At 72.8% G+C, this 57,671-nt stretch carries 43 protein-coding genes, 3 pseudogenes and 1 riboswitch (1 of these 47 running past the window's edge); of the genes and pseudogenes, 20 read left to right on the forward strand and 26 right to left on the reverse strand.

Translation table 11 applies throughout. From position 1 onward, the window contains the following. Positions 1 to 90: 90 nt before the first annotated feature. Positions 91 to 1,497, reverse strand: a complete 1,407-nt coding sequence (gene sthA / locus ABZ919_RS20875) for a Si-specific NAD(P)(+) transhydrogenase (protein ID WP_361249770.1) — start codon at positions 1,495 to 1,497, stop codon at positions 91 to 93. 132 nt (positions 1,498 to 1,629) lie between these two features. Here sthA and ABZ919_RS20880 point away from each other — a divergent pair, with 132 nt between their 5' ends. Continuing rightward, positions 1,630 to 2,763: a molybdopterin-dependent oxidoreductase gene (locus tag ABZ919_RS20880; protein WP_361249773.1), complete on the forward strand. Its 1,134-nt coding sequence runs from the start codon at positions 1,630 to 1,632 to the stop codon at positions 2,761 to 2,763. A 126-nt stretch (positions 2,764 to 2,889) separates the two neighbouring features. Here ABZ919_RS20880 and ABZ919_RS20885 read toward each other — a convergent pair whose 3' ends face one another. Continuing rightward, a complete protein-coding gene (locus ABZ919_RS20885; RefSeq protein ID WP_361249776.1) occupies positions 2,890 to 3,096 on the reverse strand; it encodes a hypothetical protein in 207 nt (68 codons plus the stop codon). 153 nt (positions 3,097 to 3,249) lie between these two features. Here ABZ919_RS20885 and ABZ919_RS20890 point away from each other — a divergent pair, with 153 nt between their 5' ends. Beyond that, on the forward strand, positions 3,250 to 5,091 hold the full coding sequence (locus ABZ919_RS20890) for a glycoside hydrolase family 15 protein (protein WP_361249778.1): 1,842 nt from the start codon (positions 3,250 to 3,252) through the stop codon (positions 5,089 to 5,091). Between the two features lie 90 nt (positions 5,092 to 5,181). Continuing rightward, a complete protein-coding gene (locus ABZ919_RS20895) occupies positions 5,182 to 5,415 on the forward strand; it encodes a hypothetical protein (protein WP_361249781.1) in 234 nt (77 codons plus the stop codon). Between the two features lie 218 nt (positions 5,416 to 5,633). On the opposite strand, the gene ABZ919_RS20900 is transcribed toward ABZ919_RS20895, so the two are convergent. From ABZ919_RS20900 to ABZ919_RS20920, 5 genes are all read right to left on the reverse strand, one after another. Continuing rightward, complete coding sequence (locus ABZ919_RS20900) at positions 5,634 to 8,366, reverse strand: SpoIIE family protein phosphatase (protein WP_361249783.1); 2,733 nt, start codon at positions 8,364 to 8,366, stop codon at positions 5,634 to 5,636. A gap of 83 nt (positions 8,367 to 8,449) precedes the next feature. Next, positions 8,450 to 10,951, reverse strand: coding sequence for a SpoIIE family protein phosphatase (locus ABZ919_RS20905; protein WP_361249786.1), 2,502 nt, complete (start codon positions 10,949 to 10,951; stop codon positions 8,450 to 8,452). Between the two features lie 228 nt (positions 10,952 to 11,179). Beyond that, the gene (locus ABZ919_RS20910; protein ID WP_361249789.1) at positions 11,180 to 11,464 is read right to left on the reverse strand and encodes a DUF1232 domain-containing protein; all 285 of its coding nucleotides are present in this window, start codon (positions 11,462 to 11,464) and stop codon (positions 11,180 to 11,182) included. Positions 11,465 to 11,556: 92 nt separating this feature from the next. Then, the gene (locus tag ABZ919_RS20915) at positions 11,557 to 12,792 is read right to left on the reverse strand and encodes a hypothetical protein (protein ID WP_361249791.1); all 1,236 of its coding nucleotides are present in this window, start codon (positions 12,790 to 12,792) and stop codon (positions 11,557 to 11,559) included. A gap of 418 nt (positions 12,793 to 13,210) precedes the next feature. Further along, positions 13,211 to 14,575 carry an FAD-dependent oxidoreductase gene (locus ABZ919_RS20920; protein WP_361249794.1) on the reverse strand — a complete coding sequence of 455 codons (1,365 nt, stop codon included), beginning with the start codon at positions 14,573 to 14,575 and terminating at the stop codon, positions 13,211 to 13,213. A gap of 129 nt (positions 14,576 to 14,704) precedes the next feature. On the opposite strand from ABZ919_RS20920, the pseudogene ABZ919_RS20925 reads away from it, so the two are divergent. Both ABZ919_RS20925 and ABZ919_RS20930 read left to right on the forward strand, forming a co-directional pair. Continuing rightward, positions 14,705 to 14,878 (forward strand): annotated as a pseudogene (locus ABZ919_RS20925) (NAD-dependent epimerase/dehydratase family protein); the annotation flags it as partial. Between the two features lie 59 nt (positions 14,879 to 14,937). Continuing rightward, on the forward strand, positions 14,938 to 15,537 hold the full coding sequence (locus ABZ919_RS20930) for a hypothetical protein (protein ID WP_361250174.1): 600 nt from the start codon (positions 14,938 to 14,940) through the stop codon (positions 15,535 to 15,537). Positions 15,538 to 15,556: 19 nt separating this feature from the next. On the opposite strand, the pseudogene ABZ919_RS20935 reads toward ABZ919_RS20930, so the two are convergent. After that, positions 15,557 to 15,916 (reverse strand): annotated as a pseudogene (locus ABZ919_RS20935) (C40 family peptidase); the annotation flags it as partial. 1,949 nt (positions 15,917 to 17,865) lie between these two features. Here ABZ919_RS20935 and ABZ919_RS20940 point away from each other — a divergent pair. Beyond that, on the forward strand, positions 17,866 to 19,863 hold the full coding sequence (locus ABZ919_RS20940) for a DUF1996 domain-containing protein (RefSeq protein WP_361250160.1): 1,998 nt from the start codon (positions 17,866 to 17,868) through the stop codon (positions 19,861 to 19,863). Between the two features lie 178 nt (positions 19,864 to 20,041). Here the strand turns inward: ABZ919_RS20940 and ABZ919_RS20945 are convergent, their stop codons facing one another. Next, positions 20,042 to 20,746, reverse strand: coding sequence for a lipoprotein (locus ABZ919_RS20945; RefSeq protein ID WP_361249796.1), 705 nt, complete (start codon positions 20,744 to 20,746; stop codon positions 20,042 to 20,044). Between the two features lie 80 nt (positions 20,747 to 20,826). Then, positions 20,827 to 21,801 (reverse strand): GNAT family N-acetyltransferase, encoded by a 975-nt coding sequence (locus ABZ919_RS20950; protein ID WP_361249799.1) that lies wholly within the window; start codon positions 21,799 to 21,801, stop codon positions 20,827 to 20,829. Positions 21,802 to 21,904: 103 nt separating this feature from the next. Here ABZ919_RS20950 and ABZ919_RS20955 point away from each other — a divergent pair, with 103 nt between their 5' ends. Continuing rightward, entirely contained in the window at positions 21,905 to 22,363 is a 459-nt protein-coding gene (locus ABZ919_RS20955; protein WP_361249802.1) for an NAD(P)H-dependent oxidoreductase, read from the forward strand. Between the two features lie 122 nt (positions 22,364 to 22,485). Here ABZ919_RS20955 and ABZ919_RS20960 read toward each other — a convergent pair whose 3' ends face one another. Further along, entirely contained in the window at positions 22,486 to 23,859 is a 1,374-nt protein-coding gene (locus ABZ919_RS20960) for a Fic family protein (protein WP_361249805.1), read from the reverse strand. Between the two features lie 387 nt (positions 23,860 to 24,246). Here ABZ919_RS20960 and ABZ919_RS20965 point away from each other — a divergent pair, with 387 nt between their 5' ends. Next, positions 24,247 to 24,690, forward strand: coding sequence for a VOC family protein (locus ABZ919_RS20965; protein WP_361249808.1), 444 nt, complete (start codon positions 24,247 to 24,249; stop codon positions 24,688 to 24,690). A gap of 17 nt (positions 24,691 to 24,707) precedes the next feature. Here ABZ919_RS20965 and ABZ919_RS20970 read toward each other — a convergent pair whose 3' ends face one another. The 4 genes from ABZ919_RS20970 to ABZ919_RS20985 form a co-directional block, all read right to left on the reverse strand. After that, a complete protein-coding gene (locus ABZ919_RS20970) occupies positions 24,708 to 25,586 on the reverse strand; it encodes an MBL fold metallo-hydrolase (protein ID WP_361249811.1) in 879 nt (292 codons plus the stop codon). Positions 25,587 to 25,598: 12 nt separating this feature from the next. After that, positions 25,599 to 25,666: riboswitch (guanidine-III (ykkC-III) riboswitch) on the reverse strand. A gap of 99 nt (positions 25,667 to 25,765) precedes the next feature. Beyond that, positions 25,766 to 26,563: an SAM-dependent methyltransferase gene (locus tag ABZ919_RS20975; RefSeq protein ID WP_361249813.1), complete on the reverse strand. Its 798-nt coding sequence runs from the start codon at positions 26,561 to 26,563 to the stop codon at positions 25,766 to 25,768. 48 nt (positions 26,564 to 26,611) lie between these two features. Then, on the reverse strand, positions 26,612 to 27,277 hold the full coding sequence (locus ABZ919_RS20980; RefSeq protein WP_361249815.1) for a GNAT family protein: 666 nt from the start codon (positions 27,275 to 27,277) through the stop codon (positions 26,612 to 26,614). Positions 27,278 to 27,713: 436 nt separating this feature from the next. Continuing rightward, positions 27,714 to 28,385, reverse strand: coding sequence for an ATP-binding protein (locus ABZ919_RS20985; RefSeq protein WP_361249818.1), 672 nt, complete (start codon positions 28,383 to 28,385; stop codon positions 27,714 to 27,716). A 605-nt stretch (positions 28,386 to 28,990) separates the two neighbouring features. Here ABZ919_RS20985 and ABZ919_RS20990 point away from each other — a divergent pair. From ABZ919_RS20990 to ABZ919_RS21005, 4 genes are all read left to right on the forward strand, one after another. Further along, entirely contained in the window at positions 28,991 to 29,866 is an 876-nt protein-coding gene (locus ABZ919_RS20990; RefSeq protein WP_361249821.1) for a helix-turn-helix transcriptional regulator, read from the forward strand. A gap of 53 nt (positions 29,867 to 29,919) precedes the next feature. Further along, positions 29,920 to 30,735, forward strand: a complete 816-nt coding sequence (locus ABZ919_RS20995) for an SAM-dependent methyltransferase (protein WP_361249823.1) — start codon at positions 29,920 to 29,922, stop codon at positions 30,733 to 30,735. A 112-nt stretch (positions 30,736 to 30,847) separates the two neighbouring features. Further along, positions 30,848 to 31,333 (forward strand): SRPBCC family protein, encoded by a 486-nt coding sequence (locus tag ABZ919_RS21000; protein ID WP_361249826.1) that lies wholly within the window; start codon positions 30,848 to 30,850, stop codon positions 31,331 to 31,333. Between the two features lie 179 nt (positions 31,334 to 31,512). Beyond that, positions 31,513 to 32,013: a hypothetical protein gene (locus tag ABZ919_RS21005; protein ID WP_361249829.1), complete on the forward strand. Its 501-nt coding sequence runs from the start codon at positions 31,513 to 31,515 to the stop codon at positions 32,011 to 32,013. Positions 32,014 to 32,098: 85 nt separating this feature from the next. Here ABZ919_RS21005 and ABZ919_RS21010 read toward each other — a convergent pair whose 3' ends face one another. Further along, positions 32,099 to 33,250 (reverse strand): PP2C family protein-serine/threonine phosphatase, encoded by a 1,152-nt coding sequence (locus tag ABZ919_RS21010; protein WP_361249832.1) that lies wholly within the window; start codon positions 33,248 to 33,250, stop codon positions 32,099 to 32,101. Between the two features lie 276 nt (positions 33,251 to 33,526). On the opposite strand from ABZ919_RS21010, the gene ABZ919_RS21015 reads away from it, so the two are divergent. Genes ABZ919_RS21015 through ABZ919_RS21025 form a run of 3 tightly spaced genes read left to right on the forward strand, consistent with a single transcriptional unit; the run spans position 33,527 to position 35,261 of the window. Then, positions 33,527 to 34,213: a hypothetical protein gene (locus ABZ919_RS21015; RefSeq protein ID WP_361249834.1), complete on the forward strand. Its 687-nt coding sequence runs from the start codon at positions 33,527 to 33,529 to the stop codon at positions 34,211 to 34,213. Continuing rightward, the gene (locus tag ABZ919_RS21020; protein WP_361249837.1) at positions 34,210 to 34,488 is read left to right on the forward strand and encodes a BON domain-containing protein; all 279 of its coding nucleotides are present in this window, start codon (positions 34,210 to 34,212) and stop codon (positions 34,486 to 34,488) included. Before ABZ919_RS21015 ends, ABZ919_RS21020 begins: the two co-directional genes overlap by 4 nt. Continuing rightward, positions 34,485 to 35,261, forward strand: a complete 777-nt coding sequence (locus ABZ919_RS21025; RefSeq protein WP_361249838.1) for a metallophosphoesterase — start codon at positions 34,485 to 34,487, stop codon at positions 35,259 to 35,261. Before ABZ919_RS21020 ends, ABZ919_RS21025 begins: the two co-directional genes overlap by 4 nt. 108 nt (positions 35,262 to 35,369) lie before the next feature. On the opposite strand, the gene ABZ919_RS21030 is transcribed toward ABZ919_RS21025, so the two are convergent. Continuing rightward, entirely contained in the window at positions 35,370 to 36,674 is a 1,305-nt protein-coding gene (locus ABZ919_RS21030) for an MFS transporter (protein WP_361249841.1), read from the reverse strand. A gap of 514 nt (positions 36,675 to 37,188) precedes the next feature. Between ABZ919_RS21030 and ABZ919_RS21035 the strand changes: the two genes are divergently transcribed. Next, the gene (locus ABZ919_RS21035) at positions 37,189 to 37,713 is read left to right on the forward strand and encodes a hypothetical protein (RefSeq protein ID WP_361249844.1); all 525 of its coding nucleotides are present in this window, start codon (positions 37,189 to 37,191) and stop codon (positions 37,711 to 37,713) included. Between the two features lie 26 nt (positions 37,714 to 37,739). Here ABZ919_RS21035 and ABZ919_RS21040 read toward each other — a convergent pair whose 3' ends face one another. Further along, positions 37,740 to 38,729 carry an aldo/keto reductase gene (locus tag ABZ919_RS21040; protein ID WP_361249847.1) on the reverse strand — a complete coding sequence of 330 codons (990 nt, stop codon included), beginning with the start codon at positions 38,727 to 38,729 and terminating at the stop codon, positions 37,740 to 37,742. 297 nt (positions 38,730 to 39,026) lie between these two features. Beyond that, positions 39,027 to 39,911 carry a restriction endonuclease gene (locus tag ABZ919_RS21045; RefSeq protein WP_361249850.1) on the reverse strand — a complete coding sequence of 295 codons (885 nt, stop codon included), beginning with the start codon at positions 39,909 to 39,911 and terminating at the stop codon, positions 39,027 to 39,029. 619 nt (positions 39,912 to 40,530) lie between these two features. Between ABZ919_RS21045 and ABZ919_RS21050 the strand changes: the two genes are divergently transcribed. Beyond that, the gene (locus ABZ919_RS21050; protein ID WP_361249853.1) at positions 40,531 to 41,388 is read left to right on the forward strand and encodes a hypothetical protein; all 858 of its coding nucleotides are present in this window, start codon (positions 40,531 to 40,533) and stop codon (positions 41,386 to 41,388) included. 159 nt (positions 41,389 to 41,547) lie between these two features. After that, positions 41,548 to 44,922: a pyruvate carboxylase gene (locus ABZ919_RS21055; protein ID WP_361249856.1), complete on the forward strand. Its 3,375-nt coding sequence runs from the start codon at positions 41,548 to 41,550 to the stop codon at positions 44,920 to 44,922. 33 nt (positions 44,923 to 44,955) lie between these two features. Here the strand turns inward: ABZ919_RS21055 and ABZ919_RS21060 are convergent, their stop codons facing one another. From ABZ919_RS21060 to ABZ919_RS21075, 4 genes and pseudogenes are all read right to left on the reverse strand, one after another. Beyond that, the gene (locus tag ABZ919_RS21060; RefSeq protein ID WP_361249858.1) at positions 44,956 to 45,453 is read right to left on the reverse strand and encodes a hypothetical protein; all 498 of its coding nucleotides are present in this window, start codon (positions 45,451 to 45,453) and stop codon (positions 44,956 to 44,958) included. A 91-nt stretch (positions 45,454 to 45,544) separates the two neighbouring features. Next, positions 45,545 to 46,324: a polysaccharide lyase family 7 protein gene (locus ABZ919_RS21065; protein WP_361249860.1), complete on the reverse strand. Its 780-nt coding sequence runs from the start codon at positions 46,322 to 46,324 to the stop codon at positions 45,545 to 45,547. Between the two features lie 125 nt (positions 46,325 to 46,449). Beyond that, entirely contained in the window at positions 46,450 to 47,658 is a 1,209-nt protein-coding gene (locus tag ABZ919_RS21070; RefSeq protein WP_361249863.1) for a carbohydrate-binding protein, read from the reverse strand. 228 nt (positions 47,659 to 47,886) lie between these two features. Further along, positions 47,887 to 49,959: pseudogene (locus ABZ919_RS21075) on the reverse strand (TIM-barrel domain-containing protein); the annotation flags it as partial. Positions 49,960 to 50,865: 906 nt separating this feature from the next. Between ABZ919_RS21075 and ABZ919_RS21080 the strand changes: the two are divergent. Both ABZ919_RS21080 and ABZ919_RS21085 read left to right on the forward strand, forming a co-directional pair. After that, positions 50,866 to 51,990: a GNAT family N-acetyltransferase gene (locus tag ABZ919_RS21080; RefSeq protein ID WP_361249865.1), complete on the forward strand. Its 1,125-nt coding sequence runs from the start codon at positions 50,866 to 50,868 to the stop codon at positions 51,988 to 51,990. 107 nt (positions 51,991 to 52,097) lie between these two features. Then, positions 52,098 to 54,734 carry a glycosyl hydrolase gene (locus ABZ919_RS21085; RefSeq protein ID WP_361249867.1) on the forward strand — a complete coding sequence of 879 codons (2,637 nt, stop codon included), beginning with the start codon at positions 52,098 to 52,100 and terminating at the stop codon, positions 54,732 to 54,734. A gap of 43 nt (positions 54,735 to 54,777) precedes the next feature. Here ABZ919_RS21085 and ABZ919_RS21090 read toward each other — a convergent pair whose 3' ends face one another. From ABZ919_RS21090 to mdlC, 3 genes are all read right to left on the reverse strand, one after another. Next, the gene (locus ABZ919_RS21090; protein ID WP_361249870.1) at positions 54,778 to 55,035 is read right to left on the reverse strand and encodes an acetyl-CoA synthetase; all 258 of its coding nucleotides are present in this window, start codon (positions 55,033 to 55,035) and stop codon (positions 54,778 to 54,780) included. Between the two features lie 376 nt (positions 55,036 to 55,411). After that, positions 55,412 to 56,164, reverse strand: a complete 753-nt coding sequence (locus ABZ919_RS21095) for an ABC transporter ATP-binding protein (RefSeq protein ID WP_361249872.1) — start codon at positions 56,162 to 56,164, stop codon at positions 55,412 to 55,414. A 3-nt stretch (positions 56,165 to 56,167) separates the two neighbouring features. Next, positions 56,168 to 57,671, reverse strand: the 3' portion of a protein-coding gene (mdlC, locus tag ABZ919_RS21100; RefSeq protein WP_361249875.1) for a benzoylformate decarboxylase. 104 nt of this gene lie beyond the right edge of the window; 1,504 of the gene's 1,608 nt are visible here — the last part of the coding sequence; its start codon lies beyond the right edge, outside the window — the gene reads right to left on this strand; the stop codon is at positions 56,168 to 56,170.

A 57,671-nucleotide genomic window follows, 5' to 3' on the forward strand; every position in this document is an offset into this window, starting at 1 on the left:
GCTACCTCGCCGGCCTCCACCTCCGTGCCTCGATGATCTGGATCAACGACCTCCTGAAGGAAACTGGCTGATCACAACATCACACAGGCCCTAGTCCAACCGGTCCACCTGGCGCAGCCGGTTGGTCGCGTCCAGCGCCGCGACCTTGTACGACTCCGCCAGCGTCGGATAGTTGAACACCGCGTTGACCAGGTAGTCCACGGTTCCCCCGCACCCCATCACCGACTGCCCGATGTGAATCAGTTCCGTCGCGCCGGAGCCGAAGCAGTGCACTCCGAGCAGCGTGCGGTCCACGGGTGAGACCAGCAGCTTCAGCATCCCGTGCGAATCCCCGATGATCTGCCCCCGGGCCAGCTCCCGGTACCGTGCGACCCCCACCTCGAACGGCACCCGGTCCTCGGTCAGCTGGTCCTCGGTCCGCCCGACGAAGCTGATCTCCGGGATGGTGTAGATCCCGATCGGCTGGAGGCGGTGCATCCGCCCCGCCGGCTCTCCGCACGCGTGATACGCGGCCGCACGGCCCTGCTCCATCGAGGTCGCCGCGAGCGCGGGGAAGCCGATGACGTCACCCACGGCATAGATGTGCGGCACCGCGGTGCGGTAGTGCTCGTCCACCTCGATCCGGCCCCGTGCGTCCGCCGCCAGCCCGGCCTTCTCCAGGTCGAGCTCGTCGGTGAGGCCCTGCCGGCCCGCCGAGTACATCACCGTGTCCGCGGGGATCTTCTTGCCGCTCTCCAGCACCGTGAGGGTGCCCCGCGGATGGCGTTCGACGGCGGCCACGGTCTCGCCGAACCGGAAGGTGACGGCCAGGTCGCGCAGGTGGTACTTGAGCGACTCCACGATCTCGACGTCACACAGGTCCAGCATTCCTGGCCGCTTCTCCACCACGGTCACCTTGCTGCCGAGCGCGGCGAACATGGAGGCGTACTCCATGCCGATGACGCCCGCGCCGACGATCACCATGGACCGCGGCACCCGCTCCAGCGAGAGCACGTTGTCGGAGTCCATGATCGTCCGGCCGTCGAACTCGACCGTCTCCGGGCGGGCCGGCCGGGTGCCGGTGGCGATGACGACGTGCCCGGCACTCAGCCGCCGTTCCCGTCCGGACGGCTCGGACAGCGCGACGGTGTGCGGATCGGCGAAGCGGGCCGTGCCGGAGTGGACGGTCACGTGGTTGCGGGAGAGCTGACTGCGGACGACGTCCACCTCCCGGGTGACCACGTGCCGGGTGCGCGCGGTTAGATCGGCGACGGTGATGTCCTCCTTCACCCGGTAACTCTGTCCGTACAGGTCGCGCTGCGTGAGACCGGTCAGGTACAGCACCGCCTCGCGCAGGGTCTTGGAGGGAATGGTTCCGGTGTGCAGGGAGACCCCGCCGAGCATGTCGGGGCGGTCGACGACGGCGACCCGGCGGCCGAGCTTGGCCGCGGCGATGGCGGCCTTCTGACCGCCGGGTCCGGATCCGATGACGAGCATGTCGAAGTCGAAGTCGGGCACCCTGCGGAGTCTGTCAGCCCCGCCGCCCGCTCCGGAAGGGATCGCCGCCGCGGAAATCCCCCGATCCGCGCAGGAGTTGCCCCGGCTCCCGCAGTCCTCGCCGCGTCCGCGTCACGGGAGGACAATGACGGCATGGGCCAGCGACCCGGCGACGTGAGCGCCCCCGCCCGGCTGGCCGGTCCCGGCGAGGGCATCGGCGCCGACGAGCTCGCGCTCGCCGCCCGCAACCACGGTCTGCCCCTGGAGGCGTTGCGGCACGACCTCACGCCGCCCGGACTCCACTACGTCCTCACGCACTACGACATCCCGTACGTGCCGCGCGCCGGATCCTGGCGGCTGAGCGTCGACGGACAGGTACGCACTCCGCTCGACCTGTCCCTCGCCGACCTGCTGTCGTTCCCGCAGGTCACCACCCGCGTGACCGTGGAGTGCGCGGGCAACGGCCGGGCCCTGCTCACTCCGCGGCCGATCAGCCAGCCCTGGCTGGTGGAGGCGGTCGGCACCGCGGAGTGGACCGGCGTGCCGCTGCGGCTGCTGCTCGCCGAGGCGGGCGCCGACCCGGCGGCCGCGGACGTCGTCTTCACCGGCGCCGACCACGGGGTCGAGCGCGGCGTCGAGCAGGACTACCAGCGCGCGCTCCCACCGGCGGTGGCCGCGGGCGACGATCCCGAGGTGCTGGTCGCCACCGCCATGAACGGCGCCCCGCTGCTCCCGCAGCACGGCAGGCCGCTCAGGCTGATCGTGCCCGGCTGGTACGGCATGGCGCACGTCAAGTGGCTGCGCTCGGTGACGGTGAGCGACGTACCGTTCAAGGGCTTCCAGCAGTCGGTCGCCTACCGGATCCGGCGCACCGCCGGCGAGGAGGGCGAGCCGGTGACCCGGATCGCGCCGCGCGCTCTGCTGGTGCCGCCGGGGTTTCCGGACTTCATGTCCCGCACCCGGGTGCTGCGGCCGGGCCCCGTGGAGCTCTTCGGTCGCGCCTGGTCCGGGCAGGCGGCCGTGTCCCGCGTGGACGTCAGCACGGACGGCGGCGGGAGCTGGGAGCCGGCTGTTCTCGACCCGGCCGTGGCCGGGCAGCGGTGGGCGTGGCGGGCCTGGCACCACACCTGGAGCGCGACTCCGGGTGAGCACGCGGTCGGCGCACGGGCGAGCGACATCGACGGGCATGTCCAACCGGTCGACCAGCGCTGGAACCGGGGTGGCTTCGCCAACAACGCGGTGCGCTTCGTGCGGGTGGTGTGTGTGGCCGGCGCCTTTTCGCCGTAGGCGACTGCCGGTACGGCGGGGCGCGGGTGGTGCGTGGCCGGCCGCGCGGTTCCCCGCGCCCCTTCCCGTCGGCTCGGTGCCCCCCGTTGGCCTGCGAGCCCGAGCCCGTGTCTTCCCCGGACCGCCCTACGGCAGCAGCCTCTCGACGGCCGTCGGGCCCTCCTTCTCCAGCTTGCGCCGGGCCCAGGCGAGATTCTTCGGGTTGACGTCCCTGCCCGCCGCCATCACCAGGTCCTCCGGGGTGACGTCCCGGGAGGGAGCGGAGTGGAGCAGGGCGTCCGGGGTGCAGTGGTCGTCTGAAGAACGGGACTCGTCGGGTGTGGTTGTCGACATGATGCCTCCTCCTCGGTCCGGATGACCGCATCCGTGCCGGTGCCGCCGAACGGGGCACACTCTCACCATTCCCCGCAGCGCCTTCCCACGCCACCGGAGAGCACTCGCTCCTAAGCTGGAAAACATCTCGCACCGCTCACCGGGAGGCCGCAGATGGCCGAGACCCCGTTTCCCGAGGACTTCCGCACCAGCCCCCGCTATATCCCGATCGCCGAGCACGGACTGATCGGAGATCTGCGCAGTGTGGCCCTGGTCGGCACGAACGCCACCATCGACTGGTACTGCTGTCCGTCCTTCGACGCTCCCAGCGTCTTCGCGGCCATCCTCGACGCCGAGCGCGGAGGCTGCTTCGAGCTGGCCGCCTCCGTACCCGCGCGCACCAAGCAGTTCTACTTCCCCGACACCAACGTACTGATCACCCGGTTCTTCACCGAGGACGGCGTGGGCGAGGTGCAGGACTTCATGCCGGTGACCTCGGACGGCGCGGGCGATGCGGGCCGGCACCGGCTGATCCGCCGCGTGGTCTGCGTCCGCGGCACCGTCCCCTTCCGGGTCCTGGTCGCCCCGCGATTCGACTACGGGGCGGTCCCGCACACCCTGCGCACCGAAAGCGGCACCGTCGTCTTCGAGTCCGCCGTGCAGTCGCTGTCGCTGACCTCCACGGTCGTCGTGGAGTGCGACGCACGGGACGTGCGCGCCGACTTCAAGCTCGGCGAGGGCGAGACGGCCGTGTTCGCCCTCGACCAGGTCGGCGACGACGTGGCCCCCCGCTGCTGCCCGCACGCCGAGGCCGAACACGAGTTCAACGCCACGGTCGCCTACTGGCGGCGCTGGCTGCACCAGTCCCGCTACCGCGGCCGCTGGCGCGAGATGGTGCACCGCTCCGCGCTCACCCTGAAACTGCTCACCTACGCTCCCACCGGCGCCATCGTCGCCGCCCCCACCACCAGCCTGCCCGAACAGCTGGGCGGCGAGCGCAACTGGGACTACCGGTACGTGTGGGTCCGGGACGCGGCCTTCGCCGTCTACGCGCTGCTGCGGCTCGGATTCGCCGGCGAGGCGGAGGCGTTCATGCGCTTCCTGACCACCCACGTCAGCCCCGGCGGCAGCGCCGACGACCGGCCACCGCTGCAGATCATGTACGGCATCGACGGCCGCACCGAGCTGCCCGAGCGGGTGCTGCCGCATCTGGAGGGCCATCTGTGCTCCGCACCGGTCCGGGTCGGCAACGCCGCCGCCGACCAGCTCCAGCTGGACATCTACGGGGCGCTGATCGATTCGATCTACCTGTACGACAAATGGGCCCAGCCGATCTCCAGCGGCCAGTGGGACGACGTGTGCGAGCTGGTCGACTGGGTGTGCGCGCACTGGGACCAGCCCGACGAGGGCGTGTGGGAGACCCGCGGCGGCCGCAGGAACTTCACCTACTCGCGGCTGATGTGCTGGGTCGCGATCGAGCGGGCGATCCGCCTCGCCAACCGGCGTGGACTTCCCGCCGACCTGCCCCGCTGGCGGCAGGCCCGCGACACGATCTACCGGCGGATCATGAACCGCGGCTGGAGTGAGCGGCGCGGCGCCTTCGTGCAGTACGACGGCGGCGACGTGCTGGACGCCTCGCTGCTGATGATGCCGCTCGCCAAGTTCGTCGCCCCCACCGATCCCAAATGGCTGGCCACTTTGGACGCCCTCACCGAGGACCTGGTGTCCGACTCCCTCGTCTACCGCTACGACCCGCAGGCCAGCCCCGACGGGCTCCGCGGCGACGAGGGCACCTTCTCCATCTGCTCCTTCTGGTACGTCGAGGCGCTGGTGCGGGCCGGCCGGCTCGACGAGGCCCGGCTGGCCTTCGAGAAGATGCTCACCTACGCCAACCACCTCGGTCTCTACGCGGAGGAGATCGGCCGCACGGGCGAGCAACAGGGAAACTTCCCGCAGGCGTTCACCCATCTGTCCCTGATCAGCGCCGCGTTCAACCTCGACCGCGCCCTCGGCTGACCAAAGGGGCGGTGTGCCCGCAAGCCGCACGGGTACCCGGCAGTCTCCGCAAGGAGAACGACGCAGGGTCGACAGAAGGAGGAGACCCCGATGACCAGCACCAGCGAGACCGGTGGCGTCACCGGCACGCGCGACAAGAACTACGACCTGATCTGGTACGTCGAGGCGTGCCTGGACAACGCCCTGCGCCTGGAGACGTACATCCAGGACGCCGAACGCGAGCATGACAGCGAGCTCGTGGACCTGTTCCACAAGGCTCAGTCCGACAGCCGCAAGGGTGCCGAGATGGGGAAGCAGCTGCTGCGCTCGCGGCTGAGCGCCTGACCGCCTCCTCCGCCCAGGCGAACCGGTAACCCCGAGCGGGCCCGGCGGACGCACCCGCGCCCGGTCGCCGCACAGCCCGGTGCCCACCAGGGCCCCGGCGAACGCGGCGCACCGTGCGGCGGCGTCCCCGGGCCCGCGCTGCGGTGTGCGGGTGCGGTGTGTGCGGGGCAGCCGCAGCAGACCGCGCGGGCAGCCACCGCGCAGTCCCCGGCGCTGCCCTACGGCAGCGCCTGCTCCGCCCAGATGATCTTGCCGTCGGGGGTGTAACGGGTGCCCCAGCGTTCGGCGAGCTGCGCGACCAGGAACAGACCCCGGCCGCCCTCGTCGGTCGTCGCCGCGTACCGCAGATGCGGCGAGGTCGTGCTGCGGTCGGAGACCTCGCAGATCAGCGAGCGGTCACGGAGCAGCCGCACGCCGATCGGGCCGCGCCCGTAGCGGATGGCGTTGGTGACCAGCTCGCTCAGGACCAGCTCCGTCGTGAAGGAGAGCTCCTCCAGATCCCAGTCGGCCAGCTGCCGGGTCACCGAGGAACGCACCTGGGACACGGCCGCCGGGTCGGAGGGAACCTCCCATTCGGCGACCCGGTCGGCGCCCAGCCCCCGGGTCCGGGCGACGATCAGCGCGACGTCGTCGCTCGGCCGGGCCGGCAGCCGGCCCAGCACGGCCCGGCAGGTCTCCTCCGGCGAGGCGCCCGGCGCGTCACGCAGGGCGTCGCGCAGCAGCCCGAGTCCCACGTCGATGTCCCGCTCGCGGTCCTCCACCAGCCCGTCCGTGTACAGCACCAGCCGACTGCCCTCCGCCAGGTCCAGGTCGGCCGTCTCGAACGGCAGCCCGCCCAGGCCCAGCGGCGGCCCCGCGGGCACGTCCGGGAACTCCACCCGGCCGTCCGGGTGCACCAGCGCGGGCGGCGGATGTCCGGCCCGGGCCACGCTGCAGCGCCGCGCGGCGGGGTCGTACACCGCGTACAGACAGGTCGCGCCGGTGATCGCGGCGGAGCCGTCGGCGGCGGTCTCGTCCTGGTCGATCCGGCCCACCAACTCGTCCAGCAGCCCCAGGAGTTCGTCCGGCGGCAGATCCAGCGCGGAGAAGTTGTGCACCGCCGTGCGCAGCCGGCCCATGGTGGCCGCCGCGTGCAGTCCGTGCCCCACCACGTCCCCCACCACCAGCGCCACCCGGGCACCGGACAGCGGCAGGACGTCGAACCAGTCACCGCCCACCCCGGCCTGTGCCGGCAGATAGCGGTAGGCGATCTCCAGCGCGCTCTGCTCGGGCAGCGAGCGCGGCAGCAGACTGCGCTGGAGGGTGACCGCCATGCTGTGCTCGCGCGTGTACCGGCGGGCGTTGTCGATGGACACCGCCGCCCGCGCCACCAGCTCCTCGGCGAGCGCCAGGTCCTCGGCGTCGAACGGCTCCGGCTTCTCCGCACGCCAGAAGTTCGCCACGCCCAGCACCAGGCTGCCCGCCCGCAGCGGCACGGTGATCAGCGAGTGGATGCCGAACGCCACGACGTGGCCGGTGCGTTCCAGGTCCTGTGCGCGCCAGCCGGGCGCCTCGCGCAGCCGGGGCACCAGGACCGACTGACCGGTGGTCAGGCTGCGCGCCTGCGGCGAGGTGGCCACGAACCGGATCCGTTCACCGACCGGGTACAGCGGGGAGTCCTTGCGGACGCCGAGGCAGGCGGCGCGGCGCAGCGCGGTGCCCGGCTTGGGCTCCTCCCCGTGCAGCACCGCGTCGAACAGGTCCACGGTCGCGAAGTCCGCGAACCGGGGCACCGCCAGTTCGGCCAGTTCCTCCGCGGTCCGGCTCACGTCCAGGCTGGTGCCGATGCCCGCCCCGGCGTCGTACAGCATGTTCAGCCGCTCGCGGGCCACCTCGGCCCGGCCTGACAGGGCGCGCAGCTCGGTGGAGTCGCGCAGCGTGGTGACACTGCCGGCCGGGCCGCCGCGCAGGTCGGTGGGCCGCTGGTTGATCGCCAGCAGCCGGTCCTTGACCAGGTGCACCTCGTCCGTCGCCACCCGGCCCGAGGACAGCAGCGCCGCCGTCTCCTCGTCCAGGCCCAGCTCCAGCACGCCGCGCCCCTCGGCGTCCTCGGGCAGGTCCAGCAGCCGGTGCGCCTCGTCGTTGGCGAGCAGCAGCCGGCCGTCGCCGCCGACGATCAGGACGCCCTCCCGCACCGCGTGCAGCACCGCGTCGTGGTGCTCGTACATCCGCGTCATCTCGTACGGTCCGAGGCCGTGCGTCTGGCGCCGCAGCCGTGTGCTGACCAGGGCCGCGCCCGCGGTGGCCAGCGCGAGCGCCGCCGCCGCGGCCGCCAGCAGCAGGGGCAGTTGCTGGTCGGCGGCCCCGCCCACGTGCGCGGTGGTGATCCCGGCCGACACCAGGCCCACCACCTGGCCGGCGGCGTCCTTCACCGGCACCACGACCTGCACGAGCGGTCCTATCGTGCCGTTGACGTGCTCGACGACCGTGCCTCCGGCCAGCGCCGGGCCGATCGTGCCGACGAACTTCTTGCCGATGCGGTCGGGTTTGGGGTGCGTGTAGCGGATTCCGTCGGTGTTCATCACGACGACGAAGTCCACGCCGGTCGCCTTGCGCGTGGCCTCGGCCTTCGGCTGGAGGACGGCCGTCGGGTCCTGGGAGCGCAACGCCGCCGCCGTGCCCGGCGCGTTCGCGAACGACTGGGCGACGGCGATGGAGCGGTTCTGTGCCTCCATGTCGCTGTCGCGCCGCACCTGCAGCACCTGCGCCACCACCGCCGCGACGATCAGCAGCAGCACGATCACCAGTTGGAGCACGAACACCTGTCCGGCGACGCTGCGTCCGGTCATCGCCGACCGCAGCACCCCGGCCCTGCCGCCGTTCCCGCCCGGGCCCTGCGACCCCTGCAGCGCGCGCGGGGACCCGAACGCCCGGGGCGGCCGGGTCGCGTTCCGGCCGGACAGTCGCACCATGTGCCCATGTCTACACTGCCGGGACCGGTACGGCGAGACTGTCGCCCGCGATGACCGCCGCCGACCGGAGCGAAGCGGTCCGGTCACCGCCGGTGTACGGGGGGCGAACGGCGGGCGGCGAGCAGGAGCGCCACGTCGTCGGGGCGGTCGGCGGAGTGCCGGGCGGTGGCCGTGAGCCGGTCGGCGACCCCGGCCAGCGACCGCCCGCCCCGCCGCCCGGAGGCCGCCCCCGCCTTGGCGAGCGCCAGCCGCAGCGCCGTGATGCCGTCGTCGATGTCCGCGCCCGGCCGCTCCACCAGCCCGTCGGTGTACAGGGCCAGGATCGCGTCCGGCTCCAGCACCAACTCGGCCACGGGGTACCGGGCCTGCGGATCCACCCCGAGGACGACACCGCCCGGGACGTCCAGCAGCCGGGCCCGCCCGTCGGGGGAGCGCAGCAGCGGTGGCGGATGTCCCGCCCGGGCGATCCGGGCGCGGCCCGTGGCGGGGTCCAGCCGCAGATAGCAGCAGCTGGCGAACTGGCCGGGGTCGAGGTCGATCAGCAGATGGTTGGTGCCGCTCATCACCTCGTCGGGCGGCCGGTCGCCCAGCGCGAACGCGCGCACGGCGCTGCGTAGCTGCCCCATGGTGGCGGCCGCCTGCACCCCGTGCCCCTGCACATCACCGATGACCAGCGCGAGCCCGTCCCCCGCCTCCACCACGTCGTACCAGTCGCCGCCCACGTCCATGCCCTGCGTGCCCGGCAGATACCGGCCGGCGGTCTCCACCTGCGGGTGCGTCGACAGCCGGCGGGGCAGCAGCGCCTGCTGCAGGCCACGGGCCAGGGCCGCCTCACTGTCGTAGCGCTGCGCCCGCTCCATGGCATGGGCGATCAGCCCGGCGAGCGCGGTGAGGACCGTGCGCTCCTCGGTGCTGAAGCTCCGCGAGCGGTCGAAGCCGAGGATGCACGAACCGACCGGGCGGCCGGAGGCGATCAGCGGCAGGAAGGCGCGGGCGCCCTCGTCGGCGTCCAGCGGGATGCCCGGGTAGGCGGCCGGCAACTGCTGCATCGACTCGAAGAACAGCGGCCGGCCCGTGGTCAGGCACTCCACACCCGGCAGCCGCGCATCGAGGCCCACTCCCTCGAAACGGGCGAGGAACCCCTGGGGAAAGCCGCTCTCCCAGGCGAGATACAGATGCCGCTCCTGGAGCAGGTAGATGGCGAGGCACCGGCCGCCGAACGCGGGCAGCAGTTCCCGCACGACCACGGCCGACACCTGCCGTGCGGTCACCGCGTCCGTCAGCGCGATGGCCAGGGCGATCGGGCGGTACACCGGGGCCATCGCGTGGCCGGCCGACACCGTGTCCTCCGGGACGTGCTCCTCGGGGGCCGGCTCGACAGGCGTGTCCATGTGGCTGGCCGGGACCAACGTGCAGGTCAGCAGCTCCTCGCCGGGATGCACCGAGACGGCGAGCCAGTCGCCCGCGCCGGGATCGCCGGGCGGCCGTCGCACATGGAAGTGCACCGGGTCCGGGTACAGCAGGGCACCGCGCAGATGGTCGTCGTACGGCGGACCGGTCAGCCACGGCAGCGCCTCCCACAGCGGCCGGCCGAGCAGTCGTTCCCGGTCCAGGCCGGCGAGCCGGGCCGCCGCCGCGTTGGCGTACACGATCAGCCCGAGCCGGTCCAGGCACAGCACCCCCTGCGGCAACGGGTCGGCCACGCCCTCCGCGCAGGTGGCGGGGCCCGGGGCGACCACCACCCCGCCGATCTGGTCCGCGGCCCCCGCGCCCGCGGGCGGCCAGAGGTCCAGCAGCCACGGTGTGCCGTCCCGCGCCCGCAGGACAAGCGGCGCGGCGGGCGGCTTCCCGGCCGCGGTGTCGCGCAGCGCGGCGAGGATCAGGTGTGCCTCCTGCGGGGCCAGCGCCTGCGCCAGCGCCATGTCCGTGCCCTCGAAGTCGCCCACGCAGAGCCCGAGAAGGCCGTACAGCCGGTCGTCCGCGCGCACCGCGAAGGTCACCGGGTCCCAGTCGAACCGCGCGACGACCGCCTGCGCCGGCCGGCTCGCCGGTGGCCGTACACACAGCGGCTCGTCGTCCCAGACGACCAGGCTCGGGTCGCCGTCGGCGAGTCCGAGCAGCTCGGCGCCCAGCCCCTCGGCCAGGCGGGAGAGCAGCTCCCGGTCCAGCGGCTCGTCAGCGGCGTCCGCCCCCACCGGGCCCAGCACCGAGAGCACTCCCAGCGGTTCACCGCAGCCCGGCACCGGCACGTGCACCGATCCCAGCGGGAAGGGCAGGCTCGCCGCGAACTGAGGGTACCGGCGCACCGCCTCGGCGGGATTCGCCAGCACCACGGGCACGCCGAGGCGGTAGGCGTCGACGACCGGGAAGGGACGGCCGATGTACAGCCGCCACCAGGGCCTGAACAGTGCACCGGGCAGCCCCACGAGCGCCGCGAGGTGCAGCTGGCCCGGGGTGCCGGAGCGCAGATACACGGCCGCCACCCGGCCGCCGGCCGCGCCCAGCGCACCGGTCGAGGTGGCGGCCAGCAGCGCGGCGAGCCGGGCCCGCATACGGGCCGTCGGCTCGCCACCGTTCCCAGCCATCGCCTCTACCTCGTCCCGTGCGCCTACGGGTGGATGACACAGCAAGAATGCGCCAGAAGGCCGGTGCGACGCACCTGGGAGGAGGGGACGAACCGGTGCACGGCCCGGGCCGGGGACCGGGGGAGCGCCGGGGGCCGGGGAGAGCGGTGCACCGCGCGGGAGTCACGCCACTGCCCCACCCCGTGGCCGGCCCGGTGGCGGGCGCACCGGCAGGCTGCAGGGGGCCGTTCAGGGCTCGTTCGGACCGGGTGGCAGCGGGCGGTCGGCGCGCAGGCTGCGCAGGGCGAGCAGCAGGACGGCGATGTCGTCCAGGTAGACGGGGTCGGGCAGCAGGTCGGTGGGGAGCAGCAGATAGGCGACCGCGCCCCAGAACACCCAGCGCGGACCCGCCGGCAGCCCCGCCCGCAGCAGCATGCGCCGGGCGCGCACCAGCCGCACCAGCAGTCCGAGGGCGACGGCGAGCAGCACGGCCGCGACGACGGCGCCGATCACCAGCAAGGTGGTGGAATCCATCCGTCCTCCTTCCGGGCTCGATGGAACGGATACCCCGGCTTCCGGGTTCCGCCCACGGCCGCGGTGGAGGTTTCCGGCCGGCCCGCGCCGTGCTACGACGACCGGTCCGCGCCCTCCACGGCCTCAGCACCGCCGTGCCGTGCACCGGGCTCGGCCACCCCGGGCACGTCCGGTCCGCCGTCCGCCGTGGCCTCCGCCGGGTCCGGTGCGGTGGGCGGCTGCTGCCGCTGGCCCCAGGCCGGGAACTTCAGCCGCTCGAACGTCCGGGTCAGCTGCTGCAGCGCACCCGGCGTCCGGAACGCGGGCCGCTGCTCCGGCAGGGCGGGCGCGGGGACGTCACGGTAGGCGGCGAGGGCCTCCAGGGCCTGTTCGGCGGCCTCCTTGTACAGGTCCCGGGACTTGGTCATCGCCTCCAGCGCCTCGGCGTACCGGGCGACCAGCAGCCGCTCGCGCTCCAGCTCCTCCTGGAGCGTCATCAGGGTCCAGTTCTCCCGCAGGCCGGTCAGCACCTCCTGGAGGCCCCGCGGCAGCGGCCGGGGCAGGGCGACGAAGTGCCGCAGGGCCGCCACCAGTTCGGCCGGTTCGGAACCGTCCAGGAAGACGCTGCGGACGCTGTGCTCGCGGCCGTCGTAGCCCTCCGGAGCCGGGTCCGGAGGCAGCAGCACCGCGCCGCCGCGGGGCACCTCGACACCGAGGTCCTTGAGTGCCCAGTTGACGGCACGGAACTGGTGCGGCGCGGCCCGGTGCTCCACCACCCGGTGCCTGAGGCCCGGCGGCAGCAGCCGGGCCAGCGGCAGCCGGCCCTTCTCGTCCGGGGTCATCGCCTCGTGCACGACGACATTGACGCACCACGCCTCGCGTGCCGCGTCCCGCAGCCTGCGCCGCATCTCCTTGTCGTCCGAGGGAAGCGTGTTGACCTGCCGGAACCGCAGCCCGGAGACCGTCGCGTGATGGTCCCAGGAGCCGTCCTCGCCGACCCCGCCCTCGGGCCAGAACAGCGTCGCCGGCGAGGGCCAGGCCTCGTCCCAGGGGCGCTCGGCCTCCGCGGCGAGCCGCCACTCGTGCCCCTGCAGCCGGCCCTCGACCGCCACGAGGACGAGCCGGGCCCGCACGATCACCGTGCCGGCGGCCCGCCAGCGCGCCTCGAACACCCGGCCGACCGAGTCGTCCGGCACGGAGGGCTCGGCGAAGTCGTCGATGTCGCCGCTCTCCTTGTGACGGCGCAGGGTGCGGCGGACGGCCTCCTCGGGGTCGGGACCGGTGTGACGGCCGTGGGCCGCCCAGAGGGTCTGCGGGATGGTGGCGCGGTCGGTGGCGGAGTTCGACATGAGCCAATCTGCTGATGGGGGCAGGTGTGCCTCCCAGTATCACCGCTCGGCCGGGCGTCATGTCGTCCGGGGCCGTGAGGCGGCGCGCCGCGGTGGCCTTGCGGCCCCGCCCACGGGGTGCGTGCCGTGCACCCGGGGCGCGTGGGAGATGCGTCGGACGGCCCTCGTTCACACGTGGTCGTGTCCCCGTACGGCCCCCACAATGGTCCGGCGAACGGGGTCCGCCCAACCATCCGCTTCGGGGCGGATCCCGTTCCGGTGGCCGGGGCGCGCGTTCACACGCACAGGTGATGGGCACCCACGCGCGTGCCACACCGGCGTGCACCACCGACGGGTGAACGTCCCCCGGCCGTCCCCGGAACAGGACGAGGGGCCGACGCCCGGGCGCCGGCCCCTCGCTGTCCCTGCGGAACCGGGCTTACGCCCCGCTCTCCCGGAGCATGTCCTCGCGCTCGACGATCTTCACGCGCTCGCGGCCCTGCGGCTCGCCCAGGGCGCGCTCGGCGGCGTCGAGCCGGTACCAGCCCTCCCAGGTGGTGAAACGGATCTCGCGCTCGGTGAGGAAGGCGTCCACGGCTTCCGGGTCGGGCGAGGCAGGGGTGTGCAGCCGGCCGCTCACGTAGTCGTCCAGCAGATTGGCGACGGTCTCGTTGGCGTCGCCCTTGGTGTGGCCGATCAGACCGACGGGGCCGCGCCGGATCCAGCCGGTGACGTAGGTGGACTGCAGGTGGGTGCCGCCCTGCTCGACGACCCGGCCGCCCTCGTCCGGGACGGTGCCCGACTCGATGTCCCAGGGCAGCTTGGGCAGCTTCTCGGAGAGGTAGCCGACCGCGCGGTAGACCGCCGTGACGTCCCAGTCCTTGAACTCGCCGGTGCCCTTGACGTTGCCGGTGCCGTCGAGGGCGGTGCGCTCGGTGCGCAGGCCGACGACCTTGCCGTCCTCGCCGAGGACCTCCGCGGGGGACTCGAAGAAGTGCAGGAACAGCTTGTGCGGCCGCTCGCCGACGTCGCGGATCGCCCAGTTCTCCAGCGTCTTGGCGACCATGTCGGCCTGCTTGTTGCCGCGCCGGGTCTCGATCGAGCCCGCGTCGTAGTCGATGTCCTCGGGGTCGACGACGACCTCGATGTTCGGCGAGTGGTCCAGCTCGCGCAGTTCCATCGGACTGAACTTCGCCTGGGCGGGCCCGCGCCGGCCGAAGACGTGGATCTCCACGGCCTTGTTGGCCTTCAGACCGTCGTAGACGTTCGGCGGGATCTCGGTCGGCAGCAGCTCGTCCGCGGTCTTCGCGAGGATCCGGGCCACGTCGAGGGCGACGTTGCCGACGCCGAGCACGGCGACCTTCTCCGCCTCCAGCGGCCAGGTGCGCGGCACGTCCGGGTGGCCGTCGTACCAGGAGACGAAGTCGGCGGCACCGTAGGAGCCGTCCAGGTCGATGCCGGGTATCGACAGCTCCCGGTCGGCCATCGCGCCGGTGGAGAAGACGACCGCGTCGTAGAAGGCGCGCAGGTCGTCCAGGCTGACGTCGTTCGGGTAGTCGACGTTGCCGAACAGGCGGACCTGCGGCTTGTCGAGGACCTGGTGCAGGGCGGTGATGATGCCCTTGATGCGCGGGTGGTCCGGGGCGACGCCGTAGCGGATCAGGCCGAACGGGGCGGGCATCCGCTCGAAGAGGTCGACGGAGACGCCGGGTTCGGCGGCCACCTCGGACTTGAGCAGGGCGTCGGCTGCGTAGATCCCGGCGGGGCCGGCTCCGACGATGGCTACCCGCAGGGGGCGCGGCATGATCAGGTTCCCTTCGAGCGTGAACGGGCGACTCGATCAGGAAGCCTAAACTAAGGCAGACCTAAGTTGGTACGCGGGTCCGGTCTATGACCTCATAAGGGGATCTTATGACTTCCCCAGCGGCCCCTTATGGCCGGGGGCTTTGCATGGCCACGGGGTTCCCCCGGAGCGCCCGGCGCCCCACCCTGTCCCCGGGCGGAGGAGGGACGGGTGGACGTGGTGGACGGCGCCGGGACGGTCGTGGCGGTGACGGGCGGCAGCGGGTTCGTCGGCAGCCACCTGGTACGACGTCTGCTGGAGCGGGACCATCGGGTCCACGCCACCGTACGGCACCGGTCCGACGCGGCGAAGGTGCGGCCGCTGTGGGAGCTGCGGGAGACGTTTCCGTCGAGAACAATCCCTACCACTACGCCAAGACACTGGCGGAGCGAGCCGCGTGGGAGGCCGCCGGGGCCCAGGACCGCTGGCGCATGGTGGCGGTCAACCCCGGGCTGATCCTCGGACCGTCGTTCACGCCCGCTTCGAGCTCCGGCAGCCTCTTCCTGCTCGACGAACTCTTCCGGGGCTATTTCTGCTACGGAGCCCCCGACTTCAGCTTCACCACGGCGGACGTCCGGGACGTGGCCGACGCGCACATCGCCGCCGCCGGGAACCCGGCGGCGGCCGGGCGGTACATCGTGGCCGCCGAGACCATGACCTCGTTCCACGAGATGGCCCACATCATCCTCGACCGCCACCCCCGCGACCTCCGGCTGCCGCGCACCAGGCTCCCGCACTGGCCGGTCCGCGTCCTCGGACCGTCCTTCGGCCTCACCCAGGACTACATCCGCAAACACCTCGGCATCCGCTTCCGTGTCGACAACAGCCGCAGCATCGACGAACTGGGCCTCACCTACCGCCCGTCGGCGCAGACCCTGCTCGACCACTACGAGAGCCGGCGCCCGCACCGGCGCCGCGGCTGAACCGACCCGTGGACACCTGTCAGGCGGGCCGTACGATCCGGTGGATCGCCGACTCCCCGGCGCCGTAGATCGACTCCTCGCGGATCGACGAGCCCGGGCCCGGCGCGTGCACCATCATGCCGCCGCCCACATGAAGGCCCACGTGCCTGTCGTCGTCGAAGAAGAGGACCAGGTCACCTGGTTCGAGCCCGGCGAGGGTGACCGGGGCCCCGGCCAGCGCCTGCTCGTGCGCGGGCCGCGGCAGCGTGACCCCGGCGGCCCTCCAGGCGGCCTGGGTCAAGCTGGAGCAGTCGTACGAGTCCGGCCCGGTCGCACCCCACACACACGGCTTGCCGATCTGCGCCCGGGCGAACGCGATGGCCCTGGCGGCCCGCCCGGCCCCGGGCGACTCGGAGAGCGGGGTGAGGGAACCGGTGTCCACCGCTGAGGCCATGGTGTGGGGCGCGGTGCCGGCACCGGGCGGCGCCACGGCCGCCGGGAGTGCCGCCGTAGGTGTCACCCCCTGCGGATCCTGCCATGGGGCGGTCGCGGACCCGGCCCCCGGCTGGACGGGTGCCGGAGCCGCGGCCATGAGCGGTGGCGGGGGTGCCTCCGTGAGAGGCGGGGGTGGTGCCGTGGGAGGAGCGGTCGGTGCGGCCGTACCGGGCGCGGACGGCACGGGTACGGCAGGCGGAGGCTGTGGGGGTGCCAGGGGCGCGGGCTGTGCGGCCGCGAGGTAGGCGGGCGGTACGGGTGTGACCGGCGATGGCTGCGGGGGCGCGGCGGGTGTGGGCGGTGCGGCTGTGAACGACTGGGGTGCCGTGGCCGCGAGGTAGGCGGGCGGTACGGAGGTCACCAGCGATGACGGTGGGGGCGTGCCGGGCGTGGACGGTTCACCCGGGAACGACGCGGGCGGCATGGCCGCGACGGACGTGGGCGGCGCGCTCGTGACGGACGTGGGCGGGAGCGCCGCGGCGGACGTGGCGAGCTGGGCGGTGTACCGGGAGAGCACATCGCTCGCGGCGGCCAGCTTGCGCTGGCTGGCCGCCTTGCATGCGGCGGGGGAGGGGCGGCCCGGCGCGCCGGTGCCGCGGAGCGTCCTCGCTTCCTGGAGCGGGGCGGCCTGGACGGCGGCCGGCGCGGTCACCGGGAGCGCGGCGGTCTCGACGGGGCCCGGGACGGCCGGCGGCACCGTACCCAGGCCGGTCGGAGCGACCGGTCCGAGTTCGGCCGGTCCCAGCGGCACCGGTCCGGCACTTTCCCAGGGTGCCGGTTCGGGCGGTCCCAGCGGCACCGGTCCGGTCGCCACGTCGCGCGTCCCGGGTGCCATCAGCGCTGCCGGTCCGGTCGCCACGTCGCGCGTCCCGGGTGCCATCAGTGCTGCCGGGCCGGGTGCCGTCTGGTCCGCGGTGCGGACGTCGCCGCTTCCCACTCCGCCCAGCCAGGACAACTGCTCCCCGCCGACCGGGAGTTCGGGTCGCCGCGGGCCGGGCAGTGCCGCCCGTCCGGTCTCCCGTGCGACCGGGGCTGCGCTCACCGGGTACGGCGCCGGGCCCGCCGTCAGCTCGGCCACCGCGCGGTCGGCCGCCCGCTCCAGGGGCTCGGCGGGCCTCGCGGAGGGGCCGGACTCGAGCGCGGCCGGGGCCGGCCTTCCCGGGAGTCCCGCGCCGGGCCGGCCCTGGGAGCGCCGCGCAGCCGGCGGGCCGTCGGCGAGCCGGTCGGCGGGCAGGACGGCGGGAACGGAGGGGCCCAGCTTGGCGCGTGCCGCGTCGAACCACGGCCGGGCGACCTCGTCGAGAGCGGGATCCGGCCGCCGGCCCGGCCGCTTGGCGAGCGGGACGCCCCGCGAGCGCGTCACCAAGGCCATGGCGCGGGTCGCGTTGTAGTTGCCCGTCGCGTTCTCGGCCTGGTCGTAGAGGGAGTTGATCCGCTGCCGGACCTCGTCCCGCTGCGGAACCTCGTCGCGGCTCTCCGGCGCCATGGAAGACGTGCTCCTTCCTTGCCCAGCAGGGCAGTTGGGCCGTTGCGTCCGGACCATCGAGTACCGGGCGGCCTCGCGTCAACCTAGCCAACGTGTGTACCTCGTGTGAAGGTTGAGGCCTGGAATGTCCGATACGTATTTGTGATGTTCGCGGCCGTGTTCGGAGGGGAACGGGCGGGGCCCGCGTTTTCCTGTGAGATCCCGGTGAATTCGCGCTCCCGTTGAACGCACCGGTGCCCCCTTCCGTATGGGGCGTGGGAGCTCCATGCCCGACCGGCGCACACATCACACAGGGGACGACCTTGGCACGCAACAGCCGCAGACGCCCGACCGCCGCACGACGCGCGACCCTCGCAGCGGTCGCCCTGATGCTGGGCGGAGGCGGGCTCGTCGCGGCGAACGTCTACGCCTCGGCGACCGAGAACTGGGGTGGGGGATCCGGCCCGAACGAAACCGGACACGTCCTGTCGGCCGACGGCATGGCGACGATCGACTGCCCCGACGTCGGCAGCCGGCTGACCGCCGTACCGGAGGCGGCCCGCCCGGACGTGGACCGCGAACTCGCCCTGCTCGACCGGCAGACGGCCGACGCCTACCGGCAGCTCCAGCAGGCGGGGCAGTCCACCGGTCAGGACTCCGGCTCGGTCGACGACACGATCATGAACCCGCTGAAGGAGCAGCGGGCGGCAGCGATCGGCCGGATCGCCGACGCCGTCGGCCGGCTGGGGGAGCGCCCGCAGGGCCTGGACGCGCTGGCCGCCTGCACGCTGCGTCCCGGCGACGGCGCGAGCGGCGGACCCCAGGCCACCGCCTCCCCGACCCAGGGTGCCCAGCCGGGCGGCGCCGGGCAGGGCGGCAACGGACCCGTCGCGTCCGACTACGCGGACATCACCTCCGTACAGCCCGACGTGTCGAATCCGCCCCAGCAGGCCGACGCCTCGCGGGGCACCTTCACCTCCGACTGCGGGGTCAACGCGGGCGGCCTGTTCAACTCGGACAACGTCATCGTCGCTCCCGGCGTGTCCAACGGCGCCCACCACTTCCACGACTACGTCGGCAATCAGGGCAACAACGCCTTCGCGAGCGACGACGACCTCGCGAAGGCCGGCACCAGCTGTGCCGACCAGGGCGACAAGTCCTCGTACTACTGGCCGGTGCTGCGCCTGCAGAACGGCACGCAGGAGCGGGACGCCGGATCCCCGGGCGGCGGCACGGAGGGCAACGCGGGCCGGATCGTCACGCCCAAGCAGGTCACGCTGACGTTCTCCGGCAACCCGCTCGGCAAGGTCACCGCCATGCCGCGTCTGCTGCGCATCATCACCGGCGACGCCAAGGCCTTCGTCAACGGGCCCGGCAACGCCAACGCTTCCTGGAGCTGCACCGGTTACGAGGACCGGCAGCTGAAGGACAAGTACCCGCTGTGCCCGGCGGGCAGTGACGTGGTGCGCAGCTTCAAGTTCCAGAGCTGCTGGGACGGCCGCAACATCGACAGCGCCAACCACCGCACCCACGTGGCCTTCACCGCACCCGACGGCTCCTGCCCGGCCGGTTTCCGCCCCATCCCGCAGCTGGAGGAGCGGATCGTCTACGACGTCAAGGCGCCGAGCCTCGCGGACGGCGGCCGTACGGTGCCGCTCTTCGCCGTCGACTCCTTCCCCGAGCAGCTGCACAAACCCGTCACCGACCACGGCGACTTCATCAACGTCTTCGACGAGGACCTGATGCGCCAGATGGTCGACTGCATCAACTCCGGCCGCACCTGCGGCCCCGGCGGGGACGGCTCCGGTGCGACGGCGTCGCCCACGCCGGGTTCCGGCTCCGGTACGACGGCCGCCCCGGGCGACGGCGCGACGCAGCAGCCCGGCGACACGGCCACCTCGGCGCCGGCCCCCTCCGCTTCCCGGCCCGGCGGGGAACCGAGGACCGACGCGACGACCACTGCGGACCGTACGGCCACTCCGGAGCACACGGCCACGGCGGACCGCACGACCGCGCCCGCCCGCACGGCCTCTCCCGGCCACGCCGCCGATCAGGGCCGCGCCGCGAGCCACAGGGCCACGGAGCCGGCACGGCCCAGGCCCACCTCCGCACCCGCACGGCCCACCTCCGCACCCACCCGGCCCGCGTCCGGATCCACCCAGTCCGCACCCGCACCCGCGTCCTCGTCCGTGACTTCGTCCTCGTCCCCGTCCGCGCGGGCCACTGCCCCCGGACACCTCCCGCCCCCGTCCGCACAGCCCCAGCCGCAGGGCACGCAGGGCGCCCTCGCGGAGACCGGCACGCACCTGTGGCCCGCGGCTCTCGGCATCCTGCTCGCCCTGTCGGGCCTGATCATGCTGCTGCGGGCCCGGCGCCTGCGCTACTGACGACCACAGCTCACGCCGAACGACTGTCTCGGGCGGCCCACTTCCCACAGTGGGCCGCCCCGCGCCGTCCACAGGGCGTTCGGGCCGAACCTCTCGGCATGGTCACCGTCAACACGGCCGGCCGTAGCTGACCGGGCCGGTCCACGGCCGCGGACCGGGGGCTGCCCGGCGGGTCGCCTCAGCCCAGCACGAGGGTGCGTTTGGCCAGTTCGTACGCGGGCCGCATGGCGTCGTGCTCCTCGGTGTCCATGCCTCCCAGGTGCAGGACGACCGGGCCGTGGGGCGTACCGACCGCTAGCGCCGTCTCCTTCTTGGTCTCGTCCAGCAGTTCGCTGGTGCAGAGGTACTCCACCTCCACGCCGGCGACACCGCCGCCGGTTCTGACGGAGTGGTACTTCTCCTTGCTGACGTTCTCCTCGGCGGCGACGAACTGCCGCAGTACGCTGCCCGGGTCGGCCTTTCCCGGCTTGCCGGTCCACACCCGCAGGAAGCCGATGAGGCCCGCCGGCTTGGCGTCGATCTCGCAGGCCGCGGTGACCGGCCCCTGACGCAGCAAGGCGTCGGCGAGCGCCCCCCTCAGGTCGTCGTCCGAACCCTGTGAAACCTTCGGTGTCTTGGCCGGTTCCGCCTCCGCGGCGATCGACTTCGCCTTCCAGTGCCTGGCGACGTCGAAACGGACGGGCAGTTCGCACTCCGAACCGGCCGCGCCGACCGAACCCCCGCTCGCCGCTGCCCCCTCGGCCCCCTTGCCCGGTGCGCTCGGAGACGCGCCAAAGGCGCCCTTGCCGTCGCCGTCCGCAGCCCCCGCGCACCCGCCGAGCAGGACCGCGAGCGTCACCGCCACGACCGCTCTTGCCCCGACGGATCCCACCCTGATCTGCACGTCCCGCTCGCCTCCTGCTTCAGGGGCGAAACTGTAACCGAGGGCACCGACAGCGCCGAACGCTGTGCCGCGCGGGACCGTCACGGCCGGCTGACCCGGTCAGCCGGCCCCGCAGGGGCCACGAGCGCCCTGCCGTAGACCGTGGAGCCGAGCCGGACCGTCATGCCGAGGCTCTGGTACAGCGAGAGCGCGCCCGTGCCCGAGTGCGTCCACAGTGTGCAGGCGGGTCTGCCGAGGCGGTGGAAGGTGCGGAACGACTCGCGCAGCAGGACGCGCGCGATGCCCCGGTCGCGGTGGTCGCGCCGGACGGCGACCCGGTCGACGTACCCCTCGTCGTGGCCCGGGACGTCCAGCGCCAGTACGGCCCCGACCACCTGGTCGCCGGCGAAGGCCAGCGGCGACGCGGCCGGCAGGAACGTGGTGCGTTCGACGGTGCACCGCGCCCACTCCGGGTAGCTCTTGCGCCGCGGCTGCCACTCGTCGAACGCGTCCTCGGTGAGCTGGTACACGGCCCGCTCGTCGCCGTGCCGGAACGGGCGCACGGTGATGCCCCCCGGCGGGTCGGGCACCTCGGGTTCGCCCGGCAGCGCGATCTCCAGCAGCCACTCGGTGACCAGCCGGGAGTATCCGCGGGCCCGCAGCAAGGCGCTCGCGGCGCCATCGGCGTCGGGGACCGTCTGCGCGAGCCGGTCGCTGCCCGTGTGCCGCGCCCGCGTCTCGGCCCAGCCGAGCAGCGCACCGCCGAGGCCCCGCCCCTGGTGACCGGGGTGCACGTGCACCCGGGCCCTGCGCCCCTTCACCCAGCCGTAGCCGGCCGGCCCGCCGGCGGCGTCGTGCACCAGCAGGGTGTCGTACTGGGGCCGCAGACCCGGCAGGGCGAGCTCGGCGGCGATCCGGTCGGCGCCGGTCGTGGTGCGGCCGTGCAGCGCGCCCTCGTACGCGGCGACCAGGCCGTGGATCGTGTCCGCATCGGCACGGGTCGCCGCCCGGCACCCGTACCCGGCCGGCAGCCTCTCGGGGCGAAGAGCGGACTCGAGTCCACGCGCGCTGGTCACGGCAGCCCCTCCCGTCGTTCCGTGCACAGCGGTCTACCCCGCCGCGGCGCCCGCCACGCCCGCCGTTTGCGGAGCGCCGCGCGGGCACGGCAGGGTGCGGGGTGTGCCTACCTTGCTGATCGTCCATCACACCCCGTCGCCCAACTGCCAGGCGCTGTTCGAGGCCGTGGTCTCCGGCGCCACGACACCGGAGATCGAGGGCGTGCGCGTCGTCCGCCGGGCGGCCCTGTCCGCGACGGCCTCCGACGTCCTGGAAGCCGACGGCTACCTGCTCGGCACACCGGCGAACCTCGGCTACATGTCCGGCGCGCTCAAGCACTTCTTCGACCAGATCTACTACCCCTGCCTGGACGAGACCCGTGGCCGGCCGTTCGGCTACTACGTCCACGGCGGCAACGACGTCACCGGCGCCGTCCGCGCCATCGAGACCGTCACCACCGGCCTGGGCTGGCGCCGCGCCACCGACGCGGTGACTGTCACCGGCGAACCCGGCAAGGCCGACACGGAGGCGTGCTGGGAGCTCGGTGCCACGGTCGCGGCCGGGCTGATGCCCGGCGCCTGAGCGCCGGACGAGCGCGGCGGCCCGACCGGCAGCAATCACCCGGCCTGCGGTGACTTCGGCCGCCCCCCCGCTCCCCCGGCCGTCACCGAAGCGCAGTCGCGCACCATGCTCATGCCCACCCGCTAGGAGGCGGGGGAGGCCGCGTTGCGTCGGGTCCCCGCGAGGTGGGTGTCGATGTACCGGGTGAGGACCAAGGCGTCTGCGGGCTCGTCGGCCTGGAAGGTGACGCGGCGCAGCAGTTGGACCCCGTCGAGTGCGACGCCTTCGCGGGCGAGGACGAAGACCAGGGCGAGGAAAGCGCACCGGGCGTTGCCGTCGTGGAAGGGATGGAAGAAGCAGACGTCGAGATAGGCGCGCGCGGCGCGGGCGGTGAGGGGGAGGGGGCGCCTGGGGTCCCGGGTGCTCTCGGCCAGGCAGGCATCGAGTCGGGCCCGGGTGTCCGGGCCGATGCCGTACCGTTCCCGGCCTTGCTTGGCGAAGGCCGGCAGGTCGCGGAACGGCGGCGGCTGCGGTGTACCGAGAACGTGCTGCTGCCAGCCGCGCAGCAACTCGAAGTCGAGGGAGGCGCCGCGTGCCGCGTCGGCCCGCAGCAGCTCCAGGGCGGCGAGCAGACCCTGCGCGCGGGCGGGGTCCAGGGCACCGTCGAAGGCGCGGACGTCCTCCGCCGCGCCGTCGCGCGACGGGGTCACCGGTCCGTCCCCGCCGCCGTCGGGAGCCTCCTGCCACGGCACGGTCCGGCGTACGGCGAGCCAACGCTGGAGGTGGTCCGGCGCCGGTCCGGTGACGGGACGTACGCCGTCGTCCGGCCGCAGCGACAGCGCGAGCCGCTCCGCGACGTCCTCCACCAGCACCGGATCGGGGCCGATCCAGCTCTCGAACCGTCCGCCGATGGCCTCGTCGACCAACTCCCTCGCCAGGTCGGGTGCGACGCCCCAGTGGCTGAGGAACCAGCTGAGCACCTGACGACAGTGTCCGTGCCAGCCGCTGCCGCAACCGGTGCGGTCGGTCACCTGCAGGATCAGGTTCCGGGCGGCGCGGTCCCACAGGATCCGCTGGTCCTCGACGTCGGTCAGGTCCAACGGGTAGGCCTCGAACCACCGGGCAAGACTCTCCAGCCACTCGCGCCACTCGCACAACGCCGCGACGACACGTGCGAGCGTCTCCGCCGGGGTGGTGATCGAGTCGCGCGGGCAGCACCAGTTCCCGACCGGTCCCCCGTCGAAGTCCCCTTCGTCGTGCGCCCAGCGCCAGCCCACGGTCCAGCGGCCGTAGTGCTCCACGAGGGCGTGCGACATGGCGTCGGCCCAGGGCCGGCCCTCCTCCCAGCTCCAGGCGCTCATCGCCGGGTCGACGACGGTGACGTCGGGGCGGCCAGGCACCCTCCGGGCGGGACCGAGCGACCGCACCACCTGCGGCGCCGCCGCGCTGTCGAAGGGATGACGGGCAGGGTCCACATCGGCCCAGGCGAGAAAACGGGGGGCCAGCTCGACAATCACCGCGCAAGCCTGCCATGTCCACCTGACTGCCGTTCAAGTGAATTTCCGCAGGACCGGAGGGTGGCCTGCAGCGTGACCGACTTCCGTCCCGGGTCTGCCTGCCGCAGCCACGCGATCTCGAGGACCACGGCCGGGGCGGTTCGGACCACGCCGTCCCCGCGGAGGCTGGAGCGCCCGACGTCGCCTGGTGGCAAGAATGGCGCTGCTGTGGCGAGGCAGTATCGTGGAAGGGCTTTTCGGCGCCCGGCCCCGTCGGCCGTGTGCGGGTGCCGGCGCTCCGCAGCCGCCGACCCGTGGCCGTCTCGGGGCCCGTCGACGAGCGCAGCCCTTCGACCACCCCATGGCAGAGCGTCCACCGACGCCGCGCAGGGGCAGGAGGTCTCCACCGTGGACATGAAGCTGGAAGTCGCCGTGATCCCGGTCGCCGACGTCGACCGGTCCAGGAATTTCTACGGGGCGCTGGGCTGGCGGCTGGATGCCGACTTCGTCGCCGATGACGGCCTTCGCGTGGTGCAACTGACCCCGCCGGGCTCCGCCTGCTCGGTGATCTTCGGGAGCGGGGTCAGCTCGGCCGCGCCGGGATCCGTGGAGGGCCTGCATCTCGTGGTCCCGGACATCGAGGCGGCACGCGCGGAGCTGGTCCGGAACGGGGTCGAGGTGAGTGAGGTGTTCCACGACGCCGGAGGGGTGTTCCACCACTCGGGAACCCGGGACCGGGTGCCCGGTCCGGATCCCGAGCGGCGCAGCTACACGTCGTTCGCGTCGTTCACGGACCCGGACGGCAACAGCTGGACCCTGCAGGAAGTCACGGAACGCCTGCCGGGGCGGTGACGCCGTCCCCTCTCGTGTCAGTCGTCCGGGCAGATGACGAAGAGGGGGAAGGCGTGTCGTCCGGGCCGGTCGCCGATCTCCTCGAGCGCGGCGCGGATCTCGTGCAGGTGGCCCGTGGTCATCTGCAGCGCAGGCTCGTCGGGCTGGTAGGTGGTGCGGACCGGGTAGTCCACGCCCGGTTCATCGGTCATCTCGATGTGACAGCCCAGAACGTGCGTGACCGGTCGGCGAGCGCAGAAGTCGATCAGGCGGTCGATGGTCCGGGCGAAGGCGGGCCGGTCCTGGATGTACAGCCGGCCGGGGTACACCGTGTCGCCGGTGAGCAGGAACCCGGTCCACGGGTCGTAGAACGTGACCGCCGCCTCGTGGTGCCCGGGGGTGGCCAGGCACTCGAGCACCCGGCCTCCCAGGTCGACCCGTGCCACGGTCGTGGGGTCCTCGTCGAATCCCAAATGGCCCCAGGCAGTGGTGAGATCCGCGCCGACCACCGTGGTGTCGGGGCGGTCGGCGAACTGACCGTCGCCCGCGATGTGGTCGTGGTGGGGATGGGTGTGCAGCACCAGCAGCCGGTACCCCTTCCGGGGATGGCGGGCCAGCCAGCCGTCGACGAGCTCGTCGACCACACGGCGCAAGGGGAAGAACTCGGCGGACGCGGTGGCACCGGTGTCGATCAGAACCGCCTGGGAGTTTCCGAACAGCAGAAACAGGAACGGCGCCTCGTAGTCGATCGCCATGTTCTGGCGCAGGATGACCGTGTGCTCGTCGTACGGGTGGACCTGGATGTCCGGGTCCGTGTTGTGCTTGGCCGACGGTGAGCCGTGGATCCAGCGGACGTCCAGCTCGCGACGTCGGGGAGCCCCGTCGGTGAAGTCGACGAAGGATGTGCCTGCGCCCATGACGCCTCCTCGAGTGCGTCGTCTTGACAGGCCGGGTACGGCGCACGTCTCGTCCGGGGCAGGCACCTGTGAGCCTCCACGGCGACGCTACCACGACGCCGATCGGCGGCTTGGGCGAGAAAAGGGCAGGACACGGGCCCAGCCTCCGCTCCCGGTGTCCGGTACGGCCGGCCGCGCCGTCAGGGTTTGCGGGCCACTCCGACGTACACCGGTTGCTCCCGCGGGACGCGCATCGCTGCCTCGGGGTGCCAGCGCGTGACCGGTACGACGCCCGGCTCGCACAGCTCCATGCCGGCGAAGAACCGGGTCACCTCGGCGTGCGAGCGGGCCCGGACCTGGGTGCCGCCGGAGCGGTAGACGGCCGCGATCCGCTCCCACACATCCGGGTCGAACTCGGCGCTGACGTGGGAGACCGTCAGAAAGCTCCCGGACGGCAGCGGTTCCAGCAGGGTCCGCACGATGCCGTAGGGGTCGTGCTCGTCGGTCACGAACGGCAGCAGCGCGATCAGCGACAGGCCGACCGGCCGCCCGAGGTCCAGATGCTCGTGGGCGTACTCCACGATCCGCTCCGGCTCGCGGACATCGGCGTGCAGATAGGTGGTACGGCCCTCGCGCGTGCCCTGGAGCAGCGCTTCGGCGTGCCGCAGCACGATCGGGTCGTTGTCGGCGTACACCACCCGCGCGCCCGGGGTGACCGCCTGCACGACCTGGTGCAGATTGGGCTCGGTGGGTATGCCCGTGCCCACGTCCAGGAACTGGCCGACGCCCTGGCGGGCGACGAAGCGGGCGGCCCGGTGCATGAACTCGCGGTTGGCCCAGGCGGTGTCCTTGACGCCGGGGAAGAGCTCGAGCACCGTGCGCGCGGCCTCGGCGTCGACGGCGTAGTGGTCCTTGCCGTCCAGGAACCAGTCGTACATCCGTGCGGAGTGCGGCTTGCCGGTGTCGATCCGCTCCGGGCTGAATCCGGTGTCTGTCACGTCGGCTCTCCGTGAAGGTGGGGGGTGAAGGTGATGCGCGGGTGGTCGTCAGCGGCAGCGGGAGGCCGCCGCGCTGTCGTGGCGGTGCCAGACCGACTCCACCACCCGGCCGTCGGGCAGGGTGTGGTGCGGTGGCCCCTCGTCCGGTACGAAGCCGGCCCGGGCCAGGGCCCGCCGGCTCGCGCTGTTCCCGGGTTCGGCGCCCGCACGGATTGTGGTCAGCCCGGTATGGGTGTGCGCGAGTGCGGCGCCCGCCCGGAACAGCTCCGCACCCAGACCCTGGCCGCGGCAGGCCGGTGCCAGCCAGCCGCCCATCTCGCCCGTGCGGTGCTCCAGTTCGAGGGCGCCGGCGTAGCCGAGGTCGGATCTGCGCACACAGACCAGGAGCAGGGGGTCGTCCGGGCCGGGCACATACGGCCGCGCCAGCTTCCGGGGCACCCGGCGGCCGTCGTCACCGGCCGGCCGCCAGGCCAGCAGGGCCCTGCGGGTGCCGGGATCGGGCAGGACCTGGTCCGCCTGGGTGCCGAGCCAGCGCTGTGCCTCCGCGTCGGCGCAGGCGGCGAGTGCCGCCGCCACGTCCAGCCGGGTCCGGGGCGTGAACAGCAACAGCCGCTCGGTGGCCAGGACATGCCGGCCGGTCCCGGGCCCGCACCGCCCGGGCACGGGCAGCCCTGACGCGGCGGCCCGCCTCCGGCGGATCACCGACCAGCCCATGCACACCCCCGGCGCTACGACCCACGCGGCGACCGGAACCCGTACGGACCCCGGGCCCCCGCGGGGTGCGGACCACCCGCACCGGCGGCGAATGTACCGGGGTTCGCGGGCGGGTGGGGCGAGCCGGACGGCGGGGTCCGCGCGGGACGCCGCGGTGTTCGGCCGGGAATCGTCGCGGGGCCGGGGCGTTCCGGTGGCGGTGCAGGTGCGGGGACGGCTCACACCGGCCCCGCCCCCAGCCCGCTCAGGGTGTTGCCCTGGCCTGTGCCGCGTGGGGGTCAGCCGGTGTGTTCCTGGGAGCCGGGCTTGGGGCGGGTGCGGGTCCAGGACGGGTCGGTGGAGGGGACGGGGACAGAGACCGGACAGTGCATGGCGATCCTTGGGACTGGTGGGGGACGGTCCGCGGCTGGCGTGTCCGTTCGGCGGAACGTGGGGGTCAGTCGGGGCCGGAGGGCAGCTCCGCCCACACGACCCGGGCGGGGCGGCCGGGCACGGGCATCACGCCCCAGTCGCGGCTCAGCGCGTCGACCAGGAACAGCCCGCGCCCGTGCTGGTCCTCGGGCCCGGGGCGGCGGGCCGCAGGCAGCGCGGGACCGCCTTCCTGGTCCTCGACCTCGATCCGTATCCGGCCCGCCGTACCATGCAGCCGGCAGGCGATCCGTTCACCCGTCGTGTGGACGAGGGCGTTCGTGACGAGCTCCGAGGCCACCAGGACCGCGTCGTCCCGGGTCCCGTCCGGCACTCCCCAGGCGGTCAGCAGGTCCCACGTGACACGGCGGGCCGTGCCGACGGCCGCGGGCCGGGCCGGCAGATCGAACGCGGCGGCGGAGTGGGACGGCGGGGCCCCGGAGGCGAGCCGGTCGGAGCCGAGCGGCCCAGGGAGTCGACCGAGGCGCTCGCCTCCGGGTGGTCTCAGGACACCGGCCGGGACCGGCGGCCGGTGCGGACGCGGCACCGCGTCCCCTGCGGGGTGCGGGCGGTCCCCGGCGTACTCCGGTGCCCGGTCGGGGGCGTCCGCGGTGTCCGCCTGCCGGCGTGCTGCTTCCGTGATGGCCGCCTGGCGGTCCCGTCGTGTCGTGCCGTCCGCGATCCGGGAGGACTGGTCCACGCCGTCGCGTGTCCGGCGTGGCCCGTCCACACCGTTCGAAGTCCGCTGCGGCCGGTTCGGGGTGTCCGGGGCCGGGTGCGGACACCCCGCGCCGTCCGTGGTCCGCTGTGATCGGTCCGCGTGGGCAGTGGGCCCGTGCGGGCGCTGCACGGAGTCAGGGGTCCGGTCCGGAACATCCGTGGGCCCCTGCGAGCGGGGGTCCACGGGCAGGCGCGACGGGCCGGAGGTCGGAGGCGGCCGGCCGGGGCTCCAGTGCTCGGGGGGATGGTGGAGCGGCTGGGGGAGGGAGGGCGGAGCCATCGCCGTGTGCCTTTCGTCCAACCTCGTGTGGGGGGTGTCGGTGCCGGGCGGGCCGCTTGCGCAGCAGACGACACACTGCCTCCCAGGAGGCCGTACTGCGGCCCGGTCTCCCCCAACCCGGCCGCGCCGCCTGCTCCTTGGGTCGGCCGGAGCAGTGAGTCCACTGTGGCACCCGCCAACAACGCTCCGCAACCAGCAAGTTGAAATTTGCAAGTGGCGAAGTGCATGCTGCTCCGGCCAGAACGTGATCGAATGGGGCCGGGACGGCGATCGTGTCCCCGTGACCCGGTGAGGGGGTGTGGCGCGTGACCGCGGAGACCGACTGGGGCGGCGCCCCCTCCGTCCTGCGCATGATCCTCGGCCGGCAACTGGAGGAGCTGCGGACCCGGGCCGGCCTCAGCTACGCGGACGCGGGGGCCGCCATCGGGGTCAGCCACTCCACGATCCGCCGCATGGAGGCCGCCAAGGTGGCCCGGCTGCGGCTCGCGGACGCCGAGAAGCTGCTCCAGGTCTACGGCGTCACGGACCGGGACGAGATCGACACGTTCCTGCAGTCCGTGCGCGAGGCCAACAAGCGCGGCTGGTGGCACACCTACCGCGATGTGATGCCCGACTGGTTCGCCGCCTATCTCAGCCTGGAACAGGCCGCGTTGCAGATCCGCGCCTACGAGAACCAGTTCGTGCACGGGCTGTTGCAGACCGAGGACTACGCGCGCGCCCTGATCGGCGCGGAGAACCCGCACGGCTGCGCGCAGGCCACCGAACGCCGGGTCGCACTGCGGCTGCGCCGCCAGGAACTGCTGGCCCGCGAGGCGCCGCCACGGGTGTGGGTGGTGATGGACGAGACGGTGCTGCGCTGGCCGGTCGGCGGGCCGGAGGTGATGCGGGCGCAGATCGACCACCTCGTCGAGGTCAACCGGCTGCCCCATGTGACCCTGCAGCTCATGCCGTTCGCCAACGGCCCGCACCCGGCGATGCGGGCGGGCGCCTACCACCTCTTCCGGTTCCGCGCCCGCGAACTGCCCGACATCGTCTACCTCAGCGGCCTGGTCGGGGCCGTCTACCTCGACAAGGCCGACGACGTCGTGGTGTACCGGGAGGCACTGGACCGACTGGGCGCCCAGGCCGCGCCCGCCAGGAGGACCGAGGACCTGCTCGGCGCGATTCGCAAGGAGCTGTGACCCGCCTCTTCGTACGCAAGCCCCCCACCCCGAGCCGAATGGGAGACACGGCGTTGCCCGACAACGGATGGCCGGCTGACCGGATCGACACGGAGAACGCCCACTCCGCCCGCATCTACGACTACATCCTCGGCGGCAAGGACTACTACCCCGCCGACCAGGAGGCCGGTGACGCCATGTCCCGGGAGTGGCCGGCGCTCCCGGTCCACATGCGCGCCAACCGCGACTGGATGAACCGCGCGGTGCGCTGGCTCGCCGAGGAGGCGGGCATGCGCCAGTTCCTGGACATCGGGACCGGCATCCCGACCTCGCCCAACCTGCACGAGATCGCCCAGGCCGTGGCCCCCGAGTCCCGGGTCGTCTACGTCGACAACGACCCGATCGTCCTCACCCTCTCCCAGGGCCTGCTGGCCAGCGCCCCCGAGGGCCGTACCTCGTACATCGAGGCCGACTTCCGCGACCCGGCGGCCATCCTGGACGCCGCGGAGCTGCGCGGGACGCTGGACCTGGACCGGCCGGTCGCGCTCACGGTCATCGCCATCGTCCACTTCATGCTGGACGAGGACGACGCGGTCGGTGTCGTACGGCGGCTGCTGGAGCCGTTGCCCTCCGGCAGCTTTCTGGCGATGACCATCGGCACCGCCGATTTCGCGCCCGAGGAGGTGGGCCGGGTCGCCCGCGAGTACGCCGCCCGCAACATGCCGATGCGGCTGCGCACCCGCGACGAGGCCCACGCGTTCTTCGAGGGCCTGGAGCTGGTCGAGCCGGGCATCGTCCAAGTGCACAGGTGGCACCCCGACGGCACCGGTGAGAAGAACATCCGCGACGAGGACATCGCGATGTACGGCGCGGTCGCCCGTAAACCCTGACGGCCCCGCGCCCCCGCAGACCAGGGGCCGGGGTCCGACCCACCTCCCGGACCCCGGCCCCGCCCCTCTCCGACGGCGGGACGGGCGGCCCCCTTGCCGCTAGCGTGGGCCCGTGTACGCCACCCGAGTCTCCCGGCGCGTGCAGGCGCCTCCGCACACCGTCTACCGGGCCCTGACCGACCCCGAGGCGATCGCGGCCTGGCGCGTTCCGGCCGGCATGACCGCCCGTGTCCACACCTTCGACGCCCGCGAAGGCGGCGCCTTCCGGGTGTCGCTCAGCTACGACGACGCGTCCGCGGCCGGCAAGTCCGGCGGGCACACGGACACGTACCACGGCCATTTCGCCAGGCTCGTGCCCGACGCGCTGGTGGTGGAGGTGTTCCAATTCGAAACCGGCGACGACGCCCTGCGCGGTCGCATGACCCTGACGACCACGCTCGCCGCGGCCGACGGCGGCACGGACGTCGAGATCCTGCACGAGGGCATCCCCGACCACATCCCCCGCGCGGACAACGAACGAGGCACCCGGATGGCCCTCGACAACCTCGCCCGGCTCGTCGAGGGACCGCGCACCGGCCGGTCACCCCAGGCGGAATGACCGAAAGGGCGCGGAGACCTGACCGGAATTCGGCCCAACCATTTGGCAGCCTCATGTTCCGGCAACGGAGTGGGAAAAAGCCGAGAGGAAAGCGGAACCGGCGCGAAGGAAATAAGGTCTTAACGTCCGTCGACGGCCGGGATCAGCCCGGTCGTACTGAAACCGGGGGAATGAGACGTATGTCCGTTCGTAGCCGCACGACCCTGCTCGCTTCCACGGCCCTCGCCGGCGGCCTCGTGCTGGCCGCGGTGACGCCCGCCCTCGCGGGCTCCACCGCGAGCCACACCACTCGTGCCGCCGCCGTGTCTTCCGCCCAGGGCGACCCGCGCAACGTCACCCAGCACGTGGCCGACTTCTACGGCGCCTACATCGACGCCGTCTGGTCCACCGACGACAAGTCCGCGGGCGACGCCGCCAAGGCGCTGCGGGCCTTCTACCTCTCTGCCGCCGCCCAGAAGAAGGTCGGCGCCTTCGAGAAGAAGGAGCACGCGGACGGCGTTCTCTTCGCGCAGAACGTGCCGGTGAAGTGGAAGGTCGCCTACACCGGTTCCGGCGCCGGCCACGCCACCAGCCGGGTCACCCTCTTCTGGGGCGAGGGACCGCACGCCGAGGTGAGCCGGATCGACGTCCAGTCCGACCTGAAGACGCTGAAGATCACCGACCTCAAGTCGGTCCGCTGACCGGGGGCGTGCGGTCCCGCCCCACCCCACTCGGGGCGGGGCTCACGCCTGCCGTGACGGGCGGCCGTGCCCGGGGCGATGCTGCTCAGCCGTGCCGGACACGGTCCGTGCCGGCGAGCCGGCCGTGGTGGTGGTGCCGGTCGACGGGCGTGCGGTGCAGCGCGATGAGCGCGGCGTCGTCGTCCAGCCGGCCCCCGGCATGGATGAGCAGATCGCGCCGCACATGGTGCATCAGCGCCTCGGGCGTGTCGTCCGTCCAGCGCGCGGCCCGCTCGGTGAGCGGGTAGAACCGGCCGCCGGTGTCCCTGGCCTCCACCACCCCGTCGGTGTAGAGGAGCAGGGTGTCGCCGGGCTCGAAGGAGAACACGTCCAGCGTGTGCTCGGCGGGCGCGTGCACCCCGAGCGGTGGTGAGGGGTGCAGGCTCGGGACGGAGACGGCGTGGCCGGGGCTCAGCAGCAGCGGCGGCGGATGACCGCAACTGGTCATCCGGGTGATCGGGTCCCGGTCCGGGATCTCCACCAGCAGCGCGGTGGCGAACCGTTCGCCCGCCTCCTCGGGCGGCTCCAGGTCCGCGGCGTGCCGGGCGATGCTCTGCTCCAGGACGGCCGCCAGCTCGGCGAGCGGGATGTGCCGGTGCGCGCTCTCCCGGAAGGCCCCGAGCAGCACGGCGGCCTCGCCGATGGCGGCCAGGCCCTTCCCGCGGACATCACCGATCAGGACGCGTACCCCGCCGTCGCACGGGGTCGCCGCGTACAGATCCCCGCCGATCTGGGCCTCGTCCTCGGCGGCCATGTACAGCGAGGCGATCCGCAGCGGGCCGATCTGCTCGGGCAGCGGCCACATCAGGACGTGCTGGGCGGCCTCGGCGACCGTGCGGACCTGGGCGAGCTGTGCCTGCCGGCGCTCCCGCAGGGCGCTGTAGAGCACCACCAGCACCGACAGCACGGCGAGGGTGATGATCTGCACGATGTGGTTCGTGGTGCCGATCCCGCCGTGGGCGACCCCGATGAGGATCTGGGCGGCCAGGGCGAGCGCTCCGATGGCCGCCGTGGCCCGGGGACCGGCGATGGACGGCGTCAGCGCGGGCGCGATCACCAGGGCCGGACCGAGGTGCACATTGGTGGGGGTCTGCAGGTCCACCACCGTGATCACCACGATCAGCAGGATGGGAAGCAGCAGCAGAGCGTGCGTCGACTGCCAGGGCTGCCGCGGACCCCCCTTGAGCCAGGGCCTCATTCCTACAGCGTGCTCCCGGGCCGGTCACACCGCACGTCCGTGCCGCCGCGGACCTGCGACGGGGCATCCGGTGCGGGCGGGGCACAGCCCTCGGAGCGGCGTCGCCCCGTCCCCGGTGAGGCCCCGCCGCCCCTCGCCCGGGCACCGTCCGCGCAGGGCCGAGCCGCAGCGAACCGCCGGGCCGTGCGCGGTGTCGGTGCGATCGCGCCGGGTACCCGTAGGGCCCCCGGGTCCGGACCGGCCGACCTGGGGATCCGGGCCCTGAACGGAGGTGCCATGACGCACAACGGGGAGGATCCCGCGTCCCTGCGGCGACCGGAGGTCACCGAGCTGCGCCTCGCCATGGGCGGCCCCGACCAGCCCGCGGCGCTCGCACCGGCACAGCGCGACCTGCCGCAGGACCGCAGCCAGGCGATCCTGGAGGCCGCCAAGGAGATCGGCGCCCTGCTCAAACGCGCCGGCCACCCCTTCGCACTCGCCGGGAGTGTGGCCGTGTACGCCCACGGCGGCAGCCGCTACCTCCAGCACGACGCCGACTTCTGCGTGCTGCCCGACGACGCCGAAGCGGTGGCCGCCACGCTGCGCGAGGCCGGCCTGCCCGTCCACACCCCGCCCGAGGACTGGCTGCTCAAGACGACCTGCCGCGGGCAGAACGTCGACATCATCTTCTCCCTCGCGCACCAGCCCGTGAGCAAGGACATGCTGGCCCGCGCCCATGTCCTGCCGGTCGACTCGGTGCTGATGCCGGTCCTCTGCCCGACCGACCTGATCCGCAGCCTGATCAGTGCCTTCTCGGAGCACTACTGCGACTTCGGGGCCGTCCTGCCGGTGGCCCGTGCCGTCCGCGAGAAGGTCGACTGGGACGAGGTCCGGGCGGCCTGCGGCGACCAGCCCATGCCGGCCGCGTTCCTCTTCCTCCTCGAACGGCTGAACGTGATCGACCCCCAGGAGGGGCAGTCATGACCGACACGAGCCCGTCGCCCACCCAGGCGGCCGGCAACCTGGACTACCGCGTCGCCCACCTCTCCGAGCACCTGGCCACCGGTGAGCTCGGCGAACTCGGCGTACGGCTGGAGCTGCGCGGCGACGCCGTCCTGCTGACCGGCACCGTGCCGTCCACCCAGTGCCGGGACGAGATCCTGCGCAGGGCCCGCGAGGAACTGACGGGGCATCCCGTCCACTGCGACATCCTCGTCGCCGGGACCTCCTCGCCCGAACACGGAGAGGACCTCACATGATCCGCGTCGCCGCCGTCGGGGACATCCACATGGGCCCCGAGAGCCAGGGCACGCTGCGCCCCTCCTTCGAGACGCTGCCCCGGTGCGCCGACGTCCTGCTGCTCGCCGGAGACCTCACCCGGCACGGCACGCCGGAGGAGGCCGCGGTCGTCGCACGGGAGATCAAGGACCTCGGGGTGCCGGTCGTCGCCGTCCTGGGCAACCACGACCACCACGACGAGCGGCCCGAGGAGGTCGCGGCGATCCTCCGGGACGCCGGCGCCCACGTCCTGGAGGGACAGGCCGCCGTCGTCAGCGCGGGCGACACACGGATCGGGGTCGCCGGGACCAAGGGGTTCGGCGGCGGATTCGTCGGACGGTGCGCCGGCGAGTTCGGCGAGCCGCTCATGAAGGAGTTCGTGCGCTACAGCCGCCGCTGTGCCGACGGCCTGCACAGCGCCCTGAAGGACCTCGCCGACTGGAACTGCGACGTCCGGATCGCCCTGACGCACTTCTCACCCGTGCCGGACACGCTGGCCGGGGAGCCGCCGGAGATCTATCCGTTCCTCGGCAGCTATCTGCTCGCGGAGGCCATCGACACCGCCGGTGCCGACCTCGCCGTGCACGGCCACGCCCACGCCGGCAGCGAGCACGGCATGACCAGCGGCGGTGTCCGCGTGCGAAACGTGGCCCAGCCGGTCATCGGGCAGGCCTTCCACGTGTACCGCCTGCCGGCGGCACGCGACGCGCAGACACAGACACAGGCGCAGAGGGAGGCGCAGACGCAGGCGTGAGGACGGTCCCGTTGATCACGCGCGGTGTTGGGGCCGGTCCGGTTGATCAGGCGCCGGTGTGGGGCCGGTCCGGCCCGACCGGTGCAGGTGTGACGACGGGGCGGCCGCTCAGGCGGCCGTACCCAGCGCCTCCCGGCCGGTCACGTCGCCGTCCCTCGCGGTCAGGGTCACCGGCAGCACGCCGCCGCGCCGCCGCACGAGCAGGCCCGCGCCGATCGACCCGGCGATCAGCAGACCACCGGCGACCAGGGCGCCGCGCGCACCGGCCCACTCCATGAGCAGGCCCAGCAGCGGCGGCCCGCCGAGGCCCCACACGGTGCCGATGCTGCTCCACACGCCGAGCACCCGGCCGCGCACATGGGCCGGCGGATCGGTCTGCAGCACGGCCGTACCCGCGGTGTCGGAGACGGACTCCACCACGGCCATCGGCAGCACCAGCACCATCAGCACGGCCAGCGACGGCGAGAGCCCTGCGACGACCTGGAGGAGGGCACCCACCGCCGCGAGCAGTCCCACGGTCCGCACCGAGGGGTTGCGCAGCCGGGCGCCGAGGACGGCGCCCAGGATGCCGCCGATCGCGAGCACCGTGGAGACGGTGCCGAACGAGCCGGCGCCGCCCGCGAGCGGCCCGGTGACGAGGACGGCCAGGGTGAGGCCGTAGTTTCGGCCGAAGACCGAGCTGATCCCGGTGATCCCGGCGAGAGCCATGAGCCGGGGCCGGCGCAGGAAGTACCGCAGGCCCTCCCGCACGCTCATCTCCGGGGCCGCCGGGGCGGCCGACGCCTCGGGCGCGGGCTCGGCGACGGCTCCGTGGACGGGGCGCAGGAAGGGCACGACCGCGGCCACGAACAGGAACGACAGCCCGTTGGCGGTGTACGCGGCGGCCGTGCCGAGGAAACCGACGGTCACACCGGCGAGCGCGGTGCCGGCCAGCCGGCCCGCGCTGTGCACGAGGGCGCCCACCCCGATCGCCGAGGGCACGTCCTCCCGGGGCACGAGATCGTTGCCGAGCAGCGCGCAGGCCGGCCCGTCGACGGTGGCGATGATGCCGGTCACGGCGGCCAGCGCCAGCAGGACGGGCATGTCGATCCGGTCCAGCGCCACCAGCAGAGCCGTGGTGAACGCGACCAGGCCGAGCAGGGCCTGGCTCACCGCGACCGTCAGCTTCCGCGGCCAGCGGTCCACGGCCGCGCCGCCCAGCAGACTCACGAAGAGTGCCGGCGCCGCCTGTACGGATATCGACAGGCCGGTCGCCGCCGCGGAACCGGTGATGTGCAGCACGAGCAGGTTCTGCACGGTGAGCTGCATCCAGGTGCCGGCGTTCGAGACGAAGTTCGCCGCGGACCACCAGCGCATGCCGCGGTGTCGCAGGGACCGCCACGGCGAACGCGAGGCGGGCGCGGAAGGGGGCACGGACGTGGGCAGGGCAGAGGCAGAGGACACAGTGGGGGTACTCGACAACCAGGAGGGAAGCGGACCGGCGGAACCCGTCGGGCCGGCTGCGCTGCGCGGCCGGGCCACTCCCGGTCAGGGCACCGCCATGGTGGCAGACGGGAGGCCACAGCGGTCGGCGCGGCACTCGAGGGCCGGGCGACGAGAGGACCAACGGCCGCTTGCCGCACGCCACTTGACCAGCGCGTGGGGTTCCTCACAGGCCCCGGGGTCCGCTGGGCGGAATACCCGGCCACGTGGTCCGCGCCACACCCTGCCGCCCGGTGGAAGGGGACCCGTGGGCACGGCAGAAACCGGCACCGGAGCGGTGAGCCGGGTTCCTGCCGATGAGCCTCAGTACACCCGCGTCAGCAGGTCCAGCACCTCCCGCTCCTGAGGCAGCCGCGGCGCGTTCTTCGTCACCGCGTCCGCGACCGCGCCCGCCGCGACCGCCGGCAGCAGATCACGGCCGGCCCCGAGCTCGCGCAGGGGCCGCTTGAGCGGCCGGGGTGGACATCGACATGTCGATCCACAGCGCGCCCTCGGGCAGCGCACCGGCGGCCCCGCCGCGCAGCAGCACGTCCTCGACGGTGCGCGGCTCGGGCAGCATGGCATCGGCATCGGTGAACGGGCCTGCATCATCGGCCTGCCAGTACTGTGCGAGGCCCGCGCGTGCACCGCGTCCGGGCTGATCGACCGCTGGAGCGAGGTGTTCCCGGCATGGGGTGCCGTACCTACGGGGGCCGGCGCGTCCCGGTGCGCGGCGGTGGTCCCGGCGGCGCTCGGGGCCACCGCCCTGGCCGTGCTGTGGACGGTGCTGACCTTCCTCACCCAGGTCATGGGCAGGACGATCACCGGCGAGCGCCTGCCTGCCGACTTCCCCACCCGAGTGGGCGGCCTGCAGGCCCTGTCCGTCTACGTCTGCCACACGCCCCTGCTCCTGTTGGGGCCCGCTGCCGGCCGTCCTCACGGTCGCCTACGCTCGCCGCCGACGACAGCGCCCCGCCGTCGGCGGCCCTGACAGTGGCGGCCCTGACATCGGCGTCCCTAGCGATTGACGGCCCGCATCCCCGCCTCGTCGTACCGCTCGCCCGCAACCTGGGGCAGCTCCGCGTCGATGCGGGCCAGGTCGTCCTTGGTCAGCTCGATGCCGACCGCGCCGGCGTTCTGCTCCAGGTAGGTGCGCCGTTTGGTGCCCGGGATCGGCACCATGTCCTCGCCCTGCGCCAGCACCCAGGCGATGGCCAGCTGGGCCGGCGTGACGTCCTTCTCGGCGGCGATCTCCTTCACCTTCGCCGCCAGCCGCAGGTTCGCCTCCAGGTTGGCGTCCGTGAAGCGCGGGTTGTTGCGGCGGAAGTCGTTCTCGTCCAGCTCGTCGGGCGAGGTGAAGCGGCCCGCGAGGAAGCCACGGCCGAGCGGGGAGTACGGCACGAAGCCGATGCCCAGCTCACGGCAGGCGGGCAGCACCTCGGCCTCCACGTCCCGCGTCCACAGCGAGTACTCGCTCTGCACCGCGGTGACCGGGTGCACGGCGTGCGCCCGCCGGATGGTCTCCGCGCTCGCCTCGCTCAGCCCGATGTGCCGCACCTTGCCCTCGGCGACCAGCTCGCCCAGCGCGCCGACCGTCTCCTCGATCGGCACGTTCGGGTCGACCCGGTGCTGGTAGTACAGGTCGATGTGGTCGGTGCCCAGGCGCTTCAGGGATCCGTGGACGGAGCTGTGCACGTGCTCGGCCGAGCCGTCCTGCCGGCCGACGGTGCTCATGTCGCCCGGCACGGCGTCGTCCATCCGGTAGTTGAACTTCGTTGCGACCACGTACTCGTCACGGTGTCCCCTGATCGCCTCGCCGACCAGCGACTCGTTGGTCAGCGGGCCGTACACCTGGGCGGTGTCGAGGAAGTTGATGCCGAGTTCGAGGGCCCGGCGGATGGTCGCGACGCCCTCCTCCTGGTCGGCGGAGCCGTAGAACGCGGACATCCCCATGCATCCGAGGCCGATGGCCGATACCTGGAGGTCCCGCAGACTGCGCTTCTGCATGTGATGGGCCAGCCTTTCCTGCACACTCGATCGTCGTTCCGTACGGCACGGGGGCCTTCATCCATCTAGCGACGGATCGCGGCACCCGGCATCCCGTGGGGGAGCCGGATGCGGGCCTTCCGCCTGCCCGACGTCTGCGACGCTACGAGTTGGAGCGCTCTCCAAGTCAAGCGGCGCTCCACGCGTGGACCGGGAAACCGGCCGTACCGGTGGCCCGGACAGTTCGTCCCGGGGCGGGGAACGTCGGTTCTCCTGTCCTGCCCCTCGCCCGCCCCCGCGTCCGCCGCCCCCAACCGGTCACCTGAGAGGGCTTCCCGGCTGCCACGGGCTCGGCCCCGTGCCACGGCGCCATGCCTCGAGGTCACGGCCGTTCATGCACACGATCCCGCACTGGCGCGCGTACTCGAGAGCAGGCGCCGTGAAATCACTCGTGGTGACGAGCACTGCGATGTCGGCCTCGTGGATGGTGAAGCAGGTTCCCCCGAAGCGCTGCATGTCCTGGGAGCCGACCTTGTGGGCGTCACTGTATTGCTTGCACTGGACGACCACGCGTCGTCCCTCCGTCGTGGTCGCGACGATGTCCGCTCCCAAGTCCCCGGCGCCTCCGACCACCTGCACGGCCCGGCAGCCGTCCCGGGCGCACAGGTCGGCCACGGCCTGCTCGAAACCGTCGGGGTCCAGCTCGTCGAAGCCGGCCGCATGACCGGGGGCCACCGGGTCCTGGACGTCGTCCGGGCCCAGCGGAGCGGTGGTGGCTCGTGGCGCCGCGAGGCCGGTGCACGTCTCGTCTCGACCCGTGCCCGCACAGGCGCCACCGGGGCACGGTTCTCGTGATGCGCCGATCCGTGCCGCCGGCGCTTCCACCTCGCCCACCGCTGTGCGGCGAAGGCTGTCCGACGCCGTCTCCGCGGCCTGCTCCAGCGCCCGGGCAGCCCGGCGCGCTCCTCTCGCGGCGGACACCGTTCGCCACCGGCGCCGGGACATCAGGGCGGCCGCGACGCCGAGCACCGCCAGTGCAGCGGCCCACCACGGGCGGCGCTCGACCACACCCACTGCCGTGTGCACCAAGAACGCGAGGAGGCACAGGCTGATCGCGAGCAGCAGGAAGAACAGGGCCGTCGCACGCAGATCGAAGCGCCGATCGCTCCGCACCGGTCGAACAGGGCGCGCGGGTATGGTCATGCGGCTTCCTCCCAGGCGGCAGGCGAAGATCATTGACCTACGCATGCCCAAGATCGCCGACTGTTCGCGCACCTCTCGCAATGGCCTGGGTGCCGCCGCCACGGCCGCACAACCACGAGCCCCGCCACGGCACCTGGGGCGGGAAGCCTGTACTGGAGGACGTGTCCGAGGCGGTGACGGTTGCCTTCCGGGGACCGGATTCCGCCGCTGTGGACCTGTGGGTATTCCCACACCCCCGCGCTTCCGTGAAGGATCTTGACGCCCGCCTTTCGGCTCGCTGAACTGTCACCGATCGGGTCTCACCACCACAGAGACCCACACCGGGGGAGGGACCGGGCGCATGTCGGAACGACAGCGGCACGAACAGCGGCTGATCGAAGAGTTCCGCGCCGCCCAGCCCGGTACCGCACCCTCCTCACCCGCCCCGCCGGCTGAGCGCACGAGCGCCGCGACTCGCACGCGGGACGGGTCGACCGGAAGAGATCCGTACATCTATACGATGACGTCTGAAACAGGCGCATGACGGATAAACACCCTGCGGCCGGAATACCGGATGGAGCGGGGTGAAGGGGGCGATGGACATGACGGGGGAGCCGAAGGCGATGGGCTGCCGTGTCTCATGACGGCTGAAGGGCGCATCGAGTGGTGCCGCTCGCTGCTCGCGCGGTCGGCCCGGCTCACCGGACGCACGCTGCGGGGCGAGTGGCACGCCATCGTCGTCGAGCCGGTGCAGCGGCTCGCCCGGCGCGGAGTGTCCGGGCTGCTGCTGGCGTTCGTCGCCGCGTGCGGCGTCATCTTCTTCCACGCGATCGCCCAGCACCCGCTCGGCGCGCTGTGGGTGACGCGGCTCGGCGGCGTCAGGGCCGACCTGCCGCTGTGGCTGTCGCTGCTGCGCACGCCCGTGTCGCTGTACGTCCCGGCGCTCGACCTGCCCGTGTGGGCCGGCATCACCCAGCTGTTCCTCGCCTTCGCCTGGGCCGAACTGGCCCTGGGCCGGGCCCGGACGCTGGCGATCTCCTACGCCACCACCGTGGCCGGCACCCTCACCGCCCGCGTGATGATCGCGATGGGGCCCGGCTGGTGGGGCTTCGGGCTGCCGCCCGAGTGCGCGCACGTGCTCGACACCGGACCCTCCGCCGCCGTCGTCGGCCTGTTCACCTACCTCGCGGTGATCAAGCGCGCGCCCGTGGTGTTCACCCTGACCGGCGGATCGATGGTGTGGGAGTCCGTCGCCGTACCCAATCTGGCCGGCCGGGAGCATCTGATCGCGGTGGGCTCGGCGATCGTCCTGGGCCTCCTGCACGGCCGCCGGGCGTGGCTGCGGGCCCGTCTGCGGTCCCTGCTGCCCGTCCGGTACGCCGGGCACGCGACCGCGGAGCCGCCGGTGGTCCCCCCGCCCGTTCCGCCCCGGCCCGCGCCCGCCCCGGCGACCGGCGACCGTGCCCAGGACACGGCGATGACGTCCCTGGAGTGCTGATCCCACCACGCGGGCGTGTGTGGCGCCGCCCACCCCGGGCATGTGATGGTTTTCGCACGTCGACATGCACGGGCACCCCCTAAGGTTGCCGCGAGGTACGGCAGGGCGTGGCTGACACCGTGGTGTTCGTCGCCGGCAGGCAGCTGAAGGGAATCCAGGATGTTCCGCAAGGTGCTGGTCGCCAACCGTGGCGAGATCGCGATCCGCGCGTTCCGGGCGGGCTATGAACTCGGCGCGCGCACCGTCGCCGTGTTCCCGCACGAGGACCGCAACTCGCTGCACCGGCTCAAGGCCGACGAGGCGTACGAGATCGGGCAACCGGGGCACCCGGTGCGGGCCTATCTCTCCGTCGAGGAGATCGTGGGGGCCGCCCGCCGGGCCGGCGCCGACGCCGTCTACCCGGGTTACGGCTTCCTCTCCGAGAACCCCGAACTGGCCCGCGCCTGCGAGGACGCCGGCATCACCTTCGTCGGCCCGAGCACGGCCACCCTGGAACTGACCGGCAACAAGGCCCGCGCGGTCGCCGCCGCACGCGCGGCCGGCGTGCCCGTGCTCGGCTCCTCCCAGCCCTCCACCGACGTCGACGAACTGGTGCGCGCCGCCGAGGAGATCGGCTTCCCCGTCTTCGTCAAGGCGGTCGCGGGCGGCGGCGGCCGCGGCATGCGCCGCGTGGAGGACCCCGCCCAGCTGCGCGAGTCCATCGAGGCCGCCTCCCGCGAGGCGGACGCCGCGTTCGGCGACCCGACCGTCTTCCTGGAGAAGGCCGTCGTCGACCCGCGCCACATCGAGGTGCAGATCCTCGCCGACGGCGAGGGCAACGTCATCCACCTCTACGAGCGCGACTGCTCGCTCCAGCGCCGCCACCAGAAGGTCATCGAACTGGCCCCGGCCCCCAACCTCGACCCCGAGGTGCGGGCGCGGATCTGCGACGACGCGGTGCGTTTCGCCCGTGAGATCGGCTACCGCAACGCGGGCACCGTCGAGTTCCTGCTCGACCCCGAGGGCAACCACGTCTTCATCGAGATGAACCCGCGCATCCAGGTCGAGCACACCGTGACGGAGGAAGTCACGGACGTGGACCTGGTCCAGGCCCAGCTGCGGATCGCCTCCGGCGAGACCCTCGCCGACCTCGGCCTCTCCCAGGACGCGATCACCCTGCGCGGCGCGGCCCTGCAGTGCCGTATCACCACCGAGGACCCCGCCAACGGCTTCCGCCCGGACACCGGCCGGATCAGCGCCTACCGCTCCCCGGGCGGCTCCGGCATCCGCCTGGACGGCGGAACCACCCACGCCGGTACGGAGATCAGCGCCCACTTCGACTCGATGCTGGTCAAACTCACGTGCCGGGGCCGGGACTTCAAGGCCGCGGTGGGACGCGCCCGGCGTGCCGTGGCCGAGTTCCGCATCCGCGGCGTGGCCACCAACATCCCGTTCCTCCAGGCCGTCCTGGACGATGCCGACTTCCAGGCGGGCCGGGTCACCACCTCCTTCATCGAGCAGCGCCCCCACCTGCTCACCGCTCGCACCTCCGCGGACCGCGGAACGAAACTGCTCACCTACCTCGCGGACGTGACGGTCAACAAGCCGCACGGCGAACGGCCCGAGCTGCTCGACCCCGTCACCAAGCTGCCGTCGCTGCCGGCCGGCGAGCCGCCCGCCGGCTCCCGCCAGCGGCTGGTCGACCTCGGCCCCGACGGATTCGCCCGCCATCTGCGCGAGTCGCCGACCATCGGCGTCACCGACACCACCTTCCGGGACGCCCACCAGTCCCTGCTCGCCACCCGGGTGCGCACCAAGGACCTCCTCGCCGTGGCCCCGGTCGTCGCCCGCACCCTGCCCGAGCTGCTGTCCCTGGAGTGCTGGGGCGGCGCCACCTACGACGTCGCCCTGCGCTTCCTCGCCGAGGACCCCTGGGAGCGGCTGGCCGCCCTGCGCGAGGCCGTGCCCAACATCTGCCTCCAGATGCTGCTGCGCGGCCGCAACACCGTCGGCTACACCCCGTACCCGACGGAGGTGACGGACGCCTTCGTGCAGGAGGCCGCCGCCACCGGCATCGACATCTTCCGCATTTTCGACGCCCTCAACGACGTCGGCCAGATGCGGCCCGCCATCGACGCCGTACGTGAGACCGGCACCGCGATCGCCGAGGTCGCCCTCTGCTACACCGCCGACCTCAACGACCCGGCCGAGCGGCTCTACACCCTCGACTACTACCTGCGCCTGGCCGAGCAGATCGTCGAGGCGGGCGCCCATGTCCTCGCGATCAAGGACATGGCGGGCCTGCTGCGCGCCCCGGCCGCCGCCAAGCTGGTCTCCGCGCTGCGCCGCGAGTTCGATCTGCCCGTGCATCTGCACACGCACGACACGGCGGGCGGCCAGCTGGCCACCTACCTGGCCGCGATCCAGGCGGGCGCCGACGCGGTGGACGGCGCGGTGGCCTCGATGGCCGGTACGACCTCGCAGCCGTCGCTGTCGGCGCTCGTCGCCGCCACCGACCACTCCGACCGGCCGACCGGCCTCGATCTGCAGGCGGTCGGCGACCTGGAGCCGTACTGGGAGGGCGTCCGCAGGATCTACGCCCCCTTCGAGGCGGGTCTCGCCTCCCCGACGGGCCGGGTCTACCACCACGAGATCCCCGGCGGGCAGCTGTCCAACCTGCGTACCCAGGCCGTCGCGCTCGGCCTCGGCGACCGCTTCGAGGACATCGAGGCGATGTACGCCGCCGCCGACCGCATCCTGGGCCACCTCGTCAAGGTCACCCCGTCCTCCAAGGTGGTCGGCGACCTCGCCCTGCACCTGGTCGGCGCCGGCGTCTCCCCGAAGGACTTCGAGGAGACCCCCGACAGGTTCGACATCCCGGACTCGGTGATCGGCTTCCTGCGCGGCGAGCTGGGCACCCCGCCCGGCGGCTGGCCCGAGCCGTTCCGCACCAAGGCGCTGCAGGGCCGGACCGCGCCCAAGCCGGCGCCGGAGCTGTCCGCCGAGGACCGCGAGGGCCTGGCCAAGGACTGCCGGTCCACCCTCAACCGGCTGCTGTTCCCCGGCCCGACGCGGGAGTTCGAGGCGCACCGGCAGGCTTTCGGCGACACCAGCGTGCTGGACAGCAAGGCGTTCTTCTACGGCCTGCGGCCCGCCAAGGAGTACGCCGTCGACCTGGAGCCCGGCGTCCGGCTGTTGATCGAGCTGCAGGCCGTCGGTGAGGCGGACGAGCGTGGCATGCGCACGGTGATGTCCACGCTCAACGGCCAGTTGCGGCCCATCCAGGTCCGCGACCGGAACGCGGCCTCGGACGTGCCGGTGACGGAGAAGGCCGACCGCGGCAACCCGGGCCATGTGGCGGCGCCGTTCGCCGGCGTGGTGACCCTGGCGGTCGGCGAGGGCGACGAGGTCGCCGCCGGAGCCACCGTCGCCACCATCGAGGCGATGAAGATGGAGGCCACCATCACCGCACCGAAGGCGGGCCGGGTCTCCCGGCTGGCCATCAACCGGATCCAGCAGGTGGAGGGCGGCGACCTGCTGGTCGAGCTCGCCTGAGCCACCGCGTGCGGCGGCTGGAGGGGCGCCGGGTCAGTCCCAGAGCGGGTAGGTCATGACCTGGTTGAAGCCCTCCGGCCGGGCGCCGGAGTAGGTCAGGCTCATCTGCGTGAAGCGCTGGAAGGCCGGATGCCTCTTCCACTGCTGGTCGCCGGTGAGCCGGATGACGACCGGGTACTGGCGGAAGGTGCCGGCGGCGCAGTACGGGGTGCAGTCGTTGACCCAGTTCACGCCCACGGCCTTCGCCTCGTTCGGACTCCACTGGGTCCAGTGGAGTCCGGCGAGCCGGCTGTTGCCGTCGCCGCAGGCCAGGATGAACTCGACCGGGCGGACGTTCTTGTGGAAGAAGCAGTCGACCAGCACGGGCCGGACCGGACCGGCCTGCACGCCGGTCCCGGAAGGGGTCGGGGAACCGGTCTGCACGCTGCTCCCGGGAGGGGTGGGGGGACTGGCCGAGGGCGTCGTCATCGCCGTGGTCAGCAGGGCTCCTGCCGCCAGGGTGACCGCCGTTCCCACCAGTGCTCCGCGCATGGCCGCTCCCACCGTCGTGCTGTGTTCGACCGTCGACTCGACGCTACGACCGTGCGGCCGTTTGCACCAATCGCGCAGGTCGCGCGGCGTGTCACCCGTGTGCGACGGTCAAGCCGTAGAACGCGACCCGGGCGCCCCTGGTGGTGCTGTCGGAGGAGGACTGGTTGTAGGAGCCGGCTTTGAAGTACTGCTTGTACTGCTTGAACGACGACGCGATGCCGTAGTGGGTGGTGGTGCCGTTGACGGTCAGGTCGACGGTGTTCCCGCCGGACACGGCGATGGTGTAGCTCCAGGTCCTGCCGACCGCCACATGGCCCACGGTGTGCGGGGTCTGCCCGCCGGACGGCGAGTTCTCCATGCCGAGGACGATGTCGCCGTTGGCGTGGTAGTACAGCTCCAGCAGCGGCTTGGTGGAGGAGCCGCCGCTGCCGAGGTGGATCTGACCCACGCACACGTTCGTCGTCACCGAGACCACACGCAGGGTGGCGCTCATCCGGTGCGAGCCGGACAGCGCCCAGTCGGCGGCGCTGCCGTCGCGGTTCATCTCCCGCAACTCGGAGCGGGCGTAGTGGGAGTTCGGCGTGGTGACGCCCTTCTCGGGCGCCCAGAAGGTCATCGCCCCGTCGCGGGTGTCGGTGTAGAAGTAGGCGTCCTGGTAGCCGTTCGCGCCCTGGAGCCGGGACGACGGGACGGTGGTCGGGTGGCCGGGGGAGCCGACGGGCTCCTGGAGTTCCCAGACCGACAGGTCGAAGTTGCCGCCGGGCGCTGCATGCGGATCGGCGGCGTTCGCGGCGGTGCCGTCGAGCAGGGTGAGGGCGAGGGCGAGGGCCGCGGCGGTGGTCGGCAGGGCGGTGAGCCGGGTTCGGGTCATGTGGGGGGTCCCTTCGTCGGACCGGAGGCTTCGACCGGGATGCGTTCAGCATGGTGAACGCTGAACGCATCCTTGGCCGCCGGTGACCCGAGAAGTTAGAGGCCTGAACCAGACACGTCAAGACTTCAGCAGGCGCCCTCGTCCTGCCACGGGCCCCATTCCGAGGCGCCGGGCACCTCGTTCTGGGTCCACCACTTGGCCTTCCAGTTGTGCTTGCCGTAGGAGACCTCGTCGCCGGCCGTGTACACCGCCGTCGAGCTCCACGCGGTCTTGCAGGAGGTGGGCGGAGGGGTGGGGGTGGGCGTCGGTGTGGTGGTCGGCGGGGTCACCCCCGCGAACTTCACCGAATACTTGGCGAAGTCCCAGGAGCTCTGGGTGACACTGGAACAGGTCCCCGACGTACGGCCTCCGTTGTCCGGTGGGGTGCACTGCCGGTCGCGGTTCAGGGACCAGAATGTGAACCGGTCCATGTTGTGGCTCGTCGCGTAGTCCAGCACGGTCTGGAAGTCGGACTGGGTGAAGATCTCGCCCGTGTCGCTGCGGCCGTTCATGCCGGAGAAACCCTCGTGGGCGTACGCCGTCGCCTGGTCCCAGCCGAAGGTCGACTGCAGGATCGAGTTGAAATTGGTCAGCGCGCTGGTCTGGCTCGACCCGCCGTTGAAGCCGCCGTCGAAGGGCATGATGGAGAAGTTGTTCGGGGTGAAACCCTGTGACTTGGCCTCCAGCAGCATCTGCTTGCCGAACCAGCCGGTGCCGTCCGCGGTGCCGGCCGTCGTCACGGAGACGTACAGTCCCGGGTTGTTCTGCTGGAGGATCTTGGCCGCGCCTATCTCGTTCTTGATGGCCGCGGTGTTCTCGTACTCCGGCTCCTCCAGATCGAAGTCGATGGCGTGCAGTCCGTACTTGGTGACGACCTGCTGGTAGGCCGCCGCCGTGGATGCGGCGTCCGCGCAGGTCTGGCCGAGCTTGGTGCCGCCGTAGCCGCCGATGGAGACGGACACGTCACCGCCCTTGGCGCGGATCGCGTTGATCATCGACTGTACGGCCGTGTCCGAGGCGACGGACGCGGTACCGCCCCAGGTGGGCGAGCAGCCGCCGCCGTTGGGGGCGAGGACGAAGGCCAGTTGGAAGGCCTTGAGGCCGGTGGCGTCCATGATGGCGGCGGGGTCCGGCGGATCGTTGTCCAGCGGCATCAGGTAGGGCGCGGCGGCGTACCAGCGGTTGCTCAGCGCGCTGGTCGCGCCCGAGGCGTTGGCCGTGACGAGCGCGGTGGTGCCCGCGGCGGCCAGCGTGACGGCCGCCGCAGCGCCCAGACATGCCTGAAGACGTCTCACTGCGTGCCTCCAGAGGGTGGGGTGGGGAGCCCCGGAGCGGGGGAGCCCCCACCCTCCGGGAGCTGTTGCGGTCACGTCAATAACTTGGACTAGACCAACACGGTCTTTGGACTAGACCATAGGATCTCTTTACCTCCCGCCGACCAGTCGCACGGTGAAGCCCCGCTCCAGCGCCAGACTCGGCGTGGTGATGGTCGTGACGTGCGATGCGGTGTCGTACGACCATGCGGAGGCGGGCAGTTGACGGCCGTCGAGGAGGACCCGCGCGGGCGCCGCGGCGCCGTGCACGGTGAATCGGTAGCCGCGGGCGTCGGCCTTGCCGGCGTAGTCGCCCCTGCTCGCCCCCACCGTGACGGTCGTCCCGGCACCGTCGGCGCGCAGGGACACCCGCTGGGTGGCGGCGGCGCCCCCGGCGAAGTCGCGGGTCACCCCGTCGTCCTCGTACAGCGTGTAGCGGCTGGTGCCGTGGGCCGCCGGATACAGGTCCCAGTCCAGCTCGTGCCGGTCCCGGGTCTGCCAACTCGTTGTCCCCTGCGGCCACATCGGCACGATCGCGCCCTCACGCACGAACAGTGGAAGCGTGTCGAGCGGGGCGTGGTAGCCGTTGACCGTGGTCGGGCCCTGGTAGGTGCGGCCGGTCCAGTAGTCGGTCCAGGTGCCCTTGGGCAGGTAGATGCCGTCGCGGGTGCCGGAGTCCTGGTACACCGGAGCCACCAGGAAGTCGGGGCCGGACAGGAACTCGTACTTCGCCTGCTCCCCGAGGGTGTTCGGGTCGTGCGGATACTCCAGCCACAGCGGGCGCACCGCGCCCACGCCGGTCTTCGCAGCCTCGGCGGACAGCGTGTACATGTACGGCAGCAGCCGCTCCTTGAGCTGGAGGTACTTCCTGTTGACGGAGGTGTACGGCTCGCCGTCCAGCCAGGGCTGCTGGTCGGCGGGTTTGCCGGTGGTGAGGTCGCTCGCCCAGCCGTCCATGGTCATGATGGCCGGCAGGAACGCCTTCCACTGCAGGTCACGGGCGTACATCTTGGCGTCGTGGCGGTAGATGCTGCCCACGTCACCGGTGTCGTAGGCGATGCCGGACAGGGTCGCCCCGGCATAGGTCGGGATCTGCCAGCGGATGTAGTCCCAGGACAGCTTCTGGTCGCCGCTCCAGAGCACCCCGCAGCGCTGGGCGCCCGCCCAGGACACCGGCAGCCACACGAACCCGCGTGCGTCGCTGTTGTCCTCGATCCCCTTCTTGGCCGCGTCGCAGGCGTCCAGCGCGAACTTGTAGCCGTTGCCGACCCAGGCCACGTCCAGCTTGGCCACCCGCTGGCCGGCCTTGACCTGGTCGGCGAGCTTGCCGATGCCGTCCTGGGTCCACAGGCCGAGCTGGGCGTGGTGGTCCTGCAGGCCCGCGGCGGTCTGCTCCAGGTTCTCGTACCCGCAGCCGTAGCCGTCGTTGACCAGCATCCAGCCGAGCGGCATCCGGTTCCGCGTGTACCCGTCGGCGATCTTCAGCGCGTCCAGGGTGTGCCGCTCGCCCCGGTTGGCGTTGTGCAGGTAGCAGTCGGAGTCGCCGGGTTCGAGGCCGTACACCGGAGGCATGAAGGGCTTGCCCACCAGCGTCGTGTACTTGCCGATGACCTGTTTGGCGTCACCGAGGAAGTAGTAGGCGTCCAGGCGGCGCTCCTGCTGGCCGGTGGTCACCGGCGAGCCGAACGTGTAGACGCCCGGAGCGAAGGTGTTGCGGAAGGCGCCGTACCCCGCGCTGGAGAGGTAGAACGGCTGGGAGTTGTTGTAGCCGCCCTCGTTCCAGTCGAAGCTGTTGGCCACGTACATCGTCTGCCCGCGGTGCGAGAAGCTGCCGTTCTGCTCGCCGCCGCCGAAGAACTGCTCGTCCGTGCCCCGCACCAGGCTCTGCCGCATGCCGCCGGTCGACCAGCGCAGCGGCTTGTCCTCCTGCCAGATCCGGGTGCGGTTGTCGAGCTTGTACAACCCGAAGCGGAGCGGACTCTTGTAGATGCGCAGGACCGCCTGCGGCGAGCGGACGCCGTAGTAGTCGCCGGCGTCGAAGGACGAGGTGCGCCGTTCCGGGGCGGGCTGCCGGCGCACGATCGCCGTACCCGCGGGATCGTTCAGTGATCCGGACGGATCGGCCTGGAGCCTGAGCTCACCACCGGTCAGGAAGTCGGCCTCGGCGGTGAGTCCTCCCGCCTGGACGGTGTACCGGCCCTCGCCGCCCGAGAAGGACGTGAGATCTCCGGCGTCCGTGGTGGCGGGCAGGTACGCGCTCCCCGTGAAGGAGTCGTCGTGCACGTCGTACGGCACGACGACCACGTGGTACGTCCCCGACGCCCGCGGGATCACCGTGGCCTCCGGGTCGGCGGTGCCCGCGCTGGACGCCACCTGCTTGCCGTGGTCGTCGTACACGTACAGGTCGAAGTCGTCGGAGGGCTTCTGCCAGGTGATCGACAGCGGGACGCCGCCCCCGGGGTTGTCGTCCCAGTAGCCGTCCGGCACCGACACGGTCAGGTCGAAGCGGTCGCAGACCTTGCCGTCCGGATCGGCCGCGGCGGCCGGGCAGCTCTCGGTGCCCCCGCCGGTGCCCTTGGCGTAGACCGGGCTCTGCCAGCCGACGCTGCTGTGGGCTGCGTCGAGCACGGCGCCGGAGGCGGTCGAGGCCGCCTGGGCGGGCGGTGGGGCGGCGAGCAGGGCGCCCGCCAGGGCGGTCGCCAGCCCCAGCGGCACCCAGGCCGGCCACGGCAGACGATGGCGCAGTCTTCGCGGTCTTTGCACGGCGGAACAGCTCCCCTCGCAGCACTGCGGACTGACCGTTCTTTGGTCTTGATGCTTGGAATCGCTCGAAACAAGCGCCAATTGAGCAACTTCAAGCAGGAAGCCTCGAGCGTGGCGCAGGTGCATGTCAAGGCCGCGAGCCCGACACGGTGTCGGCGCAGGAGAGTTGGGCCGATGTCCGCAGACCCGTGGCGGATCATCGGTCGCCTGAGGCACCCTTGACAGTGTGCGTACTGTTTCGCGACGTTTGAGCAGTCACGCGCGGAGGGGAAACCGGCGCACATCGGAACCAGTGGCAGGACGCGCCCGGCGCGTCATGGGGGGAGCGGTCGCCCATGCGATCCATGAGCCATGATCCATACACCTCACCGTCCCGTGCCTCGGGCACACCGCTCTCGAAGCCTGTGGAAGGGCGGTCGAACTGAGGTGGAGATCACCGTCCACAGACCCGGCGAGCTGACGCCCGAGCTCCGCGGGGCCTGGCACCGCGCGATGGCCGAGTCGCCCGAGTACTCCAATCCCTTCCTCGCCCCCGAGTTCGCCATCGGGGTCGGCCGGTACCGGAGCGGGGCCCGGGTGGCCGTGCTGCGGGAGAACGGGGAGCCCGCCGGGTTCTTCCCGTACGAACGGGGGCCGTTCGGCACCGGACGCGCCATCGGGCTCGGACTGTCCGACTGCCAGGCCCTCGTGCACCGGCCGGGGCTCACCTGGAACGCGGGCGAACTGCTGCGGGCCTGCGGGCTCAGCATCTTCGAGTTCGACCATCTCGTGCAGGAGCAGCGGCCGTTCGCGGCGCACGTCACCGGCACCTTCGCCTCGCCGGTGATCGATGTGAAGCCGGGCGACGGCGGCTACCCGGAATGGCTGCGGAGCACCTACCCGGGCCTGGCCAAGACCACCCTGAAGAAGGAACGGCGGCTCGGCCGGGACATCGGCGAGGTGCGGTTCGAGTTCGACGAGCGGGACCCGGAGGTGCTGCGCACCCTGATGCGGTGGAAGTCCGCTCAGTACCGCAGGACCGGCCGCATGGACCGGTTCTCCCGGCCGTGGATCGTCGGCCTGGTCGACCATCTCTTCCGGATGCGCGAGGAGCACTTCACCGGAGTGCTGTCCGTGCTGTACGCGGGTGACCGGCCGGTCGCCGCCCACTTCGGCCCCCGCTCGAGCACGGTGCTCGCGGCCTGGTTCACCGCCTACGACCCGGAACTGCAGTACTACTCACCGGGGTTGATGATGCACCTGCGGACGGCCGAGGCCGCCGCCCGGCACGGGGTGACGCTCGTGGACCTAGGGCGCGGCGACAAGGAGTACAAGGACTGGCTGAAGACCCGCGAACTGCGGGTGGCCGAGGGCTTCGCGGCCCGCCCGCATCCGGTGGCGCTGGCCCAGCGGCTGTGGCGCAGGCCGGTGCGCGGGCTGCGGAACACGGTCAACGCCCATCCGCAGCTGCGCCGGCCGGCCGACCGGCTGCTGAGGACCGTCGGGAGGTGGCGCACCGAGGGCGTGGCGGCTTCCCCGGCCGCCCGGAAGAATCGCCTCCCGGAGGGGTAGCCACTGGCAGGTTCTCGTCAAAATTTTGCCAAGCGGCGGACGTTTTCGCGCCAACGTGATCGGGTCTCCTGAGTCAGCAGTGTCGCTGCACCCTGGGGAGGTCCTTGGTGTCCGTACCATCCCGCAGAAGACGGTGGTTCACCGTCTGCGCGCTCACCGCGTCCGCCGCACTCGTCGCGATACCCCCGTCCGCCGCCTCCGGGCGCTCGACGAGCCCCTTCGGCGTCCGTGTCCTCGGCCAGCAGGCCAAGGAGCGCGAGCAGTCGGTGGGAGCCATGTCACCGCACCTGTCGGGGGACGACGACGGCAACGAGGCGGACGAGATCGCCGAGGGCGCGGACCAGTACGCGGAGGCCCGCACCTCGCCCGGTGTCGTCGCACCGGGCGCGTACGGCGCCGCCTGGCACGACCTCACCCATCTGAGGAGCACGGGCGGCAGCTGGCGCAACATCACCGACCTGCCGTACAACTCCGACGACCCGCGCTACCGCGACATCGACTCCAACTCCAGCGGCGGAAGCGGGTACGTCACCGGCCGGATGGCGGCGATCGCCGCCGACGACGACGGTTACGTCTACGCGGGCAGCGCCGGCGGCGGAGTGTGGCGCTCGCGCAGCGGGGGCGGTCACTGGCGGCCCATCAGCGACCGGCTCCCCGCCCAGTCCACCGGCGCCCTCGCGCTCGACGGCGCGGGCCGGCTGTGGCTCGGCACGGGCGAGGCCACCACGAACTCCGACGCCTACCTCGGCAGCGGCGTCTACGTCCTCACGCACCCGCACCACGGCACCTTCTCGACGCGCAGCCGGGTCGGCGGCGACGAGCTGGAGAGCACCACCATCCACCAGCTGCGCTTCGGCGGCGGCACGGTGTGGGCGGCCACCAGCGAGGGCGTGTGGAGCCACTCCACGAAGAGGCTGAGCGGCCCCTGGAAGCTGGAGTTCGCGCCCAACCCCGGCTTCATGCCGGGCGGTTCCCAGGCCGACGAACCGGACGCCCCGTACAAGAACATCGCCAACGACATCGCGATCGACCCCAAGGACCCGTCCAGGGTCGTGCTCGCCGTCGGCTGGCGCAGCGGTGACGACTACAACGGCTTCTACACCAAGGTGGGCGGCACCTGGACCCGGATCACCAGCGGCCTCGGTGACCTTCCGGCCGACGCAGGTGACGTCGGCAGCGTCACCTTCGCCCGCTCCGCCGACGGCTCCCGCTACTACGCGATCGACGAGTCCCCGTCGCAGCTCAAAACCAACCCGGACAGCGGCCTCGAGGGCATCTTCGTCTCCAAGTCCGGCTCGCCGACCGGCCCCTGGACGAAGATCGCCGACTACAAGGGCCTGGCCGCCGACAACTCGGCGCTCACCACCCCCGGTTACATGCCCGGTGTCCAGGCCTGGTACAACCAGTTCCTCGCCGTCGACCCGAGTGACCCGCAGCACGTGTACGCCGGCCTGGAAGAGGTCTACGAGACCAAGGACGGCGGCAGCAGCTGGTCCACCGTGGGTCCCTACTGGAACTTCACCTTCCCCTGCTGGAACATCGATCCCGCCAAGCAGACCGGTGACTGCAACCCGACCACCCACTCCGACCAGCACGGTGTCGCCATCGGCCGCTACCACGGCAAGGGCTTCGTGTTCGTCGGCAACGACGGCGGCATCTACAAGCGCCCGGTGAACGGATCCCAGGACGCCTCCGGCCACGCCACCGACTGGACCTCGCTGAACGACGGCACGATCGACACCCTGCAGTACTACTCCGTCGGCATCGGCAAGGACCTCGACCACGGCGGCGTGTCCGTCACCGGCGGCCTGCAGGACAACGGCCAGTCGATCCTGCGCAGCAACGACAAGGTGATGGGCTCGAACTTCGGCGGTGACGGCGGCGACACCCTCACCGATCCGGACAACGGCTGCAACATCGCCCAGGAGTACGTCTACCTGGCCGTGCAGGTGACCCAGAACTGCGCCGTCAACGACGGCGGCTGGACCACCGACGCGAGCAAGGCCACGTCGTACTCCGTCGCCCCGGCCGACAACGCCACCAGCGAGGCCCGTTTCATCGCCCCGCTCGCCGCGGACATGAAGGACGGCAACACCTGGGTTGCCGGCGGCCGGCACATCTGGGTGCAGACGCACGGCTACGCCATCCGCAGCGGCAAGGAGTGGACCAGCGTCCACGACCTCGGCGCCGGCCGCAGCGCGACCGCCGTCGCCGCTTCCGGCGGGAAGATCTACGCCGCCTGGTGCGGCCCGTGCAACAACCAGGGCTTCGCCCGCGGCATCGCGGTCGGCAACGCGGACGGCACCGGCTGGCACGACGTCAGCCTGCCGGTCGACGGCACCGTGCCCAACCGCTACCTCAGCGGCTTCGCCGTCGACCCGAAGAACGCCGACCACGTGTTCCTCGCCGTGAACGGCTTCTCCCGGCACTGGACCGAGGGCCCGGGCGCCGGCGTCGGCCACGTCTTCGAGTCCACCGACGGCGGAACGACCTGGAAGGACATCTCGGCCGACCTGCCCGACGTGCCCACCGACTCGGCGCTGGTGACGGCGGACGGCGGCCTCGCCGTGGCCACCGACCTCGGTGTCGTCTACCGCGCGCCGGGCCGCAGCACCTGGCAGCGGGTCGGCAGTCTGCCGGCCGTCGCCGTCCTCCAGCTCAGGACGAGCCCGGACGGCGGCACGCTGTACGCCGCCACGCACGGCCGTGGCATCTACACCGTCAAGGTGTGCGACCTGCGCTGACCTCGCGCCGAACAGGAGGGGTGAGGCCCGGATCGGCCGGGCGTCACCCCTCTTGCGCGTACGGCACCACGGTCATGTGCAGTGTGAACACCGTCCGGGCCGCGCCGGCCAGATCCGGCTCCCTGGCCGCGGCGGTGACCTCGGCGGCACCACCGCGGGTGCCCGCGCAGCGCAGGGTGGCCCGCGCGGTGCCGTCCCCGTCCAGCCGCCAGCCGGACGCGACGACGAGTGCGGGCGCCGAACTCAGCACGCCCGTCCAGCGCTTGTCGTCCGGGCGTGGTCGCAGAGTGAGCGTCACCACCGTGCCGGGGCGTACGCAGAGCCGGCGGCGGACCGGGTCGCCGGGGGCGACAAAGATCTCGGCGTGCCCCGCGACGCAGCCCGGCGGGGACCCGGGGGGCTCGGAGGACGCGGCGGAGGGTGTGGCCGGGCCGCCGGCGGACTCGCGGCCGCCCGGAGACCCGGACGCGCCGGGCGACGCGGAATCACCGGACGGTGCGGACGGCCGTGACGAGGTCGCCGGCCGAGGAGACCGGCTGCCCGAGGCCCCCGCCGGCGCACCCCCGCCCGTGGACGCCCCGCATCCCGCCAGTACGACGACCGCGGCGATCGCACAGCCACCGGACCACCATCGCATGCCCCTGCCTCCCGCCCTCCGGTATGCCTCCCAGCATGCCTCAACCTCCGCCCCGAACCGCCCGTCCGACCTCCGTGCGCAGCTGCACGAACCCGGGCAGGCTCCGGGTGGTGAGCTGGTCCCGTTCGCTGGGCAGGCCGACCGGCAGGTCCCGGACGATGCGGGAGCCGGGGCCGGGGGAGAGGACCACGACGCGGTCGCCGACGTACACGCTCTCGTCGATGTCGTGGGTGACGAGGACGATGGTGGTGCCGTCGGCGCGGTGGACCTCCAGGAGCAGGTCCTGCAGGTCCTCGCGGGTGCGGGCGTCCAGGGAGCCGAACGGCTCGTCCATGAGCAGCAGGGAGGGCCGGCAGACCAGGGCGCGGGCGATGGCCACCCGCTGCTGCATGCCGCCGGACAGTTCCCGCGGATGGCGCCGGGCGACCCCGTGCAGACCGACGCGTTCGAGGATCGTCTCGGCCTCGGTCCGGCGGGCGGCGCGCCCGGCACCCCGGCGGCGCAGCGGCAGTGCCACGTTGTCGCGGACGGTGAGCCAGGGCAGCAGCGAGCGGCCGTACTCCTGGAAGACGACCGCGAGCCGCTCCGGCACACCGGTCACCGGCGTCCCGTCGACGGTGACCGTGCCCTCCTGCGCGGGCAGCAGCCCGGCGATGGTGCGCAGCAGCGTGGACTTGCCGCAGCCGGACGGTCCGACCACGCTGAGGAGCTGGCCGTCGGGCACGGTCAGGGTGATGCCGTCCAGGACGGGCTGGTCGCCGAAGTACCGGCTGACGGAGTCGAGGCGCAGCATCCCTCACCCGGCCCAGGGTTCGTACAGGGTGCCCGCGCTGCCGCCGATCCGCAGATGCAGCAGGAAGGGGCCCGCGTCGTCGCCCCGGCCCAGGGCGTGGTCCATGGCCTGGGGCAGTTCCCCGGGGTGTTCGGCGCGGGCGGCGGGACAGCCGAAGGACTCGGCGAGGGCCGCGAAGTCGACCCCCGTGATGTCCGTGCCGGGGACGGGCACGATGCCGATCCGCCGGCCCAGCGCGCGCACGGCCGCGTAACCGCCGTTGTCCAGCAGCACGTAGGTGACCGGCGCTGCGTGCCGGGCCGCGCTCCACAGGGCCTGCACCGAATACAGCGCCGAACCGTCGCCGACCACGCACACCACCCGGCGCCGGTCCGCGAGCGCCCGGCCCACCGCCAGGGGCAAGCCCCAGCCGAGCGCCCCGCTGCCCGTGGTGAGGAAGCCCCCGCTCGACTCGACGGGCACGCGCGCGTGCAGCGTGTCCCGGTGGCTCGGCGCCTCCTCGACGAGGACCCGGTCGCCCGGCAGCCGGGCACGCAGCAGATCGAAGAACAGCTCCGGGGTGATGTGCCCCGCGGCGGTGGCCGGGGCCGGCGCCGGCCTAGGTGGCGGCGGGTCGCGGTCGGGCTCCGCCAGCAGCCCGGTGAGCCGGGCGAGCGCGGGCCGCAGGGTGGTGACGATGCTGGTGCCGGCGGGCAGCCAGGCGGCCTGGCCGGGGTCGCAGTCCAGGTGGAAGAGTTCGGTGCCGGGTGCGAGCGGCGGGCCGCCGTCCGCCACGTGATAGGTGAACACCGGCGCGCCGAGGGCGACCACCACGTCGTACGGCTCGAGGCGCGCGGCCAGTTGGCGGGCGATCGGCGGCAGGAACCCCTGGAACAGGGGGTGCGACTCCGGGAAGCCGGAGCGGCCGGAGAGCGGGCTGATCCACACCCCGGCCCGGATCCGTTCGGCCAGCGCCCGGACCTGGTCCTGCGCGCCCTCGTCGTCCACGCCCGGGCCCACCACGAGGGCCGGGCGCGCGCAGGCGTCCAGCCGGGCGGCGAGTTCGCCGAGGGCGTCCGGGTCGGCCGTGAAGGCCGCGTGCACCGTGCGCGGCGTGACGGGCTCCGCGGGACGGTCCCAGTCGTCCTCGGGCACGGACACGAACACCGGGCCGCGCGGGTGCGTCATCGCGGTCCGGTACGCCTCGGCCAGCACGGCCGGCACGTCCGCCGCCCGCTCCGGCTGACGGGCGGACTTCACGTACGGGCGCGGGAACAGGGCCGGTTCGTCGGCGCCGAGGAACGGCCGCAACTGGATCAGGGAGCGTGCCTGCTGGCCCGCCACGATCACCAGCGGCACCCGGTCGCGGAAGGCGTTGAACACCGCGCCGAGCGCGTGCCCCACCCCGCCGGCCGAGTGCAGGCCGACGAAAGCGGCCCGCCGGGTGCCGAGCGCGTACCCGGCCGCCATGCCTACGGCGACGGACTCCTGCAGACCCAGGACATAGGTGAAGTCGTCCGGCCAGTCG

It is taken from the genome of Streptomyces sp. NPDC046759 (assembly GCF_040645475.1).
In the GTDB taxonomy this organism is placed as follows: Bacteria; Actinomycetota; Actinomycetes; order Streptomycetales; family Streptomycetaceae; genus Streptomyces.

Coding starts and splice junctions, on each gene's coding strand:
- ABZ919_RS20880 (WP_361249773.1), top strand. CDS start 1,630: ATGGGCCAGCGACCCGGCGACGTGAGCGCCCCCGCCCGGCTGGCCGGT.
- ABZ919_RS20885 (WP_361249776.1), bottom strand. CDS start 3,096: ATGTCGACAACCACACCCGACGAGTCCCGTTCTTCAGACGACCACTGC.
- ABZ919_RS20890 (WP_361249778.1), top strand. CDS start 3,250: ATGGCCGAGACCCCGTTTCCCGAGGACTTCCGCACCAGCCCCCGCTAT.
- ABZ919_RS20895 (WP_361249781.1), top strand. CDS start 5,182: ATGACCAGCACCAGCGAGACCGGTGGCGTCACCGGCACGCGCGACAAG.
- ABZ919_RS20900 (WP_361249783.1), bottom strand. CDS start 8,366: ATGGTGCGACTGTCCGGCCGGAACGCGACCCGGCCGCCCCGGGCGTTC.
- ABZ919_RS20905 (WP_361249786.1), bottom strand. CDS start 10,951: ATGGCTGGGAACGGTGGCGAGCCGACGGCCCGTATGCGGGCCCGGCTC.
- ABZ919_RS20910 (WP_361249789.1), bottom strand. CDS start 11,464: ATGGATTCCACCACCTTGCTGGTGATCGGCGCCGTCGTCGCGGCCGTG.
- ABZ919_RS20915 (WP_361249791.1), bottom strand. CDS start 12,792: ATGTCGAACTCCGCCACCGACCGCGCCACCATCCCGCAGACCCTCTGG.
- ABZ919_RS20920 (WP_361249794.1), bottom strand. CDS start 14,575: ATGCCGCGCCCCCTGCGGGTAGCCATCGTCGGAGCCGGCCCCGCCGGG.
- ABZ919_RS20940 (WP_361250160.1), top strand. CDS start 17,866: ATGCTGGGCGGAGGCGGGCTCGTCGCGGCGAACGTCTACGCCTCGGCG.
- ABZ919_RS20970 (WP_361249811.1), bottom strand. CDS start 25,586: ATGGGCGCAGGCACATCCTTCGTCGACTTCACCGACGGGGCTCCCCGA.
- ABZ919_RS20980 (WP_361249815.1), bottom strand. CDS start 27,277: ATGGGCTGGTCGGTGATCCGCCGGAGGCGGGCCGCCGCGTCAGGGCTG.
- ABZ919_RS21005 (WP_361249829.1), top strand. CDS start 31,513: ATGTCCGTTCGTAGCCGCACGACCCTGCTCGCTTCCACGGCCCTCGCC.
- ABZ919_RS21010 (WP_361249832.1), bottom strand. CDS start 33,250: ATGAGGCCCTGGCTCAAGGGGGGTCCGCGGCAGCCCTGGCAGTCGACG.
- ABZ919_RS21015 (WP_361249834.1), top strand. CDS start 33,527: ATGACGCACAACGGGGAGGATCCCGCGTCCCTGCGGCGACCGGAGGTC.
- ABZ919_RS21020 (WP_361249837.1), top strand. CDS start 34,210: ATGACCGACACGAGCCCGTCGCCCACCCAGGCGGCCGGCAACCTGGAC.
- ABZ919_RS21025 (WP_361249838.1), top strand. CDS start 34,485: ATGATCCGCGTCGCCGCCGTCGGGGACATCCACATGGGCCCCGAGAGC.
- ABZ919_RS21040 (WP_361249847.1), bottom strand. CDS start 38,729: ATGCAGAAGCGCAGTCTGCGGGACCTCCAGGTATCGGCCATCGGCCTC.
- ABZ919_RS21045 (WP_361249850.1), bottom strand. CDS start 39,911: ATGACCATACCCGCGCGCCCTGTTCGACCGGTGCGGAGCGATCGGCGC.
- ABZ919_RS21050 (WP_361249853.1), top strand. CDS start 40,531: ATGACGGCTGAAGGGCGCATCGAGTGGTGCCGCTCGCTGCTCGCGCGG.
- ABZ919_RS21055 (WP_361249856.1), top strand. CDS start 41,548: ATGTTCCGCAAGGTGCTGGTCGCCAACCGTGGCGAGATCGCGATCCGC.
- ABZ919_RS21060 (WP_361249858.1), bottom strand. CDS start 45,453: ATGCGCGGAGCACTGGTGGGAACGGCGGTCACCCTGGCGGCAGGAGCC.
- ABZ919_RS21065 (WP_361249860.1), bottom strand. CDS start 46,324: ATGACCCGAACCCGGCTCACCGCCCTGCCGACCACCGCCGCGGCCCTC.
- ABZ919_RS21095 (WP_361249872.1), bottom strand. CDS start 56,164: ATGCTGCGCCTCGACTCCGTCAGCCGGTACTTCGGCGACCAGCCCGTC.